Source organism: Chryseobacterium sp. FH1 (assembly GCF_000735135.1).
Classification (GTDB): Bacteria; Bacteroidota; Bacteroidia; order Flavobacteriales; family Weeksellaceae; genus Epilithonimonas.
The window spans coordinates 230,686-287,424 of sequence record NZ_JPLZ01000005.1; the positions used below are offsets into that span (position 1 = coordinate 230,686).

The window sequence follows — 56,739 nt, forward strand, 5'->3', positions numbered from 1 at the left end:
CTCTTAATCTTTTGTATCGAAATTGGAAGAATGGATTTGTTTCTAAAGATTGATAAGCCTTTTCTAGTTGGTCATCAAACGATTTCATCACTGAGAAGGAAATCTCCAAATAATATTTGTAGGCTTGGTTTATTTCTTCTTGAGCTTGATCTAGAATTACGAGATTATATCTCATATTTTTTACGAAGTTTATTCAAGGCTTCTCTAGCTGGGACAAAATCTTTTTTATCAGATTTCAATCTTTCATCCAAGACTTTTTTCTGTTTTTCTGATAGTTGAAAATCATTTTGTTTTTTTTTCATAATTGGCTCCAATACTTTCTAAAAACTCTTGAAAAAAAGACTGTTTCTCATCTGGAATAGACACGTTATAAGAAATCATAATATAAAACTTTTAGATTAAAATTATTCTCCGTTGCATTTCGTCTAACGAAATTAAATATAATATTTTTAGCAGACAAGTATAGAATTTTAAAAATTATGATTGACCACTTTATAAAACAAAAAACGACCGCAAAGCAATCGTTTTAATTTATACTATTTCGGAACTAAGTCCTTTATCTAATAATGCATGATGCATCGGTTTCAATTTTTCTAATGCGCCTGTTTTCACGGTACATTTTCCTTTGTAATGGATCAGCATTGTGCATTGTTCTGCCTGTTCCGGCGTATGTTCACAAATATCGATGAGACACATAATCACGAAATCGAAAGTGTTGACATCGTCGTTGTGTACCACGAGTTTATATACTTCGTCTTCCATTTCCATCACCAATACTTCCTCTTCGTACTGGCGTTTTGGCTCGTCATAAGATCTGTTGTTGTAGATTTTCATAACGTTGATTTTTTATTCCGTGATTTCGTCGGTCAAATCTTCCAATAAAGGTTTATCATACAGAAGTTCTACCAATTCTACACTTTTGTTTTGCATTTTCAAGATTTTAAAATGATAATTACCATATTCAAATTCCTGATTTTCTTCTGGAATATCTTGCAATTCGTTTAAAATAAATCCTGCAAGCGTGTTGTATTCGCCTTCTTCCGATGGTGGAATATTCTTCGGCAATTGCTCATTGATCTCGTCCAAAGGCTGAGTGGCCTTCACCCAATAAACATTGTCACCAACTTTATCCACGATTTTTTCTTCTTCATCTTCCTCATCTTGTATCTCCCCAACCAATTCTTCCAGAATATCTTCCAGCGTAATGATTCCTTCGGTTCCACCAAACTCGTCGATCACGATGGCAATATGTTGTTTCTTGAATTGGAACACTTTCAAAAGATCCGAAATCTTCTTGCTTCCAACCACAAAGAACGCCTCTCTCATAAAGCCTCTCAAACTCTCGTGAGTAACTTGGCCTTTGCTTTTGATATATTCTCTAATGATTTCTTTTGTGTAGAAAATCCCGATAATATTATCGATAGAACCTTCGTAAACCGGAATACGGGAATAACCGCTTTCCATAATTTGGTTTATGATATCTTCCGGATCATCATTGATATCGATGGACGAGATATTCTGTCTCGTGATCATAATTTGTTTTGCATTGTGATCCGTAAAATCAAAAGCATTTTTTATGATCTCATAATTTTCTTCTTCAATTTCTCCGCTGTCTGCTGATTGTTTTACCAACAATTGCAATTCTTCTGTAGAGTGGATATCGTGTTCCGAAGCTGGAAATATTTTGATTAATTTTAAGAACGCGTTGGATAATGAATTCATCAACCAAATGAATGGACGGAATACATTATAAAAAACGTGCAATGGATAAGCGATGAAAAGCGTAGTAGCTTCTGATTTTCTGATGGCAATTGACTTAGGAACCAATTCTCCGAAGACGATGTGCATGATCGTGATCAATAAGAAACTACAAACTACAGAGATGGTGGTTACCGTTGCCGCAGCCAATTCTATACTGAGCGAGTGGAATATTGCTTCTATGATGTGATGCAACGCACTCTCTCCTACCCAACCTAAGGCAAGGGAAGCAAGTGTGATCCCAAGCTGTGTTGCTGAGAGATAGGCATCAAGATTCTTAATGATGTTTTCGGCTTGTTTGGCCACTGCGTTCCCTTCAGCCGCTTTGATCTGGATTTGGGAATAACGTACTTTTACTATCGAAAATTCGGCGGCTACAAAGAAGCCATTCAGAAGAACTAGAAATAATGCTATAAGAAGTTTGACTAAACTATCAGAATCCATTTAATGTTGTATATACAATCTGTGCAAAGATAGATATTTTTTTTAACTTCGAAATTAGATGTTAGAAATGAGATAAACCACCCCGTCATAAATTCTTCGAATTTTTGAATCCCCTCCAGAGGATGGGAATTTTGACAAGCAAAATTTCTTTTTAGATTGAAATAATGATTTTATGGAGGATCTGCAGCCCGACTTGAGTGGAAATCCTTTTTTGCGTAGACTTAATTTCTATTTAAATGGAAATCGTCTGCAAAAAAGATTGGGAACGGAAGGCGGAAATAGCTGCCCAAATAAAAATAATTTCATTTATTCAGACTGTCCTAAATAATAAAAAGCACTGAAGTTTGACCCTCAATGCTTTTTATAACTAACTACTAACTTTAACTTTATCTTTATTAACTGTTCTTGAGCGCTTCTGCTCCGGAAACAATTTCTAATATTTCGTTGGTGATGGCTGCCTGTCTTGCTTTGTTATAGAAGATTTTTAAATCACTTCTAAGCGCGTCTGCATTGTCGGTCGCCTTGTGCATTGCTGTCATCCTTGCACCGTGCTCTGATGCTACGGAATCTAGAATGGCTTTGAAGATCTGAGTCTTGATGGATTTTGGGATCAAAACGTCCAGGATCTCTTTTCTGCCTGGTTCGAAGATATAATCTACATTGATATCTGCTGAACCAGTTTTCTCTTCTGTTGCTGATGAAATTGGCAAAACCTGCTCTGTCACTACCTCCTGCGTTGCCGCATTGATAAACTTGTTGTAAACAACATAGACTTTATCAAATTTGCCCGCTTTGAAGTCTGACATTACCTTCTCCGTCATATTTGAAACGTGATCGAAAGAAAGATTGTCGAAAAGTGAACTGTGGTTTTCGTAAACGGCTTTGTTTCTTCTCACCGCATCGAAGGCTTTTTTACCTACTGTCAAAACTTCTATCTCCGTGTTTTCGTTTGCAGAAAACTGGATGTTAAGTTCTTTGATCACAGATGAGTTGAAAGCTCCAGCCAAACCTCTGTTGGAAGTCACGGTGATGAAAAGTACTTTTTTGACTTCTCTTTCCAATGCAAATTCCGAGATGTTCTCTGCATCAGACGCCGCACTTACATTCTGTATGATCTCCTGAAGTTTTTCAGAATAAGGTCTTAGCATTACGATCGCATCTTGCGCTTTCTTTAGTTTCGCAGCGGAAACCATCTTCATAGCGCTTGTGATCTGCATCGTAGAAGATATAGATGTAATCCTGCCTCGTATTTCTTTTAAGTTTGCCATTCTAAGGATTCAAAATTTAATATTCCGAATTCAAAATCTTGAACTTTGAATTCGGAATTTTGAATTAATTTTAGTTGTATTTCGCAGAAAGTTCTGTCGCTACTTGCTTCAAAACGCCAGTCAATTGATCATCAATTTTTCCGGATTTGAGAGCTGCCATTACTTCTGGATGTTTGTTTTTCAAGAAATCCACATATTCTACCTGGAATTCTTTCACCTTTTTGATAGGGATATTTCTCAATAGATTCTCAGTTCCTGCGTAGATCATCGCTACTTGGTTTTCTACCGGAAGTGGAGAGTTAACCGGTTGCTTCAAAAGCTCCACGTTTCTTTCTCCTTTTGAGATCACTGCCATTGTAGCAGCATCCAAATCAGAACCGAATTTAGCAAACGCTTCCAATTCTTTATATTGAGCCTGGTCAAGTTTTAATGTACCAGAAACTTTTTTCATTGATTTGATCTGTGCATTACCACCAACTCTGGATACAGAGATACCAACGTTGATCGCCGGACGAACTCCTGAGTTGAAAAGGTCTGTCTCCAAGAAGATCTGACCATCTGTAATAGAGATTACGTTTGTTGGGATATATGCAGAAACGTCACCAGCCTGAGTTTCAATAATTGGAAGTGCTGTCAAAGATCCACCACCTTTTACGATCGGTCTTAGAGATTCTGGCAAATCGTTCATTTGAGAAGCGATCGTGTCATCAGCAATTACTTTTGCCGCTCTTTCCAATAGTCTGGAGTGAAGGTAGAAAACGTCACCTGGATAAGCCTCACGTCCCGGTGGTCTTCTCAATAGTAGAGAAAGCTCACGGTAAGCAACCGCTTGTTTTGAAAGATCATCATAAACGATCAAAGCTGCACGACCAGTATCTCTGAAATACTCACCGATAGATGCACCAGCCATTGCAGAATAAACCTGCATTGGAACCGGGTCAGAAGCGTTAGCCGCAACGATCACCGTGTAAGCCAAAGCACCTTTGTCCTCTAATGTCTTAACGATCTGTGCTACAGTTGAAGCTTTTTGCCCAATTGCAACATATATACAATATACTGGTTGCCCAGCATCATAAAATTCTTTTTGATTGATAATGGTATCGATAGCCACAACTGTTTTACCAGTTTGTCTATCACCAATGATCAACTCTCTTTGTCCTCTTCCTACAGGGATCATAGAGTCGATAGCAACGATACCAGTCTGAAGTGGCTCTGTTACCGGCTGACGGAAGATAACTCCCGGCGCTTTTCTTTCCAATGGCATTTCGTAAAGTTCTCCTTGGATAGGTCCTTTACCATCGATAGGATTACCAAGAGTATCTACAACTCTACCAAGCATTCCTTCACCAACTTTGATAGAAGAGATCCTGTTTGTTCTTTTTACAGTATCACCTTCTTTTACCAATTTGGATTCACCAAGAAGTGCAACACCAACGTTATCTTCTTCAAGGTTAAGTACGATACCTTCTACACCAGCTTGGAATCTTACCAATTCTCCGTACTGCACATTTTCCAAACCGTAAACACGGGCAATACCATCACCGATGGTTAATACAGTTCCAACTTCTTCTACGTTAGATTGAGTATCGAAATTTGCTAATTGCTGCTTCAGTATCGCTGATACTTCTGCCGGATTTATTTCTGCCATTATATGGTTGTTTTTTCTTAATTAAGTTGAAATTCTTTTTTGATATTGCCCAGTTTTGTTCTCACTGACGCATCGATCTGCTGATCTCCCACTCTTAGGATATAACCTCCCAAGATCTCTGGTTTTACAATCGTTTCCAAATCATAGTTAGAAACATTAACCATTTTGGAATCCGTAATGATCTTCTGAATATTTTCTTGCGACAAAGGAGAAGCTGTTACCAAAGAGATACGCTGTGTACCTTTAATGTCTTCTACTTTATTGATGAATTCCTGAGCGATATTTCTAAGCTGAGATTCTCTGCCTTGTTTGATGACCAATCTGATGATGTTCTGAGACACCTGAGAGAAATCTTTGAAGATCTCCAAAGCGATCGCTTCTTTCTTTTTTGCATCGATGATCGGCGTATTCACAAACTGATTCAGTTCTTTGGAAGAAGACATGATTTTCACAATATCCTTCATCTCACCGAAAACAGCATCTGTGTTACCAGACTCCTGCGTGAAGTCTAATAGACCTTGAGCGTATCTTTTAGCTACTTTAGATGTTAACATCTTTATTAGTTAAGGTTAGATTTGTTAAGAATATTTTCTACCAAAGCGTTCTGCGCGCCATCGTTGTCCAATTTCTCTTTAAGGATATTTTCAGCGATGCTCACAGACAAAGTTCCGATCTGAGTTTTGATATCTGCCATTGCAGCATTTTTCTCAGTCTGGATCGATTGTCTAGCCGCTTCAATCATTTTTTCGCCTTCAACTTTAGCGCTGTCTTTAGCTTGATTTACGATCTTATCTTTCATATCTCTAGCTTCTTTCAAGATACCATCTCTCTCAGCTCTAGCCTCACGAAGGATTCTTTCGTTATCTTCTTTCAACTGGGCCATTTCTTGTTTAGCCAATTTAGCTTGATTAAGAGCATCGATGATAGATGTTTCTCTCTCGTCTATTGATTTAAGAATTGGTTTCCAGGCAAACTTTCCTAGTAAGAAAAGCAAAGCTAAAAAAATGATGGACTGGATGATAAACAATCCTGATGAAAACTGATGAAGTAATTCCATTATATCGTTAGATTAATTTTTTTGAAAATTTTTAAATATAAAACATTGCTACAGCCAACCGCTGTAACAATGCTTGTTTTTTTGGCTTATGATGCGAACAACGCAGCGAAAGCAACACCTTCTACAAGTGCAGCAGCAATAAGCATAGCAGTTTGGATCTTTCCAGATTGCTCTGGTTGTCTAGCGATCGCTTCAAGAGCAGCAGCACCAATTTTTCCAAGACCGATACCTACACCTAGTACAATAAGACCTGCACCAATAATTCTAGGAATTTCCATAATGTATATAATTTAAAAATTGTTTTATTCTAATTTAATTAATGAGCGTGATCGTGCTCATGTTCTTCTACCGCCATTCCGATAAACAAAGCGGAGAGCATCGTGAAAATATAGGCCTGCAAAAACGCAACTAATACTTCTAGTAAATAAATAACCAATGTCAGAAACGGAAATGCAACACCTGCGATCCAGTTTTGGAAGATATAAATTGACCCGATCAATGTCATTACAACGATGTGACCTGCCGTCATATTCGCAAAAAGACGAATCATCAATGCAAATGGTTTTGTCAATGTTCCCAACAATTCGATTGGCATCATAATAAACTTCATTGGTACAGGAACGCCTGGCATCCAGAAGATATGCTTCCAGTAATCTTTAGACCCTGAAAAAGTTGTGATCAAATAAGTCAAGATCGCCAAGAAGAATGTAATCGCAATGTTACCAGTTACATTGATTCCGAAAGGCATTAGACCTAAAACGTTCAAGAATAGGATGAAGAAAAATACTGTTAATAAATAACCCATAAATCTCTTGTACTTGTGACCAATATTTGGAATAGCAATATCGTCTCTGATAAAGATAATAAGTGGCTCAAGGAACTTCGCAGCACCTGAAGGCACCAAAGATTTCTTGTAAGATCTAGCCATTCCTCCGAAAATAACTAGCAATACAATCGCTACAAACAAAATCGTCAAAACACTTTTTGTGATAGATAAATCTAGAACTCTTTTCTCCGTTGGGTGATGTGCTTCATCTAAAGTCAAAGTTCCTTTGGAATCTGTTCTGTAAATTTTTTCGTGGTTGAGTGTGTAGAATTTACCATCACTTTCTACTGGAGAACCGTGGATAAACTCGTGACCATCTACGCCTTTCGTATTACTCATAAACGTATGGAAACCCTCATCGTAAATGACAATTGGCAACGGGAAACCAATGTGATGACCGTCTTTCACCATCAATGCAACGTCGTGAGCATCCAGAATGTGATGATCTACAAATTCTTTCACCACTTTCGCTCTCTCATCTTTTTCAGAAAGTGCAGGCGTTTCAGTCACAGGTTTACCGTGTTGGTTTTCAACAGTTTCGTGTTGAGCGAAAGCCGTTGTAAACGTGAATAAACTGTAAAATAAAATTGCTGTTTTCTTTAGCATCGATAGATTTTTTTTTCGTTTTGCAAAAATAGACTATTTTTTTGCTTTGGAAGAATAATTTTACTGTTTTTTGTCATAATTAATTAACTGTATTGCATAATAGGTAAGCAACGCAGTCAGAACAAAATATGGAATGATAAAATGGAATTTGAAATTGGGAATATCATCGAAATGAAGCTTATTCTTGATCAAATACATCAATCCAAATTTTACCGTAATGAGTCCCAATACAGACATTCCCAAGAATTGCGGAACTGTTCTGTTGATGATTAAAAGCAGTGTTATCATCATCATAAAAATGACACTTAAGAAGAGATAAAACTTGATGATTATGACTTCATCCAAATGGAAAACGAACTTCCAAATCGCGAAGTGAATGATAAATGTCAAGAAAAATAAGACACTGATGACGATGTTACTTTTGTTTTGCATTTTCTTCTTCTTTATTTAAAATTTCGAGTCTTTTCAATGTGGTGTATAATGAAAGACAAAGTCCGCTGAGTCCAATCACCAAAACCAAAACATTGGACCCGGTTTTGAAGTAAAGATCCAACTGATGTCCACCCCAAAAAGAAATCCCGATGATGAATAGCATCTGGAAAACTACGGAAGAATATTTTCCATATTTCCGCAATGCACCTGAAGGATTATTTTGTTTGTCTTCCAAAATTTGATTTTTGCAAAAGTAAGTATTAAAGTTTGAAGTCGGAGATTGGAAGATGGAAGTTTATGGATCAATGTTTGAAATGAAGATCAATTGATGTGAATATGATTAAGAATTTTAAGGTGAAATTTTAAAAGCCACGGAGCGGTGGAACCGTTAATAGAAACCGATCATTAAGATAAGCAAAAGCTATGGAGGAGCTAGTAATGCTCGGAAGATTTTTCTTCCGGCTTTTTTGTTTTTCCTGATTAAGAAAATGTATCTAATTAATTGGTTCAATGTTTCATCTTTGTAATTCGCCTTAATTTCATATACTTAACTGATAATCAAATATTTATATCGGTTAGAGAAGCAACTTCGCTTCCTGAGACCATCCTTAAACACGTGAAAAGAGATCCGAATCACGGCAACATTTATTTGATAGACAGAGGTTTGCAATCCGCAAGGGCGATAAAGGATTTGATGAAAAGTCTGTTAAATTCATTATATGAGGAATAAAATAGAAAGTTTGAAGAAACATAATCTTTTATTAATGAAAAAAATCTCAAAAATGGGAGGATTATGAAGTTGTAAAAGACAGTGTCTCTGTCAAACAAAACGGTATTCATGGTTTACATGACGATGATTGTTGTGATGCTTTTGCCGATCTATAAAAAAGCAAATAATCTAAGCTATAAAACGGCTAAAAGACGCGTTGCAATGGAGCTTAGAGATATTACTACTGCTATTCTAATCATATTTGCAAATGGTGATCCTAATAAAATTTTAAAGACTTAAACATAAAAATGGTCGGAATTTTCATCCGACCATGACTACCATATAGGTATTTTTTATTTTAAATCTGATAAAATTCTTAGTGAATATGCTTCTCTGCGTGATAAGAACTCCTTACCAAAGGCGAACTTTCCACGTGACGGAAGCCTAGGCTTCTTGCAAAATCGCCATACTCGTCAAATTGTTCTGGCGTGATGAAACTTTTCACAGGAAGGTGTTTTTTGGTCGGCTGAAGATACTGGCCCATTGTAATCACATCCACATTTGCATTTCTGATATCCTCAATGGTTTGGAAAACTTCGTCTCTTGTTTCACCAAGACCTAACATTACGCCAGTTTTTGTACGATTTTGTCCAGCTTCTTTCAAATATCTGAGAACCTCAAGACTTCTTTCGTATTTCGCTTGAATTCTCACTTCTCTGGTTAAACGTTTTACAGTTTCCATATTGTGGGAAATCACTTCTGGCGCTACTTCTACCATTCTGTCAAGATGTTTTGTGATGCCTTGAAAATCTGGAATCAACGTTTCCATCGTTGTACCCGGAGAAATCCTACGAACAGCATTCACCGTTTCACCCCAAAGAATCGAACCCATATCTTTCAAATCATCGCGGTCAACCGAAGTCAAAACAGCGTGTTTGATTTTCATTAATTTGATAGAACGTGCTACTTTTTCCGGCTCATCCCAATTCACATCCAAGGGTTTTCCAGTTTTCACACCACAAAATCCACAACTTCTGGTGCAGATGTTTCCGAGGATCATAAACGTTGCGGTTCCTTCGCCCCAACATTCGCCCATATTTGGACAACTTCCACTTTGGCAAATGGTGTTCAGCTTATATTTATCCACCAGATGTCTCAGTTCGCGGTAATTCTTACCAGTCGGCAATTTTACGCGGATCCATTTTGGTTTTTGAACGGCTGTGTCTTGTTGAATTAAATCCTCCATTTTGATCTTAAATTTAAAAATCGGTTTCGTCTTCTTTTAACAATTCGGCCAAGATCTTTTTGGCGCGCATTATTCTCACTTTTGTATTGGCCACAGAAAGATTGAGCTCTTCTGCGATTTCTTTGATGCTTTTCTCTTCGAAAAACCTGAGTCGAATGATGTCTTGATTTTTCGCATCCATCGTTTCGATGATTTGAATGATCTTTTGCTGATCCTCTTCGGAAATCAACAACTCCTCCGGCGATCTTGCAAATTCGTTTTTCAAATCCTGCAAGTTGGCGTTTGGATCTTCGTTTTCTCGGCTTTTCTTTCTCCAGAAATCGATGATTGTATTTTGAGCAATCGTCAGAATCCAGGTTTTGAACTGAAAGCTGGGATCGAAAAGATCTAACTTATTCAGCACCTTTGAAAATACCGAAACTGTGATCTCATCTGCGTCATTCTCGTCTTTCACTTTGTTCATCACAAAAGAAAAGACATCCACCCAAAAAGAATTAATGAGTTGTGTCTGAGCCTTTTGATCTTTGTCTCGGGCTTTTATGATGACTGTGAGTAACTGATCTTCTTTCATTTTTTCGACGAACAAAGATAAGGTATAAAAATTAAAAGAGTAAACAATTGAAAGATTGAAAAATTCTATAAAGTTTGTTTAAAATAATCGAACCACATAGACACATAGAAAAGTTGAATATTTACAGTGAAAAAGATAAAATAGAGCTAATTTTCTCACTATTTTACCTTAATTCTTTATAAAAAACTATGTTTCTATGTGGTTAATAGAACTTTAGAAATGTAAATTAAAATTGTCTGATTCCGCATCATTTTAGATTTAATTTAAATAACAAATATCAAGATTAGATTGTCGTTAAAAAGATTAATTTTACGGGCTTGATTTTTGCAAGTGAAAAATTATTAATTGACTAATATTCAGAAAATTAAACAAAACCGAATTACAACTCGTGTTCTGTCTGAAAATGAAACAACTATGAACAAACAAATCAAATTTTACAAATATCAGGGAACCGGAAATGATTTCGTAATGATCGACAACCGCGACCTCGAATTTCCAAAAAGCACAGAACTCATCGAAAAACTTTGCGACCGCCGTTTCGGAATTGGCGGAGACGGTCTGATTCTTCTTGAAAATGATGATTCCCCAACCTTAAAGGGAGATAATCTCACCCCGACCCTAAAGGGAAATGATTTCACCCCGACCGTAAGGGGAGATCATAAAGCAGATTTCAAAATGGTTTATTACAATTCCGACGGAAACGAAAGTACAATGTGCGGAAACGGCGGAAGATGCATCGTGGCGTTTGCTCATTTCCTAGACATCTTCGAAGACCAAACGACTTTTGACGCCATCGATGGACTTCATAAAGCGGAAATCAAAAACGGCATTGTGAAGCTTAAAATGATTGATGTCACTGATATTAATAATGACGGAGAAGATTTTGTGATGAACACCGGTTCGCCACATTATGTGAAATACGTGGAAATGTTAAATAATTATAATGTTTTCAAAAACGGTAACGAAATCCGCAATTCACCGACATACAAAGCAGAAGGTATCAACGTGAACTTCGTGGAAGCCTTGTCTGATAAAGAGATTTTCGTGAGAACTTACGAGCGTGGCGTAGAGGATGAAACCTACAGTTGCGGAACAGGCGTTACGGCCTCGGCTTTAACTTTTATGGATAAAAACAATCAAACTTCCGTTGCAGTAAAGGTTTTGGGTGGAAAATTGAAAGTTTATGCCGAGAAAAATGGAGCGGGATTTAATGACATTTGGCTGAAAGGACCAGCAAGTCAGGTTTTTAGCGGAACAATTTCTATTTAATAAAAATAATAGAATACGATTAAAAGATTTTTAAAATTCTGAATCTCTTTTACTTTTTTAAACTATGAAAAAAATAATTCTAATAATTTTTGTTGTCGCCATCGTAATTCTGGGATTTTTCGGAATTAGATTTTACAATAAATATGCGGGTAACAATGTGGAAAAAGATGGATTTGTCTTGATTCCACACAATGCAAAACCTCAGCAGATCTTTGACTCGATTGCGCCTCTCATCAAAAATAAAGATTACTTCACCAGTGTTGCAGAAGATAAAAAACTTGCTGAAAATTATAAAGCTGGACGCTACGAATTAAAATCCGGAATGAACAACCGCGAAATCGTAAATATGATTCTCGCAGGCAATCAAACGCCGAATTCCTTCCGAATCAAAGATTTTGATGACGTTTACCAAATGATTGGCAGAGTTTCTAAAAAGACAGAAATGGATTCTGCAAAATTCGCGAATGAGCTGGATAAAATCGCGATTAACAAAGGTTATAAAAATGCTGAAGATCTAAAGAAATATTTCTTTAATAATACTTATGATTTCTTCTGGACTGTGACGCCGAAAGAGTTTTTCGAGAAATTCGATAACGAATACAAAGCGTTTTGGACTGCGGAAAAAATTGAGAAAGAAAAGCAATCCGGATTATCGAGAGAGCAAATCTATGCTTTGGCTTCCATCGTTTACAAAGAATCTGGCGGAAAACCCGATGAGCAGAAAACAATCGCCGGATTGTATTTGAATCGTTATAAAAAAGGAATGAAATTGCAAAGTGACCCAACGGTGATCTACGCGGTGAACAAAGCTAATAATTTCACTCAAAAAATAAAGCGGGTATATTACAGACATCTGAAAGAACCTTCACCATACAATACTTATGCGAACGTCGGAATTCCGCCGGGACCAATTTGTATTGTGGACAAGAATTCTTTGAATGCGGTTTTGGATGCGGAAAACAACAATTACATTTTTATGTGTGCCGATCCTGAGAGATTTGGCTATCATAAATTCACGCACAGCGATGTAGAGCACGCGAAAAATGCGAAAGCCTACCAAGATTGGCTGAACAAGAAAGATATAAAATAGGTTGCTGATGGCTATTAGCTTTTTGCAATTGGCTTTAAAAGTTTAAATAATTAAAGTCTGTTTGAAATTGATTCAATAAAAATTGGTAAGCAGAAATAATTATCAAATAGAATTGTTTCTCTCACAGATCAGGCAAATTTTACAGATTTATTTTAAAAGTAAAATCAGCTGAATCTGCCAAATCAGCGAGATTTTAAAAATTCAAACAAGCTGGAATATAATAATAAATAGAGCAATGGCTCAAAAATAAAAGGAATGAAACGAACGGAAATTGTAAGTGTATTTCAAAAGAGAGCGTTTGGGCTTGCCCTGACCATAGGCGCAGCGAGCTTTGTGATGGCTCAGCAAAAAGTGAACATCTCTGGAAACGTTAAAGATGCAAATGGCGGAATCGGCTATTCATCTGTCACTTTTAAGAATACTCAAAATGCGCAATTTAGCGATGCGGTTTTGGCAGATGTAGATGGGAATTACAAATTGGACTTGGTTCCTGGAAACTACGATGTCACCATCGAGGCTGTAGATTATAAAAAATTCACCAAAACAGTAGCGATAACGAAAGCTGGAGCTATTGCCCCATTCGTAATTACTTCTGACGGAAAAGCAAATCTAAATAATACTACTGATATCCAAGGGGTAGTAATCACCGCTGCAAGCACAAAACCTTACAAAGTAGAACTTGATAAAAGAACTTATGATCCTTCGCAAGATATCGTAAGCAAGGGTGGAAGTTTGCAAGATGTTCTTTCCAACGTCCCATCTGTTGAGGTAGATACCGATGGAACAGTTTCTATGCGTGGAAGTTCTAACGTTAGATTTTTGATCAATGGAAAACCATCTGCTTTGTTAGGAATTGATGATGGTGCAAACGCTTTGCAAAGTATCCCTGCTGATCAGATTGAAAGAATTGAAGTCATAACCAATCCTTCTTCAAAATTTGAAGCAAGTGGAACGGCTGGTATTCTAAATATTATCTTGAAGAAAAACAAAAAAGCAGGTTTCAATGGAAGTGTGACAGGGACATTAGGATATCTTCCTCAAACCAATTTAAACACAAACCTTAGCTGGAGAAAAGGAGATCTGACAGTTTTCGTGAATGGTGGAGGCGGATATCGTGAATCTAAAAACACGAACCGAAATAATGTAAATTACGAAAACAACGGCATCAATCTGTTATCCAACAGAAACTCTGAATCTATAACTGAAAGCCAGAACGAAAACTACAATGCTAGCACAGGATTAATTTATGACATCACAGAGAAAACATCCGTAAATGCTTCCGGAACTGTTAGAACTTTTGCGCATGACAGTAAAGGTTACACTAACACTTTTGAGAGCCTCTTTTCCGGCGGATCCGATTTCACGCAACGTTTGAATACCGGAAGAAGTACCAATTTAGCTTTCCAAGGTGATCTTGGATTGGATCATAAATTTGATGACAATGGGCAAAATATTTCATTTTCATTAAGCTTGCAAAGAAATGGCTCCAACAATTTTACAGGAATTGATGAAACTAAAAACGGGGCATTCAATTTATCAAATATCGTCAATCAAAAAACAGTCAACAAAAACATAATTGGTAAAATAGATTATGAATTGCCAATTGGCGAATATTCTTTTTTGAGTGCAGGATATAGATTGGATGTCAATGAAAATGACTACAATAATATGGTGCAGGAAAGCACTAGTGGAAATTCTGATCTACGTTATTTAGGTCTATATTCTTACACCGCTAACTATAAAGAAATGTTCAATGCATTTTATCTTCAGTTTAAAAGTAAAATCGGAAAACTTGGTTACCAAGTTGGTTTGAGAGATGAACAGTCAAACATAACTATTGATTATCATAATTTACAAGGAACTGACCCGGTAGATAACAGAAAAAAGAACTATAACAATCTTTTCCCAAGTATTTTCTTGAGTTATGAGCTGTCAAAGGACAATCAATTTTTGGTGAACTATTCCAGAAGGATAGACAGACCGAGATCTTTCTTTATGATTCCTAACCCAAATTATAATAACAACCTCAATATTTTTGATGGTAATATCGACTTGAATCCGTCGTACGTTGATTCTTATGAATTCGGTTACAGTATATCTAAAAATAAATTCACCATCAACCCAACAATTTATTTCAGACACGAGACCGACAATGTGAACTTGATTGCTTACAGCAGAATTGAAAACATCAATGGTCAACCACAAAACGTAATTCATTCCAAACCTGTCAATGTGGGAACAAATGACAGATATGGTATGGAAGTTAACTTCAACTGGGACGCGACAAAATGGCTTAAGTTCTTAGGAAATGTAGATGTCTTCGGTTACAATACATCCGGTGAATTTTTTGATCCAAACTTAATGACAAAACCTTTATCATTTGACGGAGAGGGTGTTTCTGTGAGATCAAGACTAACTTCAACTTTCAAACTTGATAAAACGCTAAGCTTCCAAGTTCAAGGTTTTTACAGAGGACCTCAAAATACGGCAAGCCAAGAGAGAAAGCCAATGTATGCAATTAATTTTGGTGCATCTAAAACGATCCTTAGTGGCAATGGAACCATTTCTCTTAATATTCAAGATGTCTTCAATACCAGAGCGATGCGTAATATGAATTTTAGTGATGGATTCACATCTGAGAATTATATGCAATGGCAACCAAGACAATTTGCAGTTTCATTTACCTACAAATTTAAGCAAGGAGAAAAAGTTGAACAGCCAAAACGTAAAAAAGATATTAACGCCAACGATACTGGTGGTGACGAACAAGGTCCAATGTAATTTCAAACAGACCATACTTAAAAATCCTGCAAATTGTTTTGCAGGATTTTTTTTATTAAAGTTACATCGCAAAAAAAATCTGTGTTGATTTCTCAAATTACTTCGACTAGAATTTATATCTATTTTAATAATCTTAAAAATAAAAAATCCGTCTAGCTATGAATACCAGACGGATCTTTTTAACAATTATAATTTAAAGGTCTATTTCTTTTGTTCCTTCAGCTCTTCTTTGTCTTTATCTGATGGATTCCAAACTTTCACTTCCGCGTTCTTATCGATTCCGGAAAGGATCTGAACATTGATCCCATCACTTGATCCCAACTTAACATAAACTTTTTTGAAGTTTCCTTTCGGCTGTTTCACTTCTACAAAGGATTTGTTGTTGCCCTTTTCATATTGGATCAGCGACTCGTCCAAAAGTAATGCATTTTTCTTAGAACTCAATAAGATTTCTCCATTTGCACTAAATCCTGCGCGGATATAATCTCCAGATTTGTTGTAAACATCGCCTTCTACAGCAAATTTTATCGTTCCACTTTCTTCTTTTCCTTTTGGTGCGATGAGCGTCAATTTTCCAGGGAAAGATTTATTTTGCAATGCACCGATAACCACTTTCATTTCCATCCCTTGCTGTAATCTTCCAGCTTGTGCTTCGTCTATATCACCTTTGAAAATCAAGGCATTAAGATCTGCAATAGAACAAATCGTAGTTCCAGGGTTGAAGGCATTGGCCTCGATCACCTGACTTCCTACTTTCACAGGAATTTCCAAAACTACACCCGCCGCTTTCGCACGGATCTGCGTGGTTGCCATGCTTTGAAGTTCCGGTGTCGCTCCAGTTCTCACGATTTGCAATTGTTTTTGAGCCGCGTTCAACTGTTGAACTGCCAATTTCTGTTGCTGGATATTGGTCTCCAACTGTTGCTGAGCCGTGATGTATTCTTGTTTGGAGATCACACCTTGCTTGTACAGTTTTGCCTGCATCTCAAATTGTTTCTTTTGATTTTCAACGTTGATCTTGGCATTCGTTAGTTGAATTTGAGAATTATTGATCTGCATAGTCGCATTGTTCACATCTGTGACGTTCGGAACGATTCTGATGGTTGCGATAAGCTGTCCAGCAGTCACTTTATCACCTTCGTCAACGTTGATGGTTTGGATGATTCCGGAGATATTTGGTTTGATCTCGATTTCCTCGCGAGGTTCGATCTTGCCGGTTGCCATCACTTTGTCATCCAGATTCTGAATGGTCGGTTTTCTCGTAAGAAACACCTCATTCTCTGGAGAATTGGATTTTATGAGATAACCAACTCCGCCTACCACCGCGACCACGAATAGCAATCCGAAAAATATGGACAATGCTTTTTTGAATGTAAATTTCTTTTTTTCTTTTTCCATTATGTAGAAGTATAGTTTTTAATATTGAATTAATTTATTGATGTCCAGCTTCTTATGCTTTTCCAATTTTTCAAATGCCGGCCCTAAATCTTCTTTTTTATTGATGAAAAGAATGATGATCATTCTACCTTTACAATCTATAAAACTGATGTTTTGCATTGACTTTTCATAATTGATCTTTCGGATTTCAGGAAATGCTTTTTTCAGTTCATTCAGATTTTCTTTTTGATCATTGTCCAAAAGAATGATAAAAGACGAATCATCATCCAACAGCTTTGGACTTTGCGACACGTTTTTCATTGGACTAGAAATCCCAACACTATTGGCCTCAAAATACTCAAAAAAGTTATCAAAAATAAAATTGCCGTCGAGTTGGTCTGTATAGATATTCACCGTATTGAAATTGGGCGCATATTCATAAATGCAATCTGGAAAAGTCTCAGCAAATTTGTCAATCACCTGATCTATAAAACGCTTATCAATCGATTTATTTTCATTTAGATATTGCTCTGTCAAAGGATAGATGGCTTTTGCAAAAAGATCGATGGTTGGATTGTTGTACCATATTTCTTTATCCAAAACACCCTTGTTCACGACTTTATAAGCATAGCCATTTCCCAGGGCAGTCGCCATAGCTTCATTGAAATACGAATAAGCGAGCTTGGCATATTTCGATTTGCTTTCTTTAAAATATTTCTCCAATTCAGTTTGAACTTCGATACTTTGCTCATGATATAAGATATGACACATCTCGTGCAAAGTAACGCCCAAACTTCCTTTTACATCGGTAGATTCTACCATGCTTCCTACACACAATGCATTTCCGTGTGGGACGGCAGTTGTTGTCCCAATTTTTCCAGGAATTGGATACAGGGCCACATAAAACGGGATTTCTGTATCCCAAGAAGATTTATAAAAACGATTGAATCTGATGAATAAGTCAGAGCTCAAATCATTATATTTTTCAAGTTCTTTTACTTGCTTTTTAATCTTAGGCTCGCTATCATTCCATACATACTGTTTGAAATATGGCAAAGCACTTTTCAATGTTCTGTAAATTTTTAGCTGTTCGCTAACTGGCAAAATTCCAGTGATTCTTTCATTAAAATCATCGACATCTTTAGATTTTACCGCATTTGGAATCAATAAATCCAAATAACTTCTTCGGTTTTTTCTGGTCTGAGGATAATCTTGTCTTACGATTCCAACATTATAATCAATAGACTTAAAATCTTTGATCAGCTTTTTAAAATCCTCATTAGAACCAAGTTTTGAATCGATGTATTTTTGATAAGTCGAAGATGTGCCTTGCTTTTTTGAGGCAGTTTGCATAAAATTAAACAAACTGTAAACCTCACTTTCCTGGATGATGAAAAAGTTTTTCTCTTGTCCAGAAATTGTTTCGGCAAAACATAAAACAATAAAAAATAGAATTATTTTTTTCATGTTACTCGGTTCTTAAAGCTTCAATTGGTCTAATTTTCACCGCTCTTTGTGCGGGGATCAATCCGATGATCAATCCAAGGAAAATCATAATTCCCATGGCGGAGAAAACGTTTCCGTAATCGACTGTTGGATTATAAAACGGAAAAGCATCATTGTTCATCGTCGCAATATTTAGAATAATGAGCAAAAATATTCCTGACAAAAATCCTAAAAGTCCCGACGACAGCGTGATCACAACACTTTCCAACAGAATCTGATTTCGAACCTCAGCTGGTTTTGCGCCCAAAGCTCTTCGGATTCCGATTTCTTTGGTTCGCTCTGTCACTGTAATTAATAGAATATTTGAAATCGCGATGACACCGGCCAAAATAGTCAAGGTTCCGACAATGATGGTCAGCAATTGCATTCCGGTCAGAAATCCTGTTAGTTTTTTAAACTCTTTAGCGAGATTGAAACTTCCAAACGCATTCGTATCTTCTGGTGAAACGTGGTTGATTTTCTTAAGCTCATCCTTCACTTTAGCTTCTACGACCGCGGCTTCGGCATTTGGCTTTCCAACGATCGCGAAAAATCCGACTTTGTCGCCTTCATTATACATTCCGGAATAAGTTGAAAATGGAATATAAGCCGATTGGTCATTCTCCATCCCGCCACCTCTTGGCACTCGGAAAACGCCAATGACATTGAAAAATATCCCTTTCAAATTGACTGATTTTCCAATTGGATTCTCGTTTTTCTTGGCATCGAAAAGATTTTTGTAGATCTCCTCTCCTATCACGATCACATTTTTTTTAGATTGAATATCAGCATCATTGATATATCTTCCGAACAACAATTTTTTCTTAGAAATCTGATTACCAACTGGGAAATCCCCCGTAATCATATATGTATTTTTCTTCCCGTTTCTAGAGATCTGATCGCCCGGCGTTCCAAAATTCCCTCTCACACTTTGGGGCGAAATATAATCGACTTCGGGTACTTTCTTGGTGATATATTCAATATCTTTCAAGTGAAGATCCATCTTTCTGCCTTTTGGAAAACCTTCGTACGGAATGTTGGTACTTTGTGGCCAAAGGAAAACCGAGTTGGTCGCAAAACCTGAGAACAATCTATTGAACCCATTTTCCATTCCATTCGCCGCGCCAAGCAAGCTTACGTACAGGAACATTCCCCAACCAACGCCAATCATCGTGAGAAACGTTCGGAGCTTATTATTCCGAAGGGAATAATAGATTTCTTGCCAGGTATCTCTTTTGAAAAGTATGTTCATTTTTGGTTGATGGTTGTTGGTTGATAGTTGATGGTTTTGCTGAGTCTTGATCTTGTCTATTTGTTCTTGATTCGTTTCTCTTTTACTCTGATCTTAATGCTTCAATTGGTTTAATCCTGGAAGCTTTGTAGGCTGGTACAAATCCAGCGATGGTTCCCGAAAGCAAAAGACAGAAAAATGCAGAAGCGATCAATCCCCAACCCACGGAAGGTTCTGTGATGAAATATTCTTCGAGATTATTTCCAATGAGTTTTAGTGCCAAAACGCCCAAGCCAACGCCAACAATTCCTGAAATCACCGTAATCACAATACTTTCTTGAAGAATCAATGCGACGATGCCACCTGGTTTTGCGCCAATCGCTTTTCTGACACCGATTTCTTTGGTTCTCTCCTTTACGATATAAACCATAATATTACTGATCCCAATGATTCCCGCAAGCAAAGTTCCAAGTCCGATAAATCCTACAACGACAGTGATCACAAACAGAAAAGCAAATGAATCCTGTGTATTTTTCGCATTGTTATTGATTCTGATCCCTTGCTGGTCATCCGGAGAAATTTTATGTCGTGCTTTGATACTTTTCTCTAATTCGTTCCCATATTTCACCCCTTGATCCGGCGTCATATTTGGGTCATAAGACAACATTACGGTGCTGATGGTGTCAGAACTTTTCTTCATCTGTTGCAATGTCGAAAGTGGCACCGAAATATGTCGCTCGTCCCAGTCACCGCCAGGATCTGAGAAAACACCAACCACTTTGAACATCGTCCCATTGATCTCTAGATCTTTCCCGATCGGATTTCCATCTCGGATCAGATCTCGCCAAACCATTCTTCCGATGGAAGCTACATTTTGTTTCAGCGCATTATCTCGTTGGTTGATGTATCGTCCATCAATCATTGTTCTGTTCTCAAGGAATTTCTCGTCGCCCAAAACACCGTTGATTTGATAACCACCACTTTCTTTTCCATATTTCACAGTAAGACTGGTTTGATACCTCGGCGAAGCGTATTCTAATTTCCCCTCGCTTTCTTTCACGATGGCATCAAAATCATCATTGTTGAAAGTCACTTGTCTGTCGGATTGCAAACCTGCATAAGGAACAGTGGTTTTGCCGGCCCAAATCATAATGAGATTGGTTGCATCTCTTGTAAATGCTTTGGCAAATGAATTATTAAGACCGTTTCCAATGCCAAATAATACAATGAAAATGAACAATCCCAAAGCCACCGTAAACCCAGAAAGCACCGTCCGCAATACATTACTGCGAATGGAACTAAAAATCTCTTGCCAGCGGTCTAAGTCAAACATAATTTGGTTGTTGGTTGATGGTTGTCAGTTGTTAGTTTTTTTTAGGATTGAGATTCTCTTTCAGTTTGTCAGGCTGAGGCTCTCGAAGCCATTTTTAAATATTTTAATCTAAAACAATTTGATTGATGAATGTATCGCTTTCTATCAATCCGTCTTTCAGGACGACGTTTCTTTTGGTTTGTGCGGCCACATCGGGCTCGTGTGTTACGACGACGATTGTTTTTCCTTCTTTGTTAATATCCTGAAGCAACTTCATAATATCGTGTGTCGTTTTGGAATCCAATGCTCCGGTTGGCTCATCGGCCAAGACTAATTTTGGGTCTGTGATGAGCGCTCTTGCAATGGCGATTCTTTGTTTTTGTCCTCCGGAAAGTTCACTGGGAAGATGATTTGCCCAAGCTAAAAGTCCTACTTTTTCAAGATATTCTTCGGCGCGTTTGGTTCTTTCTTTTCGGGAAACATTTTGATAATATAACGGCAACGCCACATTGTCCAATGCTGTTTTATAATTAATCAAATTGAAAGACTGAAAAATAAATCCAAGAAAACGGCTTCTGTATTCCGCGGCTTTGACTTCTGTCAGATGTTTGATGGGAACGCCGTCCAACTCGTAGATGCCGTTGTCTGCTTCGTCCAAAATACCGATGATGTTGAGCAATGTCGATTTTCCGGAACCGGAGCTTCCCATAATAGAAACAAATTCGCCTTCGTTGATATTCAGGTTGATGCCTTTGAGAACGTGCAATTTGCTCTTGCCTGTGTCGTAGGATTTGTTGATATCTTCTATTCTTAGAATGGGATGAGACATTGTCTGGATTTTACATATAAGTAAATCCGATTGCTGAATTGTTACATCAAAAAAGATAAAAACCACTTAAATAGAAAAAAACAATACATTAACCGTGAAAATCAACCATCATTACAATGATTTTTATTATTATTAACGAAATAAAAAATCTCAATAAAAATAAAATGAAAAAAATTATTCTAATCGTTTTCTACAGTCTTTCATTTTTTTGCTTTGGTGCAAAAATTAACATAAACATCCTTGATACTGCAACTGTTGAATCTCGTGCAATTGACAATATTCTTAAAAAAATAGAAGCTCCCAAAGTTTCAAAAAATGTAATTCTAATTACAAATCTCGGTGCCAAGGGCGATTCTAAAACAGATAACAAACCTTTTTTTGACAAAGCAATGAAACAAAGCAAGGCAAAAAAAGGCGCAAAAATAGTAGTTCCGGCAGGCGTTTACTTGATTAACGGGCCGATTCACTTCGTAAGCAACACGACTTTGGAATTACAAAAAGATGCAAAAATAATCTTTGGAACAAATGAAAAAGATTACCTTCCTGCCGTTCTCACGAGTTGGGAAGGGACACTTATTTATAATTACAGTCCCTTGATTTACGCCTATCAAGTAGAAAATGTTGCGATAATTGGTGAAGGAACAATTGATGGAAATGGCAAAGATGGTTTCAGCCAATGGTACGACAAGCAAAAACCTGCACAGGCAAAAACCAGAGATATGAACTTGAAGATGACGCCTGTAAAGGAAAGAATCTTCGGGAAAGACAGCTTTTTAAGACCTCAGCTTGTTCAGTTCTTTGAAAGTAAAAATATTTTGATTGAAGGTGTTACCATTACAAACGCTCCATTCTGGTGTGTTCATTTCCTAAAATCAGAAAACATCACCGCTCAGAAAGTAAAATTTGATTCTCAAAACAAAAACAATGATGGCTTCGACATAGAATATTCTAAAAATGTTTTGATAGATGATGTAGATTTTGACAACGCAGATGACAATGTCACCATCAAGGCTGGGCGAGACAGAGAAGGCAGAGAAACCAATATGCCATCAGAAAACATTATCGTTAGAAATAGCCGTTTTAAAGGTTTGCATGCGATTGTGATTGGTAGTGAGATGTCATCTGGCGTAAGAAACGTTTTTGTAGAAAACTCGACCTTTGCCGGCTATTGCAAACGTGCTCTATATCTGAAATCTAATGCTGACAGAGGTGGTTACATCAAGGATATTTACATCAACAATGTAGATTTTGGAGAGGTAGAGGATGCAATTTACATCACATCTTTCTACAAAGGGGAAGGCGAAGGTCACGAAACAGACATCCATAATTTGTTTGTCAATAATTTCAAAGTTAAAAAAGCGACCAACGCTGGAATCATAATACAGGGTTATCCTACGAAGAAGGTAAATAACATTGTATTTTCTAATGTAAAAATCAATGAAGCAAAGAATGCAATAAGCATGACCAATACAGAGAATATTATTTTTAATAATGTTACTATTGGTAAAGAAGAACAAATCCCATCTTCTAAACATTAAAGTTTATGAAAAGTATCCGATTGTAAATTTCAATTGTAACAAATCCAATATTCCGAAGTCTTATTGTGTATAATTTTTCTTTTATGCTAAAAAAAGTTTTTTGTATTTCGCTTTTGTCTATTGGGGTTTTGGGATTTTCTCAGAAGAAATGGACGATTCAGGAATGTGTGGATTATGCGATTAAAAACAATCTGCAGGTTCAGGCGCAGGCTCTCAACAAAGATGTGCAGACAAAAAATCTGGAAATGGCAAAGAGAGATTACCTACCATCGGTTTCCGGAAGCATCTCGAACACGGCAAGTTTTGGAAACACACAGTTCGTGAACACGAGTATCCGAAATGACAACTTCAGCAACAACTCGAGTGTCGGTGCCAATATTCTGGTTTACAACAACGGCAGGCTGGAGAAAGCGATTAGAAAAACGGGCTTCGATGTGGAGGCTAGTTTGCAGGATATTGAAACGATAAAAAATAACATCGCGCTTCAAATTGCACAACAATATCTTTCTGTAATGCTAAACAGGGAAATCAAGAAAATCTCCCAAAGCGCAATGGAAAATGCCCAACAACTCTACGACCGCGCGAAAATCACGACCGAAGTTGGAACGACTGCACAAACGGTTTTGGCAGAAGCAACCGCTTCCGTCGCCAGAGAAAAGCAGAATGTACAAACGGCTCAAATCAATGTGGATAGGGCTTTGTTTGCAATGGCTCAGATTTTACAACTTCAGGATTACAAGAGTTTTGATGTGGTAGATATTCCTGTTCCGGATGAGTTGGTGCCTCAAAAAGAAACCGTGGATGAAGTTTTGAATATTGCCTATGAATCTCAGCCCGTGATAAAAGCGGCGGAAAGTAGAATCAAATCTGCAGAGGCACAAACGGAAGTGGTGAGGACGAATTTCTATCCGACAATCACGGCAACTGCAGGAATTGGAACTTTTTACAACAATCTACTGAACACCAACATCACCGGCTACGATGCTTCCAGCGGATTCCCGGTTGCGGTGCAGGAACGAAGTTTCATCCAGCAATACAAATCAAATTTTGGTCAGCAAGTTGGGATTTCGGCCAACATTCCAATTTTTAACAAAGGAATTACAAGATTGCAAGTGGAGCAAACCAAAATCAATGAGTCGATTGCGAAAAATAATTTGGAGCAACAGAAATTCCAGTTGAAGCAGGATATTCAGCAGGCGCAGTTCAATGCTGATTCGAACTACGAAATTTATGTTTCTGCGATGGAAGCTGAGCGAAGTACAAAACTGGCGCTGGATTTTGCAACGAAAAGTTATGAAGCTGGACGTTCGACCATTTATGACGTTACTATGGCGAGAAACAATTTTGCAAATGCACAAGGTTCTGTGGCTCAGGCAAAGTATAATTATTTATTCAGTGTGAAAGTTTTAGATTTCTATGCAGGACGCGGGATTTCGCTTTAAGTAAAACAAAAACGCAAAGATGCAAGCAAGTTTTTGAATCTATAATATTTTAAAAGTCGCAAAGCCAATCTTTGCGACTTTTTCCGATTTGGTTGAGACTAATTTTGTGACTTTGCGATAAAAATTATTGATATTTTTCTTATCTTTGAGATATGCAGACCTTCGGAATAGATTTACTCAGAGATATAAAAAGTGCGGAATTGCTGGGCGAAAATGCTCATAAAATCTATTCTCCACCTTATCGCCCTATCTTTACTTATGAAGATATTCTGACACGAAATCCAAAGTTTGCGGCCGTCAATATTTTACTTTATCTCAAAAATAACGAGTGGCATTTCCCGTTGATTGTTCGCTCTCAAAATGAACGTGACAGACACAGCGGACAAATCTCTCTTCCCGGCGGAAAAAATGAAAAAGAAGATTTGGATTTTGCCCACACAGCGAAACGTGAAACTTCCGAAGAATTAGGAATTGATGAACATTATGTGAGAATCATCCGAGAAATGTCGCCGATTTACATTCCGCCGAGTAATTTTTATGTTCACTCTTTTGTTTCTTACACCAAAAAAAATCCGGAATTTTTCCTTCAAGAAAGTGAAGCCGTGGAATTGATAGAATTTCCGATTTCCTCTTTATTAAGTCTTCCCGACCAGCCAAAAAATATGGTTTTGCCATCTACCAACGGTGCGGAAGTTCCCGTCATCGATTTTAATGGCTACATCATCTGGGGCGCTACCTCTATGATACTCAGCGAATTCAGCAACTTATTAAAAAATGTTTAGTTTTGCACAGATTCCTACGATTTGGGAACGGAAATTGGTTATCACTTTTAACATATCACCTTGATTTTTAGTTTAAAATCTAATTAAACATAAATGGCAAAAAAAAATATTTTTACCGATTCTTTTGGAAACATCTATGTTTTGAAGAGGTTTATTATTTTTATTCTAGGACTGGTTTCCTATCGGAGATTCAACGGTTTCAACAAACTGAAGATCACGGGAACGGAAGACCTCTCAGACCTTCCGGACAGCAATGTGCTTTTCGTTTCGAATCATCAGACTTACTTTGCTGATGTAGCTGCGATGTATCACACATTTTGCTCTGTTAACAATGGATTTCACAACACTATTAAAAATCCTGTTTATCTTCTTAATCCAAAAGTCGATTTCTACTATGTTGCAGCGGAAGAAACGATGAACAAAGGAGTTCTTTCAAGAATTTTCAAAATTGCCGGAGCAATCACTGTTAAAAGAACTTGGAGAGCGGAAGGAAAAAATGTCAACAGAATGGTTGACCTTAGTGAGATTGAAAACATTATGAAAGCTTTGGATAATGGCTGGGTGATTACATTTCCACAAGGGACAACTTCCGCTTATGCACAAGGTCGAAAAGGAACTGCAAAATTGATAAAGAACCAAAGACCAACTGTAATTCCCATTAAAATCAATGGTTTCCGACGCGCATTTGACAAGAAAGGTCTGAAGATAAAAGTCACTGGCGTAAAACCAACATTGGAGTTCAAACCTGCTTTGGATATTGATTATGATAATGAGTCGGCCAACGAGATTCTGGACAAAATAATGCACGCCATCGAGCAAACACCCGAACACAATATTCTGCACGATTACGACACCAAACTGAAAGAATCAAAATCCCAACAATAAAAAAAGGCTACTGAAAAAGTAGCCGTTTTTGTTCTATTTTAAAGACTCTATAAATCTATAATCTATCAGTCTATTTTCTCTTAGTCTAAATTAAGCCTCAATACTTGGAACTTGTACGTTCTCATTAGCATCTTTCTCATAATCAATTCCATCAACTTCGAAACCGAAAAGGTTGAAGAACTCTTTTCTGTAACCTGCGATATCACTGATTTCAGAAAGGTTTTCAGTTGTTGTTTCCTTCCACAATTTGTCAACTTCAGCCTGTACATCATCTGCCATTTCCCAGTCGTCAACTCGGATTCTACCAGCTTCGTCCAAAGGAACTTCGCCATTTTCCGTATATAATCTGTCAGCAAAAAGTCTTTGAATCTGCTCGATTGTTCCTTCGTGTGTTCCTTTTGCTTTCATCACTTTGTAAAGTAGAGAAATATACAATGGAACTACAGGAATCGCAGAACTGGACTGAGTTACCAAAGCTTTGTTTACAGAAACATAAGATTTTCCGTTAAGGTCTTTTAATAAGTCATTTAGAACAGTCACAGTCGCTTCAAGGTCGTTTTTCGCTTGACCGATGGTTCCGTTTCTGTAGATTGGGAAAGTCAATTCTGGGCCGATGTAAGAATAGGCAACCGTTTGAACACCGTCAGCTAAAACGCCAGCCGCTTTCAAATCTTCCATCCAGAATTTCCAGTCTTCACCACCCATTACGGCAACAGTGTTTGGAATATCTTCTTCGTTTTCAACCGGAGCAATCGTCACATCAGAAACTACGCCTGTGTGGAAATCCACCGTTTTGTTGGTGTAAGAATTCCCGATTGGTTTAAGAACAGATGAATGTGCAACGCCCGTTTTTGGATGCGTTCTTCTCGGAGAAGCCAAACTGTAAACCACCAAGTCAACTTGACCAAGGTCTTTTTTGATTAATTCAATCGTTTGTTTTTTTATGTCGTCTGAGAATGCATCGCCGTTGATACTTTTGGCATAAAGTCCAGCTTCGTGCGCTTCTTTTTCGAAAGCGGCAGAATTGTACCAGCCAGCAGTTCCCATTTTACCTTCAGAAGCTGGTTTCTCGAAGAAAACACCAACTGTTGCAGCGTCGGAACCGAAAGCCGCTGTGATTCTGGAAGAAAGTCCGAAACCTGTAGAAGCACCGATTACCAAAACTTTTTTTGGTCCGTTTTTGATAGCACCTTTGGACTTTACATATTCTATTTGATTTTTTACGCTTTGAAGTGCTCCATCTGGATGCGCCGTCAAGCAAATAAATCCTCTTGTTCTTGGTTGAATAATCATTGTTGAAATTATTTTTAGCATTGCAAATTAAAGAAATTTGAGCAAATAATGAGGAATTTTTGTTTAAAAAGAACTTATTAAATTTTAATTTGATTAGCATTAATGAGACTTTACGAATGTGTGAATCTTTATTTTATGCAATCGATTGCGCAGGTTGTTATTTTTTTTAATTTTACCAGCAAGCAGTTGCTCTTTATTATTGTGGGTAGCACTTCGACTCCGCTCAGTGTGACAATTCGAAAACCAATTATTTTATTTACACTTTGTTAGTCTGAGCGGAGTCGAAGACTTTAATCTAAAATAAAATTGAAACAACGAATCTAACGCAACCCGACTTGAATGGAGCTCATTTTTTGTGGCGGGAAAAGCGAAGGCAAAAATAGCGGGAATGGAAGGCGGAAAAGTTGCCCAAATTATAATTAATGAACTGACTTAACTAAAACATTTATAATCAATCAAAAGAACTCATATCAATAAACAATGAAAAAACTATTAATAGGTCTTGCGTTTTCTGTTGCAACGCTCATTTCTGCTCAGAAAAATGACATCCAATATTACATCGACAAAGCGCCATTCAAATTTGGAGCAATGGTTTTGCCTAATATTCCAGAAAAGGATTACAACTTCAAGGATTTTGGAGGTGTTGCCGATGGAAAAACTTTGAACACCAAAGCCTTCGAAAAAGCAATCACGACAATCTCCGCAAATGGTGGCGGAAGATTGATTGTCCCAGCTGGAACTTGGTTGACGGGGCCAATCGAGCTGAAAAGTAAAATCGATTTTCACGTGGAGGAAGGTGCAATCGTGCAGTTCAGCAGTGATATCAAACAATTTCCGATGAGAGAAACTTCGTCTGGGAAATTTGAAGTGACGGCTCCGATTTGGGGAAATAATTTGAAGGATGTTTCCTTCACCGGAAAAGGGATTTTCGACGGTGCTGGAGAAGCTTGGCGTCCTGTGAAGAAATTCAAAACGACCGATGCACAATGGAAAGAATTGCTGGCGAAAAAAGGAAGCACGCTGAGCGACGACGGGAAAATCTGGTGGCCGAGCGAATCGGCAAAAAATGGTGAGCAATTGGCAAAAGTGATTGCGAAAACGCCCAATGCGACGATTGATATGTACCAGCAGTTGCACCATTTCTTGAGACCGATGATGTTCACGCTTTCCAAAGTGACGAATCTTTTGATTGATGGCCCAACGTTCCGAAACTCACCGAAATTTGTCATCAATCCAAAACAAATTACAAACCTTGTCATCAGAAACACAACCGTTTACAATCCGAAATGGGCTCAAAACGGAGACGGAATTGATATCAGTGCTTCGAAAAACGTGATTATCTATAACACAAAAGTGAACGCCGGCGACGACGGAATCTGTATGAAATCCAGTGGGACGCCGAAAAACGGTGAAGCGAATCTGCAAAACGTCATCATCGCAGAATGTACTGTTGGTGAGGGTCACGGCGGTTTTGTCATCGGAAGTAATACGGATGGCGGAATGAAAAATATCTTTGTTTCGAACTGTACTTTTGACGGAACGGATATCGGAATCCGTGTGAAAAGCAACTCCGGAAGAGGTGGCGATGTAAGCCAGATTTTCATTGATAATATCGAGATGAAAAACATTGTGAAATCTGCCGTTTTCTTTGATACTTTCTACGCCGATGCACCAGTTGGAAGTACGAAAGAAAGCGAAGAGGCGCAACATTCCGGAGACAAAGTGCCTTATTTCCACGACTTTTATGTAAGCAATATCAACTGTTCTTCGGCGGAAACGGCTTTCAGTTTCAGTGGACTTCCTGAGAAACTGATTGAGAATCTTTTCTTTAAAAACGTCAATATCACGAGTAAAAAAGGAATTGTTGGGAAAAATGCCAATAATATCGTTTTTGAAAATGTGAAAATCAATAACAGTACAGATTATAAAATCGATAGTAATCTGAAGAAAGCAATTGTTGTGAAGTAATTTTTTACAATTATTAAAGGTGTTATTTTCAAAACCCTTCCAGATTGAAGCTGAAAGGGTTTTTTCTTTTTTATCAATAGCGTCGGGCTTCAGCCCGATGTCACTTTGAAAAAATAATCCAAGGCTTTAGCCAAAATTTATTACAAGTTTTGGCTAAAGCCTTTTTTATATTCCAATCTTTAAAATGGGCTGAAGCCCATTCCTATTGATGAAATTTTTATTTTAAAGCGATTGTGAAATCTTCATTCATTAGCAAAACACCTTCTTCCTGACCTTGTGTGAAACCTTTCAGTTTTGAAGTTTTGCTTTTCAGAATTAAATCCTGAAGTTGTTTTTCTGACAGTTTTTTGCCTAATATTTCGAATGAAACTTTGAAACCACAAGCTTTGAAATCAGAACAGCCGATTGCGGTTTTTCCTTTCATCAAATTGTTGGCTTTGCACTTTGGACATTGGGTTTCCGTCCAGATGATTTCGGTTTTTACTCTCGGCACTTTTTCTTTTGACGGAGCAGGTTTTTTCTCCTCAAAATTGATGACTTTTCCTTTTGAACTGATGACTTTTCTCGTGAGTTCCGTGACCATCTCTATCAATTCATCCTTGAATTGGTTTGCCTCGTACTCGCCTTTTTCGATTCTGCGCAGTTTGGATTCCCATTCTCCCGTGAGTTCGGGACTTTTTAGAACTTCGTCTTCGATGGTGTCAATCAATTCGATTCCGATTGACGTTGCGAAAATATTCTTCTTTTTACGCTCGATGTATTTTCTTCGGAACAATGTTTCGATGATGTTGGCTCGGGTTGAGGGTCTTCCGATGCCATTATTTTTCAGCATTTCGCGAAGTTCCTCATCTTCCACTTGCTTGCCTGCGGTTTCCATTGCTCTTAGCAAAGTTGCTTCTGTGTAAGGTTTCGGTGGCGAAGTTTTTCCCTGATGAATCAATGGTGCGTGGTCGCCTTTTTCGCCGGCTACGAATTCGGGGATTGTTTGTTCCTCGTCTTTATCTTTTTCGTCCTTTTCCTCTTTTTTATCTTTCGCATAAACCGCTCGCCAACCTGGTTCCAGGATTTGTTTTCCGGAAGCTTTGAAAGGAATTGTTCCAACTTGTCCTTCAACCAAAGTATTTGAAATCTTACATTCTGGATAGAAAACGGCGATGAATCGTTTGGCAACCAGGTCATAAATTAATTTTTCCTCACGACTCAGATTTGATGAAGGCGGAATTTCTGTCGGAATAATCGCGTGGTGGTCCGTCACTTTCGTATCGTCGAAAACGGCTTTTGTTTTCGGGATTGGCTGAGAAAGTAAAGGCGAAATCAAGTCTGAATAAATCGTCATACTTTTCAGAATTCCACCAATTTTTGGATACAGGTTTTCTGACAAATAAGTCGTATCAACTCTTGGATAAGTCGTGTGTTTTTTCTCGTAAAGACTTTGAATATAATTAAGCGTATGCTCCGCCGAGAAACCAAATTTCTTATTCGCTTCCACCTGAAGTCCCGTCAAATCGAATAAGCGAGGATTCTTTTCCTTTCCTTCCTTAATTTCAAAGGATACGATTTCAAATTGATTTTTCTTGAGATATTCTAAACCTTTTTCTGCTTTTTCTAAAGTTTTCAATCGGTCGATTGAGGCACTAAAAAGAACATCACGATATTTTGTTTTCAGTTCCCAATATTCTTCCTGAGAAAAAGCATCGATTTCTTTCTGACGCTGAACGAGCATTGCCAAAGTTGGAGTCTGAACTCTTCCAATTGACAAAACGGCTTTGTTTCCTCCAAATTTTTTAGTGAATAATCTCGTCGCATTGATTCCCAACAGCCAATCGCCAATTGCTCTTGCGTTTCCTGCTTGATAAAGATTTTTGTAATCTTCCGCGGGTTTCAAATTTTCAAAACCTTCTTTGATTGAATCTTCCGTCAAGGAAGAAATCCACAAACGTTTCATCGGTTTGTCGCATTTTGCTTTCTGCAAAACCCAACGCTGAATGAGTTCTCCTTCTTGCCCTGCATCACCACAATTGATGACCTCATCACATTCCTGAACCAATTTTGCTATCGTATTAAATTGTTTTTCAACGCCATTGTTATCAATCAATTTAATTCCGAATTGTTTGGGAATGATGGGCAGGAAAATCAAATCCCAGGATTTGAAATGTGGTGCATAATCCTGCGGTTCTTTCAGCGTGCAAAGATGTCCGAAAGTCCAGGTGACGCAATAGCCGTTTCCTTCCATATAACCGCTTTTGGGATTGTTGGCTCCCAAAACTTTGGCAATATCACGGGCAACGCTGGGTTTTTCGGCTATACAAAGTTTCATCTGTAGTTTTTATTGTCTTTTTAAGGTCAGATGGAACGTCAAGACGTTTCATATTATCTCTGGAAATAAGGCTTGCAAAAATGCGATTTTTAAATTGAAAAAACGAGGGATTTTGAACACAAAATTCATAAAGATTTTTTTATCGGTATTGAAAAAAATTTAGGTTAAAGAAGGCGCTTCGCTTATGAGATTGAACTCTTGGGATTGTTTTTTTTACGCAAAGTGCGCGAAGATTTTTTTAAAATTATTGAAAATATTTTAGGATTCGCAAAGACGCTTCGCTCATCAAAGACTATATTTTTTTTGCAGATGAACCTGATTTTGCAGATTTGAATTGGAAGAGAAAGTTCGATTGAAAGACAAAATCTTCAACTTTGCGAAGCGCCCCCCGAATTATCTCTTCTTTTCTATTTTTTTATTTTGAATCGATGAACTTCGTTAGGTTTGAGTGGAAATCGTTTTTTGCTTTGCCTTTGGTTCTAATTAGAGGGAAATCGTCTGCAAAAAAGATTGGAAACCCTTCGACAGGCTCAGGATAAACTCCAGGCGGATAAAGACACCCAAATAATTTTTTTATGTAAATGAAAATCCCTCCGAAATGTAAGACATCGGAAGGATTCGTGAGAAAATAATGTAATGAATGTTTTGAATTTGGGGGTGAAAGTTTTCGAGTCTGCTCAGACCGACTTCGTTTAGGTAACAATTGTTTCTAAATTTTAAAATCCGGATTCGAAAACTTTCAAAAGTTCGGTTTGCTGGATGACCTCGTTTTTGCTGTTAATGAGATTGTAATTTGCTTGTAGCCAGTTGTTTCGGACGACGAAAAAGGTGTACGCGTCCATTAAACCTTCTTTGTATTTTTCCTCGGATTTTTGGAAAGAGAGTTTTTGATTTTCGAAATTGGCTTGGAGTAACGTGTATTTTTCTTCGGAATTCTGGAATTGTGCCTTGATGGAATTGATGCTTTGCGTGAGATTATTAATGACAATTTCTTTGTCATAATTGGAATTGATGACGTTGAGTTTAGCAATTTCGACATTGTTTTTCACTTGTAATTTATTGAAAATCGGAATATTGAGTCCGAAACCTAATTGCTGATTTTTGTTCCTTTTGAATTGTTCCGAAAATGCATCCGCCGATTCGCCCAAAGTTTTGCTGTAGAAACTAGACCAAGTGTAAGAGCCGTTGAAGGTCGGTAAATAGGCAGATTTTGCGATGGCAATGTTTTTTTGATTGGCTTTGATTTCTGTCAAAATCGTTTGATAAGCCGGATTTTTTTCGAGGAGATTTTTCACGAAATCGGCGTCGTCGAAATTGGAATGCGCCAACGCGTCGTCTTCCATTTTGAAGTCCAGAGAATCGGTCGTAATCGCCAGAGCATTCAATAAATTAATCTTGGACAAATCTCTGGAATTTTTTGCGGAAACCCATTGTTCCTGCAAAGTTCCGAGGTTGGCTTTGATGTCGTAAACGTCACTTTTTGGTCGGTTTCCGATTTCCACTTCTTTTTCGGTACGCTTGATTTGGTCTTCGATTCCAGAGATTTGGGTTTCCAGAACATCCAGCCAACTTTTGTTGTTTTGGTAATTGAAAAACATTTGGATGACATTCAGTTTCACCTCATTTTGCGCTTGCTTCATTCGGAAAGTTGATGTTTCGCGATTGATTTTGGACAATGAAATATTGAGGTAATTTCGCCAGCTCATTAGTTCCCAACTGGCTTGTGCGTAGAAATTGTCGTTTTGTGTATTGATGCTTTCACGTTGATTATTCTGCGGATTGATGCCGTTTCCGAAGTTGTAATTATGGTTGATTCCGGCATCTGCAGACGGTAACAACATTCCTTTTGAAGCGGAAACCAATCGGTCATTTTTTTGAATGTTGACCGACGATTGCTTCACCAAAGGATGATTTGCGGAAGCATAATCCAGACATCGTTTCAAAGTCCAGGTTTGGGCTGGGAAAAGGTTGATGATGAATATGAAGAATAGTTTTTTCATTGTTTTAATTAGTTTTGATGTTGCGGGTTATAACCACCCCGTCAAAAATTAAAAATTTTTGCCACCCCTCCAGTGGAGGGGAATTTTTATTGTTGTTTGTTTCCATAGGTTTCACCTACGGCTACTCAAGTTGAATCCTTCGGATTCTTATTCGTATTTTAAATATTTAACCAAATTGATTTTTGTGGCTTGGTAAGCTTTGAAACTGACGACAATGAAGGTTAAAATCAATAAAGAAATCATACTCAGAACGTAAGGCAAAACCGGCATATCGATGCGGTAAGCGAAATCTTTCAGCCATTCGTTCATTGCATAATAACTTATGGGAATGCTTAGTATCACTGCGAAAAAACAAATGATTAAGAATCTTTTTGTCAAATCCCAGATGATGGTTTTCTCGTCTGCTCCCAAAGTTTTTTTGATTGCGACATCTTTAAGTTTTTGTTCTATTAATAATGATGACAAGGCGAATAATCCTAACAATGCGACAACTAGAACCACGATATTCAAAGTGGTGAAAAGCGTCTGCTGTTTTTGGAATTTTTCAAAGGTTCTTGCAAATTGCTTGTCTATGAATTGATAATCAAACGGATAACCTGGTTCTGCTTTCGTGAGCCAAAATTCTTTGATTCTTTCAACCGTTCCGTCAATATCTTTGGTGTCCAGCCTGATTTGGAGATTGCTCATACTATTTTTCGCCCAGTTTCTGTTGTAATTGAAAAACACGGCTGGCTCAATTGGCCTGTCAACTCCACCGTAGTAAAAATCTTTGACCACGCCGAGAATCTTGTATTTCTTTTTGTCTTCCCAACCTGGCAGAATTTCTTTTCCAATTGCCTGCTGATTGTTCCAACCCATTTTTTTGGCGAAGGTTTCATTCACAACACTTCCGTTGATTGTGTCTGAAGCCTTTCTCCAGTTGAGGTCATTACCTGCGACAATTTTCATATCATAGAATCGGAAGTAGTTTTCTTCTATTGCACCAACGGCAACGGTGTTGATTATTTTGGTTGTATCAACGGCATATTTGACAACTGAAGCATTCCTCAATCCCATTCCCAAAGATTGTACAGAACCTGTGGTTTCAAGAACACCAGAAATATTCTTGACTTCATTTCTTAGCAATTCATATTTTTTGACACTGTAATCCTTCTCGTTGTAATTGCTCTTTTTAAAATCAATTTGAATGACCTGATTTCCTTTGAAACCTAGATCTTTCTTCATCATAAAATCTACCTGAGAATGAATAATCAACGAACAAATGATGAAAAATGAGGAGATAACCAGTTGTAAAGTCAGGATTGAATTTCGCAACCAAACGCCATGCTTGCTTCGGGAAAAATTACCTTTCAAAGTATTAATCGGTTTGAAATTCGATAAATAAGTGGCCGGTATAATCCCTGCTAATAATGCGAAAAGAACCAATAAAATCGCCGAACCAATGAAAATATTAGGATCATTCAGTTTGATTTCTTTTCCCAAATATTTGTTGTAGGAAGGCAAAAGCAATTCGACCAAAGCAAAAGCGATAAAATAAGCGACCAGACAAATAATGAAAGTTTCTATCAAAAACTGAATCACCAAACTCTTCTTTGAACTGCCGATAGATTTTCTCACACCAACTTCCTTTGCACGCTGAGCAGATTGCGCAGTTTTAAGATTAATCAAATTGATTCCAGACAAAATCAAAATCAGGATGGATAATCCTAATAATATCTTCAAAGATTTCTTATCGCCTTTTGAGATTCCATCGCCTTTTGCATCCAATTTTATTTTGGTCAATGGTGTCAAGAATACCTTTGTCGGATTTTTTTTATCAATCTCAGAGCCCCACTTTTTAGAAAGAATCTCTTCATGATAGCGCTGCTGTTTTGTTAATTTTTCTTCTAATTTTTGAATATCTGTTCCTGGTTTCACTTTGAAGAGACCGAAAAAACTATAGCTCAACCATTGGTTATCATCTTTCGGCTGATTCTCCAATACCAGATAATCTGCTTTGAAAACGGAATTCTGCTCCGGTAATTTATAAATCAAAGAAACAGTGTAGACATTTCCGTTCTCATCTTTTTTAACTGTTTTTCCAATGCTATTTTTATAATCATCATCAAATAGTTGTTTTGCAGTTTTTTCAGATAACGCAATCTGAGATTTGTCCAGCAAGGCAGTATTAGGATTCCCGGCAATCGTCTCAAAAGGAAAAAATTTGAAAAACTGACTGGAAACCTGACCCACTGTGGAATAGCTGGAATTGTCGCCTGCAATCAATCTCGTTCTGTACCAAGCCCAAATATTCGCAATCGTGTAGTCTTCGATTTCTGGGAATTTTTCTTTGGATACATACAATTCAGGATAGCTGGATTGCGACATATTTCCAAAGCTAGAGAGATGATTCTCTACCAAATAGATATTCTCCTTATTTGGAATCCATTCTTCATAAGACTTTTCGTCCTGCCAATGGATGAATATCAAAAGGAAAACACACAAGCCAACGCTCAATCCCAAGACATTGATGATGGTTGAAAGCCAGTTTTTTCTGTAATTGATGAATGCGATTTTGAGCCAGTTTTTAATCATAATTGATGAATGATGGTTGATGAATGATTTTGGGTTGGAAGTTGGGTGGTGGAAGATGGAAGTTTAGCTACTGTGTAAAAAATTTCCATCTTCAAACTTCCATCCCTACTCGTACTTCAGATATTTCACAAGGTCTACTTTTGTAGCTTGATACGCTTTGATGCTTACGACTGAGAATGTCAACAAGAGCAGAGTGACAAGACTTAAAATGAACGGTAGAATCGGCATATCAATTCGGTAAGCAAAATCTTTCAGCCATTCATTCATCAAGTAATAACTGATTGGAATACTGATAAGGACTGCAATTAATGTAATCCAGAGAAATTGTTTTGTCAATCCCACAATCAAAGTTCTGTCTGATGCGCCAAGCGTTTTTCTGATGGCGACGTCTTTCAGTTTTTGTTCTATCATTAATGATGATAGGGCGAATAATCCGAGTAATGCTACCATTAAAACCATTGCGTTCAGGATGGTGAAAAGCGTTTGCTGTTTCTGATATTTCACAAAGGTTTTTGCAAACTGCCGGTCCAGAAAATAATAGTCGAAAGGATAACCTTGCTCCACATTATTTTGCCAATAAGTTTTCAGCCTTTTCACCGTTCCATCGATGTCATTCGGATCTATTTTCAACTGAATATTATAGACATTATATCTCTTCCATTCCGTTTCTCTGTAGTGGAAAAAGATGATTGGTTCTACCTCTGTTTTAAGATTTCGAATATTGAAATCCTTTACAACGCCTACGATTTTATACTTTTTGTTGTCAAATCCAGGTTTGATTTCATTCTTCAAAACGTCTTCATCTTTCCAACCAAATTTTCTTACAAAAGCCTCATTAATCAACACATTATTGATGGTGTCAGATGAAAGATTCGGGTCCAGCCAACGGCCTTTTTTCAGCTTTACATTAATGAATTTAAGATAGTTATAATCCATAGAACCGTGTTGACCTTGGATACTTTTATCCATAAAATCCATATTGGAAGAACTGCTTCGTCCGCTTCCAGGAACTGCTTCTCCGTAAGAAACATCCACTACGCCTTGGATTTTTCTCATTTCGGTTTTAAGTCGTTCATATTTAAGCCAAGGTTTCGGGTCGCTTTCATTGAAGTTGATCATCATAATCTGTTTCCCGCTATAACCCAAATCTTTGTTCATCATATATTTAACTTGCTGATTGACAATCAATCCACCAATAATAAAGAATGATGAGATGATTAGTTGCAAGGTCAAAATCCCGTTTCTCAGCCATACGCCGTGTTTGCTTCTGGCGAAATTTCCTTTCAAAGTTTCTATCGCTTTAAAGTTTGAAAGATAAGTTGCCGGAATCAATCCCGAAATCAGTGTTACCATCAAAACCATCGCAAATGAATAGAAGTAAATATGCCAATCATTCATCACCATTTCCTTGTCATAGAATTTGTTGAAGCTTGGCAGAAGCAGTTCCGTCAACGCCAAAGAAAGTAAATAGGACGCCATACAAATCAGAAAAGTCTCCAGCAAAAACTGTAAAACCAAACTCGATTTTGTACTTCCAATCGCTTTTCTTACGCCAATTTCTTTCGCCCGTTGCGAGGCTTGCGCAGTTTTTAGATTGATGAAATTAATAGCTGATAAAATGACAATCAAAACTGAAAGTGTAAACAAAATCATCATCGTTTTGAAATCTCCAGTTCCAAACCAAGACGCTTTTGCGTAGAGTTTGATTTCGTCTAAAGGTGTCAGCAAACTATTTGTGGGACCATAAAGATCAAGATATTGCTGAATTGTCATTCCAGATTCCCCTTTATCCAAACTTGCACGGTATTCAAAAACATCTTTCACGAATTTTTTCTGTACAAATTCAGGATCTGTTCCTGGTTTAAACATAAAGAAACCAGCGTAGTTAAAATTGCCCCAACTTGTCTCATCATTTTTAAACTGTTCTGCAGGCGGAGTGATTATGAATTCTGGTTTGATTTGGGAATTCTCTTTTGGCAATTCATAAACTGCCGTCACGATATAATTTTTGTTATCAAATTTTACAGTTGCGCCCGCCACATTGGTTCTCCCGAAAAGGTTTTTGGCCGCGTCCACAGAAAGTGCAATCACGCTCTCGCCTTTCAAAGCGTCCTTGTAACTTCCGGCAACCAATTTGAAAGGAAAGAATTTGAAGAAACTTTCTGTCGCAGTCATTCCATCTTTTTGGAAAACTGTTTTCACTTTCGTTGTCATCTTCAACCCAATTCCGGAACCATTGAACAAAACGTAATCTTCAACGCCGGGAATCACTTCCTTCGCGCGCTTTGCCATTGGAACAGAAATGTTGTTTCCGTACGAGTTTTCTGGCTTGTGATAAGTCTGGAAATAAAAGATATTATCCTTCTTCGGATTCCATCTTTCGAAGGATTCTTCGTCGTTCCAGTGCATCAGGATGAGCATAAATCCAGTCAAACCGATGGTCAATCCAAAAAGATTGATGATGGTGGAAAGCCAGTTTTTTTTATAATTGATGAAGGCGATTTTGAGCCAATTGTTGAACATAGTTGATGGTTTATGATTGATAAACGATTTTAAAAACCTCAGAGAAACAGAATTCTGAATCTCCGAGATCATTAATAAAATGGTTGAATGAATGTTATTTTCCGTGTTCAATTTCCATAGGTTTCACCTACGGCTACTGATATTGAATCCTGTCGGATTCCTTCTTACAGAATTATTCAAAGTTCTTAGAATCTGCTTTTTCGAAAACATCTTTTCTTTGGGAAGAATGTTCCTCGCTGAAGATTTCGCCGTCTTTCATATTCACGATTCGTGAGGCGTAACCTGCGTCGTAAGAAGAGTGCGTCACCATCGCAATCGTGGAACCTTCTCTGTGAAGTTCAGCCAAAAGGTTCATCACCTCATTTCCGTTGGAGCTGTCGAGGTTTCCGGTTGGCTCATCGGCAAGGATTAATTTTGGTCTTGTCACCAATGCTCTTGCAACGGCCGCTCTCTGCTGTTGACCACCTGAAAGTTGCTGTGGATAATGTTTTGCTCTGTGTGCAATGTTGATTTTCTCCATAATTTCCTCTACACGTTTTTTTCTTTCTGAAGAAGAAACGCCGTTGTAGATTAGTGGAAGTTCGATATTTTCATAAACCGTAAGTTCATCAATCAAATTAAAATTCTGAAAAATGAAACCGATATTCTTCTTTCGGATGTCCGATTTTTTCTTCTCAGATGTTCCTATTGTTTCTACCGATTCGAATTGGTAAGAACCTGAAGAAGCGCTGTCCAGAAGTCCAAGAATATTAAGAAAAGTTGATTTTCCACAACCTGAAGGTCCCATTATCGCTACAAATTCGCCTTCTTTGATGTGCAGGCTTACATTGTTCAGAGCGTTGGTTTGAACATCTTCTGTTTTATAGACTTTTGAAAGGTTTTGAATACTTATCATTCTAATTTAGTTTTAAAGTTTGTAATTTTAGTTTTAATAAAAATTTATCAATAATCGATTATAATTTAAAGCATATCGATTGTTCCGGCGGAACTCCTTGTCGCAGAGAATTTGATTCCTGATATTGTTTTATATCTGATTTTCGCCATTGAACTTGCCGAAGCTGTCAATTCTTTGGAAACACTTAAAGTTATATTTGAAGTCGCAGATGCATTTGCTATTGCAACTTCTATCATCATTTGTTTTGCGTCGATGTCACTTGCACTTTCAGCATTAATTACTGCATTTTCGGATGAACCACTCAATTTTACACTACTTGCAGAGGTGGCATTGATCGTCAGGTTTTTAGTTTCGATCTTCCCAGAAAATCCACCTGCATTATGTGCTTTGATCTTTAAGACCGGCGATTTTGAATCTGCATAGATCTTCCCTGCGCCTTTAATTTCAAAAGTTTGTTCATTATTGTCAAAAATACTTTTCACTTTTACAATTGATGCATTGTCGACTTCTAATTTTTTCAGATTTTTAGCATAGATCACCACTTTTGTATTTGCATTTTGTAATGAAACATTGGGTCTGTATTGGACAGACAAGGTTTTATTCTTCACTTCAATTTTCAAATCACTCATATAATTGCTTGTCGCAACTGCTTTTTCTACATCTGATTTAATAATTTCCACTTCGATAGCTTGCGATGTTTTTACAGCATCAAAAGAAGATAAGTTGAAGGTTTTGGTTTCTGTTATCTGAATCCTATCCGAAAGATCACAAGCTTTTAAAATTACCATAGACGATGCAACGCTGATGGTAAGTGAGATCAATAATAATAGTCTTTTCATCTTTTATATAATTTTTTAGTTTCTGATTAAATTTAAAATGCATTCTTAGGTTTTGTCTGAAAGAAGGATTTATTTCAGTTTATTCAGATACGCGATGGCTTCTGACAATTGAGAATCATATTTTGTTGGGTAGAGTATGTCATTCAAATTCCATTTGATCAAAATATCTGGCTTGATTCCGATTCCTACAAACTCTTCTCCACTAGGAAGAGTGACTTTTTTGGTGCAGATCCAAGCTGTTGTTTGGCCTGGTAATTCGATCTGCAGTGGCTGCCCTGTACTTCCATTGGTATAATCACCAATTCTGGTGATGTTTTTTTCGCTGTACAGGTAGATCAGAAAATCTTCTGCCGCTGAAGCTGTATTATTATTAGTTAATATCACCGTCGGAACCAAAAATTTAAAATCCGAATGAATGATGTTAGGTTTATAATCAAAAGTATAAAATTTGCTTCCTGAGTAGGCTTTAAACAGATTGACTGCCTCTTCTTTAGTTATTCCCCATTGTGACTTTCCGCTGATAGTGTCCTGAGCCGTCAAGAAGGAACCGATTGCCCGTTCTGTCGGAATGATCTCTCTACTGTAATTTCTAGCGCCATATATCGTGTCGTTTCTCGAAAAGTATTTGGCGAGATTTAATGCGTTTTTACCGCTTCCGCCGCCATTATTACGAATATCAACAATAATCTTTTTCGCTTTTTTTAATTCAGGGAGTTTTGATTCAAAATCTTTTATTACCGATGCATCATCAAAACTACGGACAGCAACATATGCAACGTCACCTTTCAGCCATTTGAATTCAAAATTCCCACGCTTCGGCAGCGGTATGGAACTGAGTTCCTTTTCTTCAGTCTTTGAATGTACCAAATGGATCTTTTTAAGTTCTCCTTTGGGCGTTTTGAGTTCAATATCATATTGTTCTCCACTCAATCCTGCCAGCAAATTGTAACCAGCTGTATTGTTGAGGTCGTTTTCTGTTGAAGTAGAAATATATGGGTTTACATATTTGGTTTGGTATTCCTGCGCAGAAAATCCATTTACTTTTAAGATTTCACTTCCTACCGGAATTTCTTTTTCCTTACTTTTATTGACATCGAAAACGAAGATCCTTCCTTGCAAATTGGTCAAAAAAACACGGTAATCTCCAAAATTCGTAGTCATTATCTTACTTTGAATTTCATCGGGAAAGTACACTTTGGTATGTCCATCTTTCAGAATGGAACATAACTTTTGAAGTTCTCTAAAATATTCGTAATCGTTTTTGGTCTTCTGAACGTTTGAAATAGCTTCTTTGTACGCGGCATTCCATTTCTCCTGATCTATTTTGTACATGTATACAAAATTGTAGTTAGCTTCGCTCCAGAATTTTGAAAGTCCATAGATCTTATCATCTAGTGATAAAGTATTAGGAGTTTGGGCAGAAAAGAAATTACTGAATAAAAAAACACAACTTAAAATTAACCACTTAGCTTTCATAATTATTTATTTTTGAATATCTAATATTTCATATTTCTTCAATTCAGTATAATCTGATGTAATGACCGTTTCACCTTGTTTCAATCCGGAAACCACTTCGTAATACATTTGATTTTCTCTTCCAAGGCTGATGCTTCTCTTTTCAGCTTTGTTTCCTTTTACTACGAAAATCCATTTTCCGTTCGTGTCTTTGTAGAAATTTCCTTTTGGAATCATCATACTTTGCGTATCAGCAGACAATTTCAGTTTCACGCCGAACGTCATTCCGATTTTCAGATTTTCAGGTTTTACATCAACGAAATTAAGTTCCACAGAAAACTGTCCGTCTTTCACTTCCGGAAGAATTTTGGTAATGATGACATCGAATTGTTTTGCATTGCTTTCCAGACTTCCTTTGATGCCGTTGATTAATTTATTGATATAATACTCATCCACTTTTGCAATCAGCTTGTAACCGCCCATCAAATCAACTTTACCAATGCTTTCTCCGCTCGTCAGATTTTGTCCTAATGAAATATTAAATGATGATAATCTTCCCGAAACAGGCGACATTATCAGGAAATTATTTTTGTTGGAACGAAGAATATTCAGACTTTTTTCCATTTGATTAATGGAACTATTAATGGCGGAAAACTGAGAATTTCTGGAAGCTTTTTCACTGGAGGCACCTTTTTCCACAATCACTTTTCTTTGTTTCTGATAATTCAGATTTTGTAAAGCGATATCATAATCGGTTTTCTTTCCAATTTCCGCATCGTACAATCTTTTTTGAAGGTTGAAAGACTGCAAAGCCGTATTGTAATCATTTTGAGACTGTAGCAACTCTTTATCCTGATTGAATTCCTGATTTTTCAACTCCAAAAGCGAACTTCTCATCTGACTGATTTGTTGCATAATTCCCGTTTCCTGATTCAGATAATTGAATTCTGTATTCGGATTGTAAACTCTCGCGATAGGCTGTCCTTTCGTCACCATTTGTCCGTCTTCCGCAAAAATTTCTTTCACCGCGCCACCTTCTAAAACATTCACTAGGGAAGAATTGAGAGATTGCGTTTGCGCCGTCACCATCAGCATATCTTCAAATTTTCCATTTGTCACTTCATCCGTTTGAATATCCTCCAGTTTCACATTGTAAGTTTTTTTCTGATTCAAAAAGTACCAGCCAAAAACTGAAATCGCCAAACCAGAAAGAATGATAATCGATATTAATTTTAGTTTAGATTTCTTTTTTACTATTTTCGTATCCATATTTTAAGATAACTTATTTATCTACAGACTATTACACAATGCAGATGCCAGAGATTTATAAGTTTGTAACATTCTGAAAATGTGATTAAATATATTTTAATTAATTTTAAGACTGTTCATTATCGGACACTTTTTGTGCGAAAACGGACAGATGATATAATTGATGAATGATAAATGATGATTGATGACTGATGATTAAGAACTTGTTTAAAATTTAATATCCATTGTAATAAGTTTTTGTGGATGGTAAAATAAAATGGTTTTTAATTGATTAAAGAGATTAAACACGACTGAATTGTTATAAATAAAGTCAATATAACGACTCAATTAATATTAATTAGGTCACCTAGATGACTTAATTAACATTAATTGAGTCAGTAAAAATAATTTTATTAACTTGCTTTTTCAAATCGATGAGATGAATATTCAAAGATATTTAAAGAAAACAATTGAGAGAAACCTTCATAAACAAAAGGTTATTCGGATTTTCGGAACGCGACGTACCGGCAAATCCACAATGCTCAAAACTATCTTTTCGGAACATTCGGACGACGCCATCATCCTCCAAGGCGAAGATATGAACGTGCAAGAACTTTTGAAAACGCGAACAGTCAAAAACTATGAGCGACTGATTGGCAACAAAAAACTGCTGATGATAGATGAAGCGCAAGTGGTCCCAGACATCGGGAATATCCTTAAATTGATGATTGATAATATAGAACCGCTCAACATCATCGTCACGGGAAGCAGTAGTTTTGATTTGCAAAATTCCTCCGGACAGCCATTGGTAGGAAGAAATATGGATTTCCAAATGTTTCCAATCGCTCAAAAAGAATTGTCTGAAACCGAAAATCTCCTTGACACCAAAAATAATCTCGAGGAAAGAATCATCTATGGAAGTTACCCCGAACTTTGGCACCTCGAAACTTTGGAAGAAAAACAAAACTACCTGAAACAGCTGGTAGAAAACTACCTTCTGAAAGACATCCTGATGTACGAAAATGTTTTAGGCTCGGATATTCTGTACAAATTACTGCAATTGCTGGCTTTCCAGTGTGGAAATCTCGTGAGCACAACAGAACTCGGCAACGCATTACAAATCAATAAAATAACAGTTGATAGATATTTGGATTTGCTTTCGAAAGTTTACATCATTTTTCCGATAAGTGGTTTTAGCAAAAATCTGAGAAAGGAAATCACTAAAAGTAAAAAATGGTACTTCCACGATAACGGCATCCGAAACGCGCTCATCAACAACTTCAATCTTCTTTCCCAGAGGAATGATGTTGGGCAGTTGTGGGAGCAATATTTCATCTCGGAAAGGATAAAATCCAACGCTTCCAACCTGCAATATCCGCAATATCATTTTTGGAGAACTTACGACGGACAAGAAATTGACTTGCTGGAAATAGACAATTATCAGAACATAAAAGCTTGGGAAACCAAGTGGAAATCTGACAAGGCAAAAATTCCGACCGCATTTGCAAAAGCTTATCCAGAGGCAGAATTTACAATCATTAACCAAAATAACTACTTAGATTTTATATCCTGATGCGAAAAAAAGAAGCTCATATTTTAATAGTAGATGACGACGAGGATATTTTATTTTCGGCGAGAGTCTGGCTCAAGAAATTTTTCACCGAAGTAAGTTGTTTGAGTCAGCCTAAAAATATTCTGAAGTTTTTAGCCGAACAGCAAGTTGACACGGTCCTTCTTGATATGAATTTCCGGAAAGGTTTTGAAAATGGGCAGGATGGATTGTATTGGATGAATGAAATCAAAACGCTGGAACCTCAGCTTCCAATCATCCTGATGACAGCTTACGGCGAAGTGGAATTGGCGGTTGAAGCATTGAAGAATGGCGCATCGGATTTCATTTTAAAACCTTGGAATAATGAGAAATTATATGCTTCCGTAAATCTTGCAGTTGATATTTCCCGAAAAAATAAAAAACTGAATCAGTGGGAAAATGTGAGCGTAAAAACCAATCAATACCAATTGGAAACTGCGTCTTTTGCAATGCAGGAAGTGATGGAACAAATCACGAAAGTTGCTCCGACTGATGCGAATATTTTGCTTTTGGGAGAAAATGGAACGGGAAAATATGTTTTGGCAGAGCACATTCACGAATTATCAGAAAGAAAAAACCAGCCTTTCGTTCACATAGATTTGGGAAGTTTGTCTGAAAATTTGTTTGAAGCGGAATTGTTTGGTTACAAAAAAGGAGCGTTTACCGACGCGAATCAGGATTATTCCGGGAAAATTGAAAATGCACAGAACGGAACAGTATTTTTGGATGAGATTGGAAATCTTCCGCTTCATCTTCAAACCAAATTGTTGAGTTTAATTCAAAATCGAAAATTGACGAGAATCGGGGAAAATAAAGAACGAGCGTTGGATGTCAGATTTATTTTTGCAACAAATGAAAATCTTAAAAAAGCAGTTTCGGAAAATCGTTTCAGGAAGGATTTATATTATAGAATCAATACGGTTGAATTGCAAATTCCGAGTTTGAGAGAACGTTTAGAAGATATTCCAACTTTGGCTAACTATTTTTTGGAAAAGTATAAACAAAAATATCATAAATCTGATTTAGCTTTAAATGAATCTTTGACTAATGAACTCACAACGTATTCCTGGCCGGGAAATATCCGTGAACTCGACCACTGCATCGAGAGAAGCGTGATTCTTTCTAATGAGAAAAATTTAAAATTATTGATGCCTCAGGATGAAGAATCTGAAAAAACAATCGTCAATCTCAACATCGAGGAAATGGAAGAAATTCTCATCAAAAAAGCTTTGAAAAAACATCGGGGAAATATTTCTTTGGCGGCGGAAGATTTGGGATTATCGAGAGCTGCGTTGTACAGAAGAATGGAAAAATTTGAATTGTGATAAAGCAGGAAGTTGGAAGATGGAGGAAGGAAGTCTGAAGTTAAGATTCAACCACAGTTCCGAAGGAACTATTTAATCAAGAATAGGATGAAATCCTATTAATCAAAATTTGAATTGTAGATGAACAAACAACAAATTATCTGGCTAATATTTATTCTACTAGCAATTGTCAGTGGGATTTTCGCCTTTGATTTTTATACACAAAGCAAGTGGATTAACTTCGGATTGTTTACTGCTATAAGTATTGGATGCATTATTTTGGCGCAGATTTCAGCTCTGAGTTATGTTCAGAAAAGTGAGAAAATATTGTTGGCGATTCAGAAAAAAGATTTTTCACTGTTCCCAAAAACTGAAGAAAATAATCTGGTGGATAATGCTGTAAAACTTTATTATCAAAGCAAAGAGGAATATTTGGCCTTGTCTTCCTATAAACTTTTGTACGAAGAAATTCTGAATCAACTGGAAATCGGATTGATGATTCTTTCCGAGAAAAATAATCAGTGGGAAGTTTTTTATGTGAATCCTGTTTTTCTGGAAATATTACAGATTCCGAAATATAATTCCTGGGAATTGTATAAATCCAAAACATCAGAATTCTATAAAATCATCGAGCAAACCAATTACGAAAACTCACAGGAATTCTTTGATATTTCGATTAATGAAAATGTGAAACAATCCTTTTCTCTTCGGACCAAAAAAGTTCAGAATGTCAAAAATCGTTTCTGCATCATCAGTTTGGAATCTGTTCAGAAAATCATCGAACAAAAAGAAAAATTGGCTTGGAATAATTTAATGAAAGTGATTTCTCACGAACTTTTGAATACTCTAACGCCTGTCAACAGCTTAATTCAAAACCTCGAATATATCGCCAATCAGGAAATTGTTGACAAAGATGACCAGGAAGAAATGAAGGAAAGTCTGATGATTATCAATTCAAAATCGAAACAACTGTTGAATTTCGTGGACGATTACCGACAAGTTGCAGAACTTCCAAAACCTGTATTCAAAACTATTTCATTGACGCAAATTGTAGAATCTGCACTGAATTTCCTCAAGCCAGAATTCGAAAAAAATCAGATTAAAATCATCAATTCATTAGAAAATCAAATGATTTTTGCTGACCAGAAAATGATTGAGAGATGTTTGATTAATCTTTATCTGAATGCAATTTACGCAGTTGCAGACAATTCAGAAAGAATCATTAAAACAGAAATAAGAACATTCAACAAACGAATTCTTTTAAGCGTTGAAGACAACGGAATCGGAATCTCAAATGAAATTAAAGACAAGATTTTCTTGCCATTTTTCACAACCCGAATCAGTGGTTCCGGAATTGGATTAACTTTGAGCAAAAGTATTATCGAGGCGCATAAAGGTTATCTCAATTATAAACCTTTGGAAAAAGGAAGCCGATTTGAAATGTGGTTTTTGGAGTAAATGAAGAAAATATTTATCACAAAGGCGCAAAAAATTATTAGATTCGAAGTGTAAAAGTCGCAAAGTTTTTTATCTTCGATAAGATTAGCATTGGAAAAGTAGCGACTTTTATTCATCATTAAAATAAAAAAGAGTTGCGCCTTTGCGTTAAAAATCCAACCCAATTATGAAAATCAAAAATAACGCTGGTGAAATTGTAGAATTTGAAATCTCAAAACTGGAAAACTCACTTCGGAACTCTGGAGCGGAAGAAAACTCTATCAAAAAAGTGATTGACAATATTTTACCAAATTGCATCGAAGGCGTCACAACACGAGAAATTTACAAACTGGCTTTCGACGAACTGAAGAAAATCTCAAATTCCGTCGCAGCAAGATACAGCTTGAAAAAAGCGTTGTTGGAATTGGGACCAGCGGGTTTTTATTTCGAACAGTGGATTGCGAGAGTTTTTCAAAACATCGGGTACAAAACCGAAACTGGACAACTGATAAAAGGACATTCGGTGACGCACGAAGCAGACGTCATTGCCAAAAAAGATGAGAAAACCTATTGGGTTGAATGCAAATTCCGAAATGCGGAAGACACGAAAATCTCCGTCACAACGCCGATGTACGTCTTATCGAGAATCAAAGATATTTCTGGAATCAACTATAATCTATTCGGAACTCAAACCGAATTTACAGATGGCTGGCTCATCACGAACACTTATTTTACCAAAGATTCTGTGGCTTTTGGCGAATATTACGGACTCCGATTGTTGTCTTGGGATTATCCAAAAGGTAAAAACATCAAAAGTTTGGTTGACCAAAATGCGCTTTATCCAATTACTTGCCTAACCACTTTGGACGGAAAACAGAAACAAAGATTGCTGGAGAAAAAATGTGTTTTGGTCAAGGAATTATTCAACAATCAAAATTTACTCGACGTTTTGGATTTGAATGAAGCAAGAAAATCAGAAGTTTTGAAAGAAGCAAAAGAACTTTTAGTCATCAAAATTTCGGAATAAAAAAACCATCTCATTTTAAATAACGAAATGGTTAATATTTTGTAAAATTATTTTCTCGCTGATTTTGCGAATCAAGCAGATTTTTTTAAAATATTTAATCTGCTGAATCTGTAAAATCTGCGAGATTAAAAACTATTTCCCCTTCTGTGGCGGATAATTTTTCATTATATCAGCTACAATTTGAGGGATTTGTTTTTGTTTAGACTTCGGCGAATCTACAGAAAGTCCGCTTCCAATTCCCTGCCAAACCAATTTTTGAGTTTTCGCATCCACGATGTCGATGACTATTGTTCCGCTGTTGTAATTATTCGTCCAAGTATTTCCCATTCCGAAGCCTCCGCCCCAGCCCCAAGGTCGTCCCCAACCCCAGCCCATTCCGCCTCCCATAGAAGTCGTAATGTCTTGAACTTTTTTATGAGATGCTTTCACATTCACAATCAAATCTGGATTTTGTCCAGAGGTCAAAGTTTTGGCTTGCAATTGTTTAGATAATTCGTTCAAAACTCTGTCTTTGTCGATGTCATTCAGTTTCAAATCATCCGTTCTCAGCAAATACGTTTTATAATTCGCAAAATTCGCTGTTGCAGAATAATCAGATTTCACTTGGAAAGGGCTGCAAGAAGTCACTCCCAAAGAAACTGCTGCTAGTAATATGAAGAAATATTTTTTCATGATGTTATATTATTTTGATTTTTTAATAAAAGTATCCGTCTTTTTATCATAACCGTAGGGGCAATGTCTGCATCCACTTTTACAGCAATAGCCACGTTTCAGATGGAATTTTTCCGTAAAAACCTTGTAACCTTGCTCGTTATAATAAAAGTCCTCATTCTCTTTGATGTCATTTAGTTTCATAAGTTAAAAAACTGTACCAAAATTTTTATCTTTGATAGATTATTAATCAAAATTATTATGGCAGCTATTTCCGCCCTCCACACAATTGTCACTCTGAGGCTCTCGAAGAGTCCACTTAGGTCGGGCTGCAGATTCGTCTTCAAATCAGATTTAACTTCCATCCTCTAACTTCCATCTTCCAAACTCAAAATGATAATCATCTGCCAAAGATTACTCAAAAATACTAAAATTTCGGGGATTACCTTGTTCCCGTTTATTTTGCTGAGGAAAAAAGAGTTGAGACACAATCCGATTCTCATCAACCACGAGAAAATCCATCTTCGTCAGCAGTTGGAACTTTTAATCATTCCATTTTACATTTGGTACTTGTCAGAATATTATATCAAATATTTGAAGTACAAAAATCCAGAGCTCGCCTATCGCAACATCAGCTTCGAAAGAGAAGCTTACAAGAACGACCAAAACTTAAACTATCTCAAAAAAAGAAAATTCTGGGGTTTCGTAAAATACTTATAAAATTTGATGACAACCAATCAAAATTACCTATACAAACTATTAATAATCAAATAATTAATAGTTACTGAAAAAATATTTTACACTTCAACATTACATTTTCATTAAAAAAAAATTTCCGATAGTAAAATAATCTAAATTTGCAGAATTATTTTTCACAATAATTTTATTATGTCGCAAGATATCAGCGGTCACATAGACCTCAAAAAACTATCCGCAGTTGGCGTTTTGGTTTCACTAGGAATAGTTTTCGGAGACATCGGAACCTCACCGTTGTATGTAATGAAAGCCATCATCAATGCTGGAAAAGCGGGCGGCATCATTTCCGAGGAATACATAGAAGGTGCACTATCCTGCATCATTTGGACTCTTACTTTACAAACGACAATCAAATACGTCATCATTGCTCTCAAGGCCGATAACAAAGGCGAAGGCGGGATTCTCTCGCTCTATTCTCTCGTAAAGCGATTCAAGAAAAAGTGGCTCTACATCATTGCGATTATCGGGGCGGCAGCCTTGGTTGCAGACAGTATCATCACGCCTTCTCTGACAGTGATGTCTGCCATAGAAGGTCTGGAATTGGTGGTTCACAAACCGCCAGTGGTTCCTATTACCTTGGCGATATTGGTTATTATTTTTGTTGTTCAGCAATTTGGAACCAGCTTTATCGGGAAGTTTTTTGGACCTGTGATGGTGCTTTGGTTTTTGGTTTTGGGGATTTCGGGATTTGTACATCTGGTAGAGCATCCAATGGTTTTGAAAGCGTTCAATCCTTACTACGCCGTGAAATTGATTTACAACTCTCCAAGTGCGATTGTAATTTTAGGCGCTGTTTTTCTTTGTACAACGGGTGCAGAAGCTTTGTATTCTGACCTTGGACATTGCGGTATCAAGAATATCAGAGTAAGTTGGATTTTCGTAAAAGCAATGCTGATTCTTAACTACTTAGGTCAAGGAGCTTGGTTGCTTTCCAACTACCACGAGGTTTTCCAAGGCAAAAATCCATTCTTCGGAATTATGCCGGAGTGGTTTATCATTCCAGCAGTTATATTGGCGACAATGGCCGCAGTAATTGCCAGTCAAGCAGTAATTACTGGTGCTTTCACAATGTTTTCGGAAGCAATGTCACTTAACTTTTGGCCAAATCAGGAAATCGAATATCCATCGGGAATCAAAGGACAAATGTACATCCCAAGAATCAACTGGGGCATTTTATTATTGTGTTTCATCGTTGTGATTTACTTCAAAGAATCTGGCAGAATGGAAGCGGCTTACGGACTTTCAATCACAGTCACGATGTTGATGACAACAATCCTATTGATTTTCTGGTTTCTCAAGACACGAACCAAGAAAGTTTGGATTGCGCTATTTGCAATCGTTTATATCATCATCGAAGGTGGATTTTTCAGTGCTAACATCATCAAATTCTTTGATGGCGGTTGGATGTCTGTTCTGCTCGCAGGTTTCATTGGAATCTGTATGTACGCTTGGTACAACGGTAGAATCATCAAAACAACTTTCATCAAATTTGTGAAACTTGAGAAATATATTTCGACCATCAAAGATATGAAGCTGGACGAGTCGATTCCGAAATATGCGACCAATCTCGCATTCTTCAGCCGAGCAAAACGAGATGACGAAGTGGAATCAAAAATCATTTATTCTATCATCCGTGCACAACCTAAACGAGCCGATCATTATTTTATCTTAAACATCGTCAATCAAGAAGATCCATACAGTTTCAAATACAATGTTGAGGAGATCTTGCCTGGAACTATTTATAAGATCAGTTTCCTTTTGGGTTTCAAAAGAGACAGAAGAATCAATGATTATTTCCAACAAGTTTTGGCCGAAATGATGGAAGAAGGCACGATTCCATCTCGAAGTGCGCATCCATCACTCAGAGCACACAACATTCCGCCAGATTTGAAATTTGTGATCATTGATAATGTTTACATCAATGATTTCCTTTTGACGATTCGTGATAAGATCATTCTTAATATCTACCATTTCGTGAAAAAACTGGGAAGCAACGATTTCACTTCTTACGGTGTTGCAAGTCACAATGTGGTAGTAGAATCCGCACCACTACTCGATCAGAAGATCAAGACAGAAAAAATAGAACGAGTGGAATCCAAGCAAATAGATTAATCCCAAAAAAATCGCTATTTTTGTAAGATGGATACGAAACAAAAAGAGTTGAATATCGCAACTATAAAAGACGTTCTGAGACAATATCTGATGGATAAAGGTTTCCGGAACACGCCGGAGCGATACACCATCTTGGAGGAGATTTACAATATGGAGCATCACTTCAACGTGGACGATCTTTACCTGCTGATGATGCAGAAAAAATACCACGTGAGCAAGGCGACGATCTATAATACCATCGAGATTTTCCTGGATGCAGGCTTGATCAGAAAGCACCAGTTCGGCGAGAAAACCTTGAGTACATCTTCTTATGAGAAGTCTTATTTTGATAAGCAACACGACCATTTGGTAATTTACAAAGATGGCTCGGACAAAGAAATTGAAGAGATCATAGAGTTTTGCGACCCAAGGATCCAAGGCATCAAAGACGCTATCGAAAAAGCATTTGGTGTAAGTATTGATACGCATTCGCTGTACTTCTACGGACACAAGAAGTCTGAAAATTAATGAAGAAAACCTTTCTTTTACTATTACTTTTAGTTGTTGTAAGAATCTTTTCACAAGTGACGCCAAGCCAGAATCCCGGTTTGGTAAAAGATCCTTTTTTCAACAATCCAAATCCAAACAAAGAAGCTTCTAAGAAAGTCATCAACAAGCACGCTGACACTTTTGGTGTGAAAGCTGACAAGTACGAAGGAAATCCCGTCTTTTCTGGGAGCGTTGTTTTCGAACATCAAGGTTCGGTTTTGACGGCGGACGAAGTTGTTTTTTATCAAAAGGAAAATTTCCTGAAAGCCATCGGAAACGTCGTTTTGACAACGGCCGACGGAAACCGAATCACTGCAGAAGAAATGGAATACGACGGCAACACAGAACGTGGAATCGCCAAAAGAAACGTAGTGCTTACCGATCCGAAACAGACCATCAAAACCGAAACACTTTATTACGATAAAATTCCAAATACAGCCTATTTCAACACTGGCGGAACAATCTACAGCAATGACGGAAGTGTGATGTACACCAAATCTGCAACGTATTACCTCAATACAAAAATGATCGACTTCATCGGCCGTTCCAACATCGAAACCGATAAGTACACGATTGTCAGCGATAATATCAAAACCAACCAAAATACTGGCGTTTCTGATTTCTTCGGACCAACGACGATTCGAGCGAAAGACAATCCAAGAAATTACGTTTACACAGAATTAGGAACACACAATTCCAAAACCAACGAATCTTTCCTCAACAAAAATTCGAGAATCCATTACAACGATAAGATCCTTACTGGAGACAAATTATATTACAACAGAAATACAGGCTTCGGAAAAGGAACTGGCAATGTGACGCTTGACGACCCAAAAGAAAACAGATTCATAAAAGGTGGTTACGGCGAGATCTATGAGAAAAAAGATTCTGCGATGGTGACCGAAAAACCTTATGCCGTGAAGATTCTCAGCAAAGATTCAGTTTTTATCTCTGCGGATAAATTCCTGACTTACCAAAAACCAGATTCTGCCAACGCACTCAAGAAAAAAAGCTTTCTGAGAGCCTTCCGAAAAGTCCGTATTTTCAAACCAAATATGCAAGGTCGTTCAGATTCCCTCAGCTGGAACGAAACCGATGGCGAGATGCACCTGATCCGAAAACCAATACTTTGGATGGGCGCAAAACAAGTCACAGGCGACGAGATCCGAGTCTACAGCGATCCCGAAAAAGAGATCACAGATTCCATACGTGTCTTGGGAAATGCCTTCGCAATCAGCAAAGCAGATTCCTTGAATTTGAAGGATGAGTTCAACCAGATCAAAAGCAAAAATATGATCGTCTACCTCAAGGATAACTCGATCGATGTTGCGAAAGCTGTCGGTAATGCGCAAGCCATCACCTATGCAGACGACACCAACCAAAAGACAAAAGAAGTGACCAGAATCGGCGTTGCACTTTCCACTTGTGGCGAGATTGTGGCGCAGTTTATAGACCGCAAATTGGAAAATGTAGATTGCAATATCGGCGCAAATCAGGATACTTATCCTATGAGCAAGATTTCAAAAGACGAACGCTTCTTCAAAGATTTCAATTGGAACACCAAAGACAGACCGCAGAAGTGGAAAGACATTTTCCTCGACACGCCAAACTATCCTGAAATCGTCTACGAGTCAGACAATTCACTCTACGAAAGAGCAGATGCAGAACGTAAAAAACTCGAAGAAAAGAACAAACCGAAGACACCGATTCGGGTGAAGAAGTAAAACATCTGTCACATTGAGCGGAGTCGAAATTTGGGCGCCTTTTTCCGCCTTCCACTCCCAATCTTTTTTGCAGACGATTTCCATCTAAATAAAACTTAAGATTACGCAAAAAAGGATTTCCGTTCAAGTCGGGGCGCGCTTCGCAGAGGTGAAACATTTGTTATTTCTTAGAACATAACTTCAAAATTTCGGAACTTTGTAATGAACTAAGAAGTATTTTGAATTGGAAAAAAAATTGATTCAAATCTCACTTCTAAAATCTAATTTCTAACATCTACTTAAAAAATGAACCAAGATTTTTTTAAATACCAAGCCCAGACAACACCTTACGCCGCAGGTTTCGAAGTGGAAAAGGCAGAAGGAAGTTACATCTACGGAAAAGATGGAAAAGCTTATTTGGATTTTGTAGCCGGTGTTTCCGCAAACACTTTGGGACATTCGCACCCGAAAGTTGTCAATGCCATCAAAGAACAAGCAGACAAATATCTTCACGTGATGGTCTATGGCGAATATGCGCAGGAAAAACCAGTCGCGCTTTGCAAACTTTTGGCCAAAGCAACACCTGAACCTTTAGAAGTAACTTACCTCGTCAACTCTGGCGCAGAAGCTATTGACGGCAGTTTGAAATTGGCGAAACGTCATACGGGAAGAGAAGAAATCATCGCTTTCAAAGAAGCTTATCACGGGAACACGCACGGCGCACTTTCTGTTGCCGGAAATGAATTTCATAAAAGAGAATTCCGTCCGTTGTTGCCAATGGTCAATTTCATCGAGTTCAATAATGAAAATGATTTTGATAGAATCACGGATAAAACAGCCTGTGTTATTGTTGAGACGATTCAAGGTGCTGCAGGATTTATAATGCCGAAGGATAATTATTTTATTCAGCTAAAAAAACGTTGTGATGAAGTTGGTGCTTTGTTGATTCTTGATGAAATTCAGCCGGGTTTTGGACGTACTGGAAAATTGTTTGCGTTTGAACACTTTGGGATTGTTCCGGATATTCTTGTGATGGGAAAAGGAATGGGCGGAGGCGTTCCAGTTGGTGCTTTTATGAGTTCTAAAGAAATCATGACCAGCCTTTCACATTCGCCGAAGTTGGGACACATTACGACTTTTGGTGGAAATCCGTTGATTGCAGCTGCTTCTCTTGCAACTTTGAAAGAAGTTTTGGAAAGCGGATTGATGGAAGAAACCGACAAAAAAGAAAAACTCTTCCGTGAATTGCTGGTTCATCCGAAAATCAAAAATGTGAATGGAAAAGGTTTAATGCTAGCCGTGAATCTTGGAAGTCCTGAATACACTTTGAAAGTGGCTTCCAGATGTATGGAAAAAGGCCTGATTGTCTTCTGGCAACTTTACCGAAATGAATATATGAGAATCTCGCCGCCTTTGACCATCTCGGAAGAGGAAATTAGAAAAGGTTGTGCGATTATTCTTGAAGCTTTGAATGATGTGGAATAATTTTTAAACACAAAGATCACTAAGATTTTTTTGACAATTAAATGTTTTTAAGTTCACAAAGTCGCTTCGCTTAGAAAAAGAATTTATAAATAGACCTAAAGGCTGTTTATAAATGACTCAAAAATAAATTTTTAGACCGTTCTTCTCTTCCCCAGCCCTAAACGGTGAAAAAACGTCTTGAAAATTTCATCAAAATTACGCCCTTTAAGGCTGGGGAAATAATTTTGATATAATTTAAACGGGCTCTTAGTTAGCTTCCTAAAGAATGACAAAAGTGCGTTCTTAGTACAAATCTGGATTTAACGACGAATCTGCAGCCCGGCTTGATTTCTATGGACAAACCAAATTATTTTGGTAGTTTTTCTCGTAATTTCTGCCGGAGTTCACCACTGCAAAAATACGGTGAATGATTTTGTTGCGTATATTGTTCAAAACCAACATCTTATT

Annotated in this window: 47 protein-coding genes (1 of these 47 only partly in view); 17 read left to right on the plus strand and 30 right to left on the minus strand. The window is 37.4% G+C overall.

What is annotated here, in order from left to right; all coding sequences use genetic code 11:
* From IO90_RS06830 to IO90_RS06890, 14 genes are all read right to left on the minus strand, one after another.
* A protein-coding gene (locus IO90_RS06830) for a type II toxin-antitoxin system RelE/ParE family toxin (protein ID WP_051878378.1) crosses the window boundary here: on the minus strand, window positions 1-175 show its 5' portion. The gene continues 122 nt to the left of window position 1, outside the view; the window shows 175 of its 297 coding nt (coding positions 1-175); its start codon is at window positions 173-175; its stop codon lies beyond the left edge, outside the window.
* Window positions 165-302 carry a hypothetical protein gene (locus IO90_RS18965; RefSeq protein WP_165570249.1) on the minus strand — a complete coding sequence of 46 codons (138 nt, stop codon included), beginning with the start codon at window positions 300-302 and terminating at the stop codon, window positions 165-167. Before IO90_RS18965 ends, IO90_RS06830 begins: the two co-directional genes overlap by 11 nt.
* Window positions 303-531: 229 nt before the next feature.
* Complete coding sequence (locus tag IO90_RS06835) at window positions 532-834, minus strand: ATP-dependent Clp protease adaptor ClpS (protein ID WP_034965213.1); 303 nt, start codon at window positions 832-834, stop codon at window positions 532-534.
* A gap of 12 nt (window positions 835-846) precedes the next feature.
* Window positions 847-2,202, minus strand: coding sequence for a hemolysin family protein (locus tag IO90_RS06840; protein ID WP_034965214.1), 1,356 nt, complete (start codon window positions 2,200-2,202; stop codon window positions 847-849).
* 395 nt (window positions 2,203-2,597) lie between these two features.
* On the minus strand, window positions 2,598-3,470 hold the full coding sequence (gene atpG / locus IO90_RS06845; protein ID WP_034965216.1) for an ATP synthase F1 subunit gamma: 873 nt from the start codon (window positions 3,468-3,470) through the stop codon (window positions 2,598-2,600).
* Window positions 3,471-3,540: 70 nt separating this feature from the next.
* The gene (gene atpA, locus IO90_RS06850; protein ID WP_034965218.1) at window positions 3,541-5,118 is read right to left on the minus strand and encodes a F0F1 ATP synthase subunit alpha; all 1,578 of its coding nucleotides are present in this window, start codon (window positions 5,116-5,118) and stop codon (window positions 3,541-3,543) included.
* 17 nt (window positions 5,119-5,135) lie between these two features.
* Complete coding sequence (gene atpH / locus IO90_RS06855; RefSeq protein WP_034965219.1) at window positions 5,136-5,672, minus strand: ATP synthase F1 subunit delta; 537 nt, start codon at window positions 5,670-5,672, stop codon at window positions 5,136-5,138.
* Window positions 5,673-5,677: 5 nt separating this feature from the next.
* Window positions 5,678-6,178: a F0F1 ATP synthase subunit B gene (locus tag IO90_RS06860; RefSeq protein ID WP_185094383.1), complete on the minus strand. Its 501-nt coding sequence runs from the start codon at window positions 6,176-6,178 to the stop codon at window positions 5,678-5,680.
* A gap of 83 nt (window positions 6,179-6,261) precedes the next feature.
* On the minus strand, window positions 6,262-6,453 hold the full coding sequence (gene atpE / locus IO90_RS06865) for an ATP synthase F0 subunit C (RefSeq protein WP_027384648.1): 192 nt from the start codon (window positions 6,451-6,453) through the stop codon (window positions 6,262-6,264).
* Window positions 6,454-6,491: 38 nt separating this feature from the next.
* The gene (atpB, locus tag IO90_RS06870) at window positions 6,492-7,607 is read right to left on the minus strand and encodes a F0F1 ATP synthase subunit A (RefSeq protein ID WP_034965223.1); all 1,116 of its coding nucleotides are present in this window, start codon (window positions 7,605-7,607) and stop codon (window positions 6,492-6,494) included.
* A 60-nt stretch (window positions 7,608-7,667) separates the two neighbouring features.
* A complete protein-coding gene (locus IO90_RS06875) occupies window positions 7,668-8,039 on the minus strand; it encodes a hypothetical protein (RefSeq protein WP_034965225.1) in 372 nt (123 codons plus the stop codon).
* Window positions 8,023-8,274 (minus strand): AtpZ/AtpI family protein, encoded by a 252-nt coding sequence (locus IO90_RS06880; protein ID WP_034965227.1) that lies wholly within the window; start codon window positions 8,272-8,274, stop codon window positions 8,023-8,025. The genes IO90_RS06875 and IO90_RS06880 overlap by 17 nt, the downstream gene beginning before the upstream one ends.
* An 850-nt stretch (window positions 8,275-9,124) precedes the next feature.
* Entirely contained in the window at window positions 9,125-9,994 is an 870-nt protein-coding gene (gene lipA / locus IO90_RS06885) for a lipoyl synthase (RefSeq protein ID WP_034965229.1), read from the minus strand.
* Between the two features lie 13 nt (window positions 9,995-10,007).
* Entirely contained in the window at window positions 10,008-10,565 is a 558-nt protein-coding gene (locus tag IO90_RS06890) for an RNA polymerase sigma factor (RefSeq protein ID WP_034965232.1), read from the minus strand.
* Window positions 10,566-10,979: 414 nt separating this feature from the next.
* Here IO90_RS06890 and dapF point away from each other — a divergent pair, with 414 nt between their 5' ends.
* The 3 genes from dapF to IO90_RS06905 all read left to right on the plus strand — a co-directional run bounded on the left by dapF (window position 10,980) and on the right by IO90_RS06905 (window position 15,705).
* Window positions 10,980-11,834 (plus strand): diaminopimelate epimerase, encoded by an 855-nt coding sequence (gene dapF / locus IO90_RS06895; RefSeq protein ID WP_034965342.1) that lies wholly within the window; start codon window positions 10,980-10,982, stop codon window positions 11,832-11,834.
* 64 nt (window positions 11,835-11,898) lie between these two features.
* Window positions 11,899-12,924: an endolytic transglycosylase MltG gene (gene mltG, locus IO90_RS06900; RefSeq protein ID WP_034965233.1), complete on the plus strand. Its 1,026-nt coding sequence runs from the start codon at window positions 11,899-11,901 to the stop codon at window positions 12,922-12,924.
* 255 nt (window positions 12,925-13,179) lie between these two features.
* Entirely contained in the window at window positions 13,180-15,705 is a 2,526-nt protein-coding gene (locus IO90_RS06905; protein ID WP_034965236.1) for a TonB-dependent receptor domain-containing protein, read from the plus strand.
* A gap of 201 nt (window positions 15,706-15,906) precedes the next feature.
* Here the strand turns inward: IO90_RS06905 and IO90_RS06910 are convergent, their stop codons facing one another.
* The 5 genes from IO90_RS06910 to IO90_RS06930 form a co-directional block, all read right to left on the minus strand.
* The gene (locus IO90_RS06910) at window positions 15,907-17,103 is read right to left on the minus strand and encodes an efflux RND transporter periplasmic adaptor subunit (protein ID WP_034965237.1); all 1,197 of its coding nucleotides are present in this window, start codon (window positions 17,101-17,103) and stop codon (window positions 15,907-15,909) included.
* Between the two features lie 18 nt (window positions 17,104-17,121).
* The gene (locus IO90_RS06915) at window positions 17,122-18,549 is read right to left on the minus strand and encodes a hypothetical protein (protein WP_034965240.1); all 1,428 of its coding nucleotides are present in this window, start codon (window positions 18,547-18,549) and stop codon (window positions 17,122-17,124) included.
* 1 nt (window position 18,550) lies between these two features.
* A complete protein-coding gene (locus tag IO90_RS06920; protein ID WP_034965241.1) occupies window positions 18,551-19,819 on the minus strand; it encodes an ABC transporter permease in 1,269 nt (422 codons plus the stop codon).
* A gap of 82 nt (window positions 19,820-19,901) precedes the next feature.
* Window positions 19,902-21,131 carry an ABC transporter permease gene (locus tag IO90_RS06925; protein ID WP_034965243.1) on the minus strand — a complete coding sequence of 410 codons (1,230 nt, stop codon included), beginning with the start codon at window positions 21,129-21,131 and terminating at the stop codon, window positions 19,902-19,904.
* A 103-nt stretch (window positions 21,132-21,234) separates the two neighbouring features.
* Window positions 21,235-21,927, minus strand: coding sequence for an ABC transporter ATP-binding protein (locus tag IO90_RS06930; RefSeq protein ID WP_034965344.1), 693 nt, complete (start codon window positions 21,925-21,927; stop codon window positions 21,235-21,237).
* A gap of 176 nt (window positions 21,928-22,103) precedes the next feature.
* Here IO90_RS06930 and IO90_RS06935 point away from each other — a divergent pair, with 176 nt between their 5' ends.
* The 4 genes from IO90_RS06935 to IO90_RS06950 all read left to right on the plus strand — a co-directional run bounded on the left by IO90_RS06935 (window position 22,104) and on the right by IO90_RS06950 (window position 26,586).
* Window positions 22,104-23,477: a glycoside hydrolase family 28 protein gene (locus tag IO90_RS06935; RefSeq protein ID WP_034965345.1), complete on the plus strand. Its 1,374-nt coding sequence runs from the start codon at window positions 22,104-22,106 to the stop codon at window positions 23,475-23,477.
* An 83-nt stretch (window positions 23,478-23,560) separates the two neighbouring features.
* Window positions 23,561-24,919 (plus strand): TolC family protein, encoded by a 1,359-nt coding sequence (locus IO90_RS06940; protein ID WP_034965244.1) that lies wholly within the window; start codon window positions 23,561-23,563, stop codon window positions 24,917-24,919.
* A 152-nt stretch (window positions 24,920-25,071) separates the two neighbouring features.
* Entirely contained in the window at window positions 25,072-25,701 is a 630-nt protein-coding gene (locus IO90_RS06945) for an NUDIX hydrolase (RefSeq protein ID WP_034965247.1), read from the plus strand.
* Between the two features lie 93 nt (window positions 25,702-25,794).
* On the plus strand, window positions 25,795-26,586 hold the full coding sequence (locus IO90_RS06950; protein ID WP_034965248.1) for a lysophospholipid acyltransferase family protein: 792 nt from the start codon (window positions 25,795-25,797) through the stop codon (window positions 26,584-26,586).
* A 90-nt stretch (window positions 26,587-26,676) separates the two neighbouring features.
* Here the strand turns inward: IO90_RS06950 and fabV are convergent, their stop codons facing one another.
* Window positions 26,677-27,879: an enoyl-ACP reductase FabV gene (gene fabV, locus IO90_RS06955; protein ID WP_034965250.1), complete on the minus strand. Its 1,203-nt coding sequence runs from the start codon at window positions 27,877-27,879 to the stop codon at window positions 26,677-26,679.
* A 480-nt stretch (window positions 27,880-28,359) separates the two neighbouring features.
* Between fabV and IO90_RS06960 the strand changes: the two genes are divergently transcribed.
* On the plus strand, window positions 28,360-29,847 hold the full coding sequence (locus tag IO90_RS06960; RefSeq protein ID WP_051878379.1) for a glycoside hydrolase family 28 protein: 1,488 nt from the start codon (window positions 28,360-28,362) through the stop codon (window positions 29,845-29,847).
* A 217-nt stretch (window positions 29,848-30,064) separates the two neighbouring features.
* On the opposite strand, the gene IO90_RS06965 is transcribed toward IO90_RS06960, so the two are convergent.
* The 8 genes from IO90_RS06965 to IO90_RS07000 all read right to left on the minus strand — a co-directional run bounded on the left by IO90_RS06965 (window position 30,065) and on the right by IO90_RS07000 (window position 43,719).
* Window positions 30,065-32,164: a type IA DNA topoisomerase gene (locus tag IO90_RS06965; RefSeq protein ID WP_034965253.1), complete on the minus strand. Its 2,100-nt coding sequence runs from the start codon at window positions 32,162-32,164 to the stop codon at window positions 30,065-30,067.
* Window positions 32,165-32,880: 716 nt separating this feature from the next.
* Window positions 32,881-34,164 carry a TolC family protein gene (locus IO90_RS06970; RefSeq protein WP_034965255.1) on the minus strand — a complete coding sequence of 428 codons (1,284 nt, stop codon included), beginning with the start codon at window positions 34,162-34,164 and terminating at the stop codon, window positions 32,881-32,883.
* 147 nt (window positions 34,165-34,311) lie between these two features.
* Window positions 34,312-36,738 carry an ABC transporter permease gene (locus IO90_RS06975; protein WP_034965258.1) on the minus strand — a complete coding sequence of 809 codons (2,427 nt, stop codon included), beginning with the start codon at window positions 36,736-36,738 and terminating at the stop codon, window positions 34,312-34,314.
* Window positions 36,739-36,843: 105 nt separating this feature from the next.
* Window positions 36,844-39,261, minus strand: coding sequence for an ABC transporter permease (locus tag IO90_RS06980; protein ID WP_034965259.1), 2,418 nt, complete (start codon window positions 39,259-39,261; stop codon window positions 36,844-36,846).
* A 172-nt stretch (window positions 39,262-39,433) separates the two neighbouring features.
* Complete coding sequence (locus IO90_RS06985; protein ID WP_034965261.1) at window positions 39,434-40,156, minus strand: ABC transporter ATP-binding protein; 723 nt, start codon at window positions 40,154-40,156, stop codon at window positions 39,434-39,436.
* 65 nt (window positions 40,157-40,221) lie between these two features.
* On the minus strand, window positions 40,222-40,995 hold the full coding sequence (locus IO90_RS06990; protein ID WP_034965263.1) for a GIN domain-containing protein: 774 nt from the start codon (window positions 40,993-40,995) through the stop codon (window positions 40,222-40,224).
* Between the two features lie 69 nt (window positions 40,996-41,064).
* Window positions 41,065-42,471 carry a S41 family peptidase gene (locus tag IO90_RS06995; RefSeq protein ID WP_034965264.1) on the minus strand — a complete coding sequence of 469 codons (1,407 nt, stop codon included), beginning with the start codon at window positions 42,469-42,471 and terminating at the stop codon, window positions 41,065-41,067.
* Window positions 42,472-42,477: 6 nt separating this feature from the next.
* A complete protein-coding gene (locus IO90_RS07000; RefSeq protein ID WP_034965266.1) occupies window positions 42,478-43,719 on the minus strand; it encodes an efflux RND transporter periplasmic adaptor subunit in 1,242 nt (413 codons plus the stop codon).
* A gap of 418 nt (window positions 43,720-44,137) precedes the next feature.
* Here IO90_RS07000 and IO90_RS07005 point away from each other — a divergent pair, with 418 nt between their 5' ends.
* The 4 genes from IO90_RS07005 to IO90_RS07020 all read left to right on the plus strand — a co-directional run bounded on the left by IO90_RS07005 (window position 44,138) and on the right by IO90_RS07020 (window position 49,057).
* On the plus strand, window positions 44,138-45,271 hold the full coding sequence (locus tag IO90_RS07005) for an ATP-binding protein (protein ID WP_034965267.1): 1,134 nt from the start codon (window positions 44,138-44,140) through the stop codon (window positions 45,269-45,271).
* A complete protein-coding gene (locus tag IO90_RS07010) occupies window positions 45,271-46,614 on the plus strand; it encodes a sigma-54-dependent transcriptional regulator (RefSeq protein WP_034965268.1) in 1,344 nt (447 codons plus the stop codon). Before IO90_RS07005 ends, IO90_RS07010 begins: the two co-directional genes overlap by 1 nt.
* 120 nt (window positions 46,615-46,734) lie before the next feature.
* Complete coding sequence (locus IO90_RS07015) at window positions 46,735-48,051, plus strand: sensor histidine kinase (RefSeq protein ID WP_034965271.1); 1,317 nt, start codon at window positions 46,735-46,737, stop codon at window positions 48,049-48,051.
* A gap of 166 nt (window positions 48,052-48,217) precedes the next feature.
* Window positions 48,218-49,057 (plus strand): restriction endonuclease, encoded by an 840-nt coding sequence (locus IO90_RS07020; protein WP_034965272.1) that lies wholly within the window; start codon window positions 48,218-48,220, stop codon window positions 49,055-49,057.
* Between the two features lie 132 nt (window positions 49,058-49,189).
* Here IO90_RS07020 and IO90_RS07025 read toward each other — a convergent pair whose 3' ends face one another.
* Window positions 49,190-49,729 carry a DUF4136 domain-containing protein gene (locus IO90_RS07025; protein WP_034965274.1) on the minus strand — a complete coding sequence of 180 codons (540 nt, stop codon included), beginning with the start codon at window positions 49,727-49,729 and terminating at the stop codon, window positions 49,190-49,192.
* 9 nt (window positions 49,730-49,738) lie between these two features.
* Window positions 49,739-49,912, minus strand: coding sequence for a DUF5522 domain-containing protein (locus IO90_RS18970; protein ID WP_165569350.1), 174 nt, complete (start codon window positions 49,910-49,912; stop codon window positions 49,739-49,741).
* Window positions 49,913-50,101: 189 nt separating this feature from the next.
* Here IO90_RS18970 and IO90_RS07030 point away from each other — a divergent pair, with 189 nt between their 5' ends.
* From IO90_RS07030 to IO90_RS07050, 5 genes are all read left to right on the plus strand, one after another.
* A complete protein-coding gene (locus IO90_RS07030; RefSeq protein ID WP_034965275.1) occupies window positions 50,102-50,428 on the plus strand; it encodes a hypothetical protein in 327 nt (108 codons plus the stop codon).
* Between the two features lie 168 nt (window positions 50,429-50,596).
* Window positions 50,597-52,576, plus strand: a complete 1,980-nt coding sequence (locus tag IO90_RS07035) for a KUP/HAK/KT family potassium transporter (RefSeq protein ID WP_034965277.1) — start codon at window positions 50,597-50,599, stop codon at window positions 52,574-52,576.
* Between the two features lie 27 nt (window positions 52,577-52,603).
* Complete coding sequence (locus IO90_RS07040) at window positions 52,604-53,083, plus strand: Fur family transcriptional regulator (RefSeq protein WP_034965279.1); 480 nt, start codon at window positions 52,604-52,606, stop codon at window positions 53,081-53,083.
* On the plus strand, window positions 53,083-54,828 hold the full coding sequence (locus tag IO90_RS07045; RefSeq protein ID WP_034965281.1) for an OstA-like protein: 1,746 nt from the start codon (window positions 53,083-53,085) through the stop codon (window positions 54,826-54,828). The genes IO90_RS07040 and IO90_RS07045 overlap by 1 nt, the downstream gene beginning before the upstream one ends.
* Before the next feature lie 285 nt (window positions 54,829-55,113).
* Window positions 55,114-56,292 carry an aspartate aminotransferase family protein gene (locus tag IO90_RS07050; RefSeq protein ID WP_034965282.1) on the plus strand — a complete coding sequence of 393 codons (1,179 nt, stop codon included), beginning with the start codon at window positions 55,114-55,116 and terminating at the stop codon, window positions 56,290-56,292.
* Window positions 56,293-56,739: the final 447 nt, after the last annotated feature.

Bases quoted from the DNA above. Each gene is read 5' to 3' on its own strand.
- IO90_RS07025 (WP_034965274.1), bottom strand. From the start codon at position 49,729: ATGAAAAAATATTTCTTCATATTACTAGCAGCAGTTTCTTTGGGAGTG.
- IO90_RS06940 (WP_034965244.1), top strand. From the start codon at position 23,561: ATGCTAAAAAAAGTTTTTTGTATTTCGCTTTTGTCTATTGGGGTTTTG.
- atpE (WP_027384648.1), bottom strand. From the start codon at position 6,453: ATGGAAATTCCTAGAATTATTGGTGCAGGTCTTATTGTACTAGGTGTA.
- IO90_RS18970 (WP_165569350.1), bottom strand. From the start codon at position 49,912: ATGAAACTAAATGACATCAAAGAGAATGAGGACTTTTATTATAACGAG.
- IO90_RS06840 (WP_034965214.1), bottom strand. From the start codon at position 2,202: ATGGATTCTGATAGTTTAGTCAAACTTCTTATAGCATTATTTCTAGTT.
- fabV (WP_034965250.1), bottom strand. From the start codon at position 27,879: ATGATTATTCAACCAAGAACAAGAGGATTTATTTGCTTGACGGCGCAT.
- IO90_RS06920 (WP_034965241.1), bottom strand. From the start codon at position 19,819: ATGAACATACTTTTCAAAAGAGATACCTGGCAAGAAATCTATTATTCC.
- IO90_RS06990 (WP_034965263.1), bottom strand. From the start codon at position 40,995: ATGAAAAGACTATTATTATTGATCTCACTTACCATCAGCGTTGCATCG.
- IO90_RS07035 (WP_034965277.1), top strand. From the start codon at position 50,597: ATGTCGCAAGATATCAGCGGTCACATAGACCTCAAAAAACTATCCGCA.
- lipA (WP_034965229.1), bottom strand. From the start codon at position 9,994: ATGGAGGATTTAATTCAACAAGACACAGCCGTTCAAAAACCAAAATGG.
- IO90_RS07010 (WP_034965268.1), top strand. From the start codon at position 45,271: ATGCGAAAAAAAGAAGCTCATATTTTAATAGTAGATGACGACGAGGAT.
- IO90_RS07015 (WP_034965271.1), top strand. From the start codon at position 46,735: ATGAACAAACAACAAATTATCTGGCTAATATTTATTCTACTAGCAATT.
- IO90_RS06980 (WP_034965259.1), bottom strand. From the start codon at position 39,261: ATGTTCAACAATTGGCTCAAAATCGCCTTCATCAATTATAAAAAAAAC.
- IO90_RS06935 (WP_034965345.1), top strand. From the start codon at position 22,104: ATGAAAAAAATTATTCTAATCGTTTTCTACAGTCTTTCATTTTTTTGC.
- IO90_RS06925 (WP_034965243.1), bottom strand. From the start codon at position 21,131: ATGTTTGACTTAGACCGCTGGCAAGAGATTTTTAGTTCCATTCGCAGT.
- IO90_RS06905 (WP_034965236.1), top strand. From the start codon at position 13,180: ATGAAACGAACGGAAATTGTAAGTGTATTTCAAAAGAGAGCGTTTGGG.
- IO90_RS06875 (WP_034965225.1), bottom strand. From the start codon at position 8,039: ATGCAAAACAAAAGTAACATCGTCATCAGTGTCTTATTTTTCTTGACA.
- IO90_RS06975 (WP_034965258.1), bottom strand. From the start codon at position 36,738: ATGATTAAAAACTGGCTCAAAATCGCATTCATCAATTACAGAAAAAAC.
- IO90_RS06915 (WP_034965240.1), bottom strand. From the start codon at position 18,549: ATGAAAAAAATAATTCTATTTTTTATTGTTTTATGTTTTGCCGAAACA.
- IO90_RS06945 (WP_034965247.1), top strand. From the start codon at position 25,072: ATGCAGACCTTCGGAATAGATTTACTCAGAGATATAAAAAGTGCGGAA.
- IO90_RS06910 (WP_034965237.1), bottom strand. From the start codon at position 17,103: ATGGAAAAAGAAAAAAAGAAATTTACATTCAAAAAAGCATTGTCCATA.
- atpB (WP_034965223.1), bottom strand. From the start codon at position 7,607: ATGCTAAAGAAAACAGCAATTTTATTTTACAGTTTATTCACGTTTACA.
- IO90_RS06995 (WP_034965264.1), bottom strand. From the start codon at position 42,471: ATGAAAGCTAAGTGGTTAATTTTAAGTTGTGTTTTTTTATTCAGTAAT.
- IO90_RS06890 (WP_034965232.1), bottom strand. From the start codon at position 10,565: ATGAAAGAAGATCAGTTACTCACAGTCATCATAAAAGCCCGAGACAAA.
- IO90_RS07050 (WP_034965282.1), top strand. From the start codon at position 55,114: ATGAACCAAGATTTTTTTAAATACCAAGCCCAGACAACACCTTACGCC.
- IO90_RS07040 (WP_034965279.1), top strand. From the start codon at position 52,604: ATGGATACGAAACAAAAAGAGTTGAATATCGCAACTATAAAAGACGTT.
- IO90_RS06835 (WP_034965213.1), bottom strand. From the start codon at position 834: ATGAAAATCTACAACAACAGATCTTATGACGAGCCAAAACGCCAGTAC.
- IO90_RS18965 (WP_165570249.1), bottom strand. From the start codon at position 302: ATGAAAAAAAAACAAAATGATTTTCAACTATCAGAAAAACAGAAAAAA.
- IO90_RS06960 (WP_051878379.1), top strand. From the start codon at position 28,360: ATGAAAAAACTATTAATAGGTCTTGCGTTTTCTGTTGCAACGCTCATT.
- IO90_RS07045 (WP_034965281.1), top strand. From the start codon at position 53,083: ATGAAGAAAACCTTTCTTTTACTATTACTTTTAGTTGTTGTAAGAATC.
- IO90_RS06950 (WP_034965248.1), top strand. From the start codon at position 25,795: ATGGCAAAAAAAAATATTTTTACCGATTCTTTTGGAAACATCTATGTT.
- atpH (WP_034965219.1), bottom strand. From the start codon at position 5,672: ATGTTAACATCTAAAGTAGCTAAAAGATACGCTCAAGGTCTATTAGAC.
- IO90_RS06985 (WP_034965261.1), bottom strand. From the start codon at position 40,156: ATGATAAGTATTCAAAACCTTTCAAAAGTCTATAAAACAGAAGATGTT.
- atpG (WP_034965216.1), bottom strand. From the start codon at position 3,470: ATGGCAAACTTAAAAGAAATACGAGGCAGGATTACATCTATATCTTCT.
- IO90_RS07020 (WP_034965272.1), top strand. From the start codon at position 48,218: ATGAAAATCAAAAATAACGCTGGTGAAATTGTAGAATTTGAAATCTCA.
- IO90_RS07005 (WP_034965267.1), top strand. From the start codon at position 44,138: ATGAATATTCAAAGATATTTAAAGAAAACAATTGAGAGAAACCTTCAT.
- IO90_RS07030 (WP_034965275.1), top strand. From the start codon at position 50,102: ATGATAATCATCTGCCAAAGATTACTCAAAAATACTAAAATTTCGGGG.
- IO90_RS06970 (WP_034965255.1), bottom strand. From the start codon at position 34,164: ATGAAAAAACTATTCTTCATATTCATCATCAACCTTTTCCCAGCCCAA.
- atpA (WP_034965218.1), bottom strand. From the start codon at position 5,118: ATGGCAGAAATAAATCCGGCAGAAGTATCAGCGATACTGAAGCAGCAA.
- IO90_RS07000 (WP_034965266.1), bottom strand. From the start codon at position 43,719: ATGGATACGAAAATAGTAAAAAAGAAATCTAAACTAAAATTAATATCG.
- dapF (WP_034965342.1), top strand. From the start codon at position 10,980: ATGAACAAACAAATCAAATTTTACAAATATCAGGGAACCGGAAATGAT.
- IO90_RS06965 (WP_034965253.1), bottom strand. From the start codon at position 32,164: ATGAAACTTTGTATAGCCGAAAAACCCAGCGTTGCCCGTGATATTGCC.
- mltG (WP_034965233.1), top strand. From the start codon at position 11,899: ATGAAAAAAATAATTCTAATAATTTTTGTTGTCGCCATCGTAATTCTG.